Below are 57,671 nucleotides of genomic sequence, written 5' to 3'. Positions count from 1 at the left end.
TATCCGCAGCGGGTCGGTAGTACGGGGCCGATGCCAGTTCTTCATCAGTCAGTGGAATTCGGAAGCGATCGCGGAATGAGACCAATGAGTCCTCACCGACTTTCTTCTGCTGGTGGGTGATATTCTGACCCTCTCCGGCCTCACCCATGCCGTAACCTTTGACGGTTTTGGCCAAAATTACGGTAGGCTGGCCTGTATGCTGAACAGCTGCTGCATACGCGGCGTATACCTTGTGCGGATCGTGCCCGCCGCGATTCAGGCGCCAGATATCCTCGTCGGTCATTTTTGCAACCATTGCAAGCAGTTCTTCCGATTTGCCGAAGAAGTTCTCGCGGGTGTAAGCGCCGCCTTTTGCCTTGAACGCCTGAAATTCACCATCGACGGCTTCTTCCATCCGTCTTCGAAGCGTTCCGTTCGTATCTGCCATCAGCAGCGGATCCCAATACGAACCCCAAATCAGCTTGATCACATTCCATCCGGCTCCGCGAAACTCGCCCTCAAGCTCCTGGATGATCTTCCCGTTTCCGCGCACCGGTCCGTCCAGTCTCTGCAAGTTGCAGTTGACAACAAAAATAAGGTTGTCGAGATGCTCCCGACCGGCCAATGACAATGCACCCATTGATTCAGGCTCATCCATCTCGCCGTCACCGACAAACGCCCAGACTTTCCGTCCTGATGTATCGGTCAGGCCGCGATTTTCCAGATATTTCATGAACCGAGCCTGATAGATCGCCATGATGGGACCCAATCCCATGGATACAGTCGGAAACTGCCAGAAATCCGGTTTCAGGTATGGATGCGGGTAGGACGGCAGGCCGGAGCCGTCAGCTTCCTGCCGGAAATTCTCAAGATCAGCCTCATCCAGACGGCCTTCAAGATATGCACGCGCATAGATGCCAGGTGCCGAATGCCCCTGAATAAAGATCAGATCGCCCCCGTGTGAATCACTCGGAGCGTGCCAGAAGTGGTTGAATCCTACGTCATATAGCGTGGCGGATGAGGCGAAACTCGCGATATGCCCACCCAGTTCCGATGATGACTGGTTGGCGCGCACGACGATCGCGAGCGCGTTCCACCGGATCAGCGAACGGATCTTCCATTCAAGTTCATGATTACCTGTACTTCGCTGTTCGTTTGCCGTAGAGATTGTGTTGACATAGGCAGTAGTGGGCTTGTGGGGAATATGGGCGCCGGAACGTCGAGCGCTGTCGATGAGCTGTTCGATCAGAAAATGTGCCCGCTTATGCCCCTCGCGATCAATCACACTGGCCAGCGAATCGAGCCATTCCTGGGTTTCGTCGGGATCGACGTCAATCAGTGTTTTCGGATCGGACATACCTGTTCTACCAATTTATCGAATTTATACAAACTTACGGCTGAGGAAAATACTGAAAATGCCCATCCACGTGATCAGTGATCAATGTGAACGGAGATTGGCTCAAGTGCCCGTGCAAGGCACAATCCGGTGTGTGACTCACCGACCGTACTCACTTGCTCAGGGGTGCCGCACGCTGTGATGAAGCCTCCTTCATCACCACCTTCGGGGCCGAGATCGATAATCCAGTCGGCAGATTTGATGACCTCCAGATTATGCTCAATGATGACAATGGTGTTACCGCGGTCACGGAGTTCCAGTATAACAGAAAGCAGTTGCCTGATATCCTCGAAGTGCAGCCCGGTCGTCGGTTCGTCCAGCAGATACAGCGTGCTTCCGGTATCGCGTTTTGACAGTTCCAGTGATAATTTGATTCTTTGAGCCTCGCCGCCTGATAGTGTCGTCGCACTCTGTCCCAGCCGGATGTATTCAAGACCCACGTCGCACAGCGTTTTCAGTTTGCGGGCAAGCGCCGGCACCGCAGAAAACTTCTCCATCGCCTCTGTGACCGAAAGATCAAGCACCTCAGCGATATTCATCCCCTTGTATTCGATTTCAAGTGTCTCTCGATTGTAACGCTTCCCATTACAGGCTTCGCAGCTGACAAACATATCTGGAAGAAAGTTCATCTCCACGCGCACCAATCCTCCTCCGCGACAGTTCTCGCAGCGACCGCCGCGAACATTGAAGGAAAACCGACCTTCCTGATAGCCGCGGCTTCGAGCTTCCAGCGTTCGTGCAAAGAGTTTCCTGATATGGCTGAACAATCCGGTATAGGTGGCGGGATTCGAGCGCGGTGTGCGTCCGATCGGTTGCTGATCGATCCGAATGATCTTATCAATATTCTCCAGTCCGAATATTCCGCTGTGCTTCGCGGCGGACAGCCTCGAACGATAAAGACGTGAGGAGATTGCAGGATGGATGGTCTCATTGACCAGCGTTGATTTACCGGATCCGGAAACTCCGGTCACGCAAGTGAACAGCCCCAGCGGTATTTCCACATCAATGTTCTTCAGGTTATTCCCCTGCGCACCCCGGATACCGAGCGTGCGCTTTTCATCAAAAGGCACTCTCCAAAACGGTATGTCAATCTTGCGCTTGCCGGAAAGATATTGTCCGGTCAGCGATTCCTGGCAGCTTTCAATCTCCTGAACACTCCCCTGTACCAGGACTTCTCCGCCCTGGGTACCCGCTCTCGGTCCCAAGTCCACGATATGGTCGGCGCTCCTGATCGTGGTCTCATCATGCTCGACTACGACCAGTGTGTTGCCCAGGTTGCGCAGGCGGCTCAGGGTATTCAGTAATTTGGCGTTGTCCCGCTCATGGAGTCCGATTGACGGTTCGTCAAGCACGTACGTAACACCCACCAGACCGGAGCCGACCTGAGATGCCAGTCTGATTCTCTGAAGCTCGCCACCGGACAGTGTAGAGGTCGCCCGATCCAGCGAAACATAAGTCAGGCCGACATCAGCGAGAAACTGCAGTCTTTGTGTGATGTCTCTGACAATACGTTCCGCGACTGGAACATTCTGCCTGTCGTAGCTCATGTTCTGGAAACGATCGATGGTTTCGGTAATGTTGAGATTCGTCAGTTCATGGATGGCCATATTGTCGACAAACACGTTACGCGGACCCATTGCCAGTCTGGCCCCACCGCAGGAGTTGCAGGGCTTGGTGATCTGATACTTGGCGAGTTCATCTTTGATGGTTTCGGATGTGGTTTCCCGCAGTCGTCGCTCGAAATTTGGGATTACGCCCTCAAAGGGTCTGAAACTCCGATACACTCGTCCATTCGTGCTGGTATAGCGCATGGCAATCTTGTCCGATCCACTGCCGTATAAAACGAGATTCCGGGCCGCTTCAGGAAGTGCGGAAAACGGGATATCAAGGTTGAAGCCATAGTGTCTTGCCAAAGATTCCAGCATGCTGTAATAGTAGCCATGCCGGGTACTCCATTCCGCCAAGGCGCCTGAAGCGATACTCGATTCGGGCGATACCACTACTTTTTCAGGATCAAAACTGAACGTTTGGCCGAGTCCCTTGCATTGACTGCAGGCTCCCATGGGATTGTTGAATGAGAAAATTCTCGGTTCAAGTTCATCCAAGACATAGCCACAGTAGGGACAGCCGAAGTTGGCGCTGAAAACAGTGCCTTCGTCTTCAATGGAACCGTCTTGGTGAATCTTCGCACAGATCACAAGCCCCTCTGACAGTTCGACCGCGGTTTCAATCGAGTCGGTCAGACGCACACGGGTGCTGTCAGAGGGAATGAGGCGATCGACAATGACTTCGACGGTGTTTTTTAAATTGCGATCCAGTTTCGGCACGCGCTCGATCTCATAAACATCGCCATTGATTCGCAGTCGAACGTACCCCAGCCGCTTTAGTTTGGCGATGGTTTGTTCGTGTTCGCCTTTTTTGTCACGCACGACCGGAGCGATGACTGCGGTCCTGATATCTTCGCCGAGTGACAGTACTTGATCGACAATCTGAGCAATCGACTTTGCGGAGAGTGTAACGCCATGTTCGGGACATCTTGGTTCTCCGATTCTGGCATAGAGCAAGCGGAGATAGTCATAGACTTCAGTTACCGTACCCACCGTGGAACGGGGACTGTAACGAGTTGCCTGCTGATTGATGCTGATTGCCGGGGATAACCCTTCAATCGAATCGACATCAGGCTTGTCCTTCAGTGCGAGGAATTGTCTTGCATAGGCGGAAAGGGACTCCACGTAACGTCTTTGTCCTTCCGCATAGATCGTATCGAATGCCAGTGACGACTTGCCGGAGCCGGAAAGACCGGTGATTACGTTGATCTTGTCCCGCGGCAGGTCGACCGAAACATTTTTCAGGTTATGTGTTCTAGCACCGCGGACGATGATTTTTCCTGACGACATCGGCATTTTAAAAAAAAGTACAACCATTAAATATTACCCGCTTTGGGTGCATCAGGCAAAAAGAATTCCAAACGCGAATTGGATTGGGGGTTTACTGCGTCCGGCAAATTTCTTTGCTGGACAGATAAAGAAAGGAATCGCGGTGGTGCAAGCCGCGTACCTGGCTGAATTCGAAAAATCAATTGACGAAGTTCTCGAAAAAACTTGCATCAGTCAGACTGAATTAACGATATAAATAACACGGCGACTTAAGTCGGAACCCGGTTTTTCATGTAACAAGTCAACAAACGTAATGTACGTATGAAGCATTTGAAGGTTCAGGCAGGAGATGTGAATACTGCCCCCGGAACTCAGAAACGATCGTTGCGTGAAGATCACAGCTGGCTTCCCCGACCAGGTCACTTTGCGTTGCATCCACTTGCGCCAACATTGAGCCCGAAGTAACTTTCCTCATATCTTGGTCGCGGGACGATTGGACAATCACTTGTCAGCATTGATCATGCATACAGGCTTCAAGCGATTCTTACTGCTCTTGCCAGGGTATCGGCAGCCCGTCAGGGAAAAAGTCGAAGCGATCACTTCAGTATCAAGCTGACCTCTCTCGTGTCCATCGTATTCCCGGAAGTTATTGTTATGTTCGTCCGCCTGCTGTTGGCCTGATCGGATTTACTGAAGTCATAAAGTCTCAAGTGCGACAAGAAGGTTTTACAGCATTAGAGAGAAAGTCGGTTACCTCGCTGGCTGCCGTACTGGCAATGCGCCTCATTGGGCTGTTCATGATTTTGCCGGTGTTGGCGCTGCATGCTGATGATTTCCATGGGTCAACACCGATTCTCATCGGTATGGCACTTGGCATCTATGGCCTGACCCAGGCACTGCTGCAGGTGCCTTTTGGCGCCGCTTCGGATCGATGGGGACGAAAACCGATGCTGGTGCTCGGCCTGGTGATTTTTGCGATTGGCAGTATGGTCGCTGCGGAATCAACCACCATCTTTGGAGTTATCGCCGGGAGATTCCTGCAAGGCGGTGGAGCCATCGCGGCAGTGGTGCTGGCATGTGTCGGTGACCTGACTCGAGAATCACAACGCACCAAGGCGATGGCGGTCATCGGAGTGTCAATTGGTACTGCGTTCACCCTGGCGCTGATTCTGGGCCCCTCGTTGAACTACATTGCCGGACTGCGAGGCTTGTTCTGGTTGGCTGCGGCGATGGCGGCAGTCGGACTGATTCTGGTCTGGAAGGTTGTCCCTCCGCTGCCGGTTCAGGTCGCAAGCGCACCGACCGGGCGTCTGTTTTCAAATTTGAAGTCTGCGCTGACCAATCGGAAACTTGTCGGGCTATACTTCGGTACCCTGGCCATTCATGTAGCGGTAACGTCCCTGTTCCTGGCGTTTCCCATCGAACTTGTGGAAGCGACCGGACTTGCTCGAACCAGTACCTGGAAGGTTTATGCACCGGTGTTCATTTTGTCATTCGTCATGATGGTTCCACTGATCCGAATCGGATCAGGAAAAGGACGCTCCCGACCGGTCATGCTTTGCGCAGCATTATTGCTTGTCATTGCGCTCGCAGGTGTGACTCTAGGTTCGCGTTCAGGTGATTTTGTGCTTCTGGCAGTCGGTTTGTGGCTGTTCTTTGTCGGATTCAATACACTTGAGGCTATCTTTCCCTCAACGACTGTTTCTGCCGCAGACTCAGGTATGCGGGGCACGGTGATGGGTGTGTTCAACACCTGTACATTCACAGGTGCGTTTGTGGGTGGTGTCGTCGGTGGATTCGCCTACGATTGGTTCGGCGCAACTGGTGTGTTTTGTGCGGCGGGAATTGTTATACTGCTATGGATATCGATTGAGTTCATTGTTTTGGGCAAGGTGTCGACATTGAAATGATCGAAGTCGAAATTCAAGCTGGGTAGAACCATGATTAACGCTTAGATTTCGGAGTTGAAAATGACAGGTAGTGTAAACAAGGCAATCATCGTAGGGCGCTTGGGCGCTGACCCAGACCAACGCAGAACACAGACCGGGCTTATGGTTGTGAATTGCAATGTGGCGACGAGCGAAAGATTCCCAAGTCAGGATTCGGGTGAACGTCAGGAGAAGACTGAATGGCATCGGGTTGTTTTTTTCGGAAAACTTGCAGAAGTGGTCGCACAATATCTCCGCAAGGGCAGTCTGGTCTATGTTGAGGGCCGACTGCAGACCCGGAAATGGCAAGACCCGAGAACCGGTCAGGATCGATATTCAACCGAGATAGTTGCACGGGACATGACCATGCTGGGTTCCAGAGGCGACGGGCAGGGAGATTACTCTCGGACATCCGACGATGGTCAGAGCAGCAATGCTGACCCTGATTCCCAAACCTCGCAACCCGCGAGACCGCAAAGCACTTCAGACTTCCCGGAAGATCCAGCCGAAGACATTCCCTGGTAGACGCCGGCCGGCAGAGACGGCACAACTTGGATCAGTTGGTGCCAAGCGCGTCTTTGGCGCGTAGTTTGGCTGCAATGTACTCGGTCTGCGGAATGTGGAGCAATCCCTTGATCTTTCGCATCAGATGCTGTTCATGTGCATCGAGATGCTGATCACTCAATACGACTTTCCACATGCTCTCAATCAAGTTGATCTTGTCGTTGACTGACCAATTCTGATTGATGATCTTGGTGATCTCGTGCAGACACGTCGCATGATCCAGTTGCTTCTGTGCGCCGCTGACAATCTGCTTGACGTTTTCCGAGTTCACGCCCAGGTTGTTGACTAATGAAAGTTCAATCTGAGCAAGTTCTGCTTCGTCTATCTCATTGTCGGCCTGAGCGGCCTCCAGCAACAGCGCGGCTGCCGCATTGGATGTCCGTGCGACGGAATCGTTCCCTTCGGTGACATCCTCGACTGAAAGAAAAGTCGTTAGATTTATTCTGAGATTTGTAAGCATCAAAATGACACCCGGCTCCCGGTCTCCTGAATCTCAAGATCTTGCAACCATCTCATTTTAACCTCCTTGTGATACCGCAACAAATAAGTTGTACCCGTTCGACACATCACTCAGGCGCAAAGCCAACAGCCACAACAGGACAGATTCATTCACTCCCATTGCAACAGGTGCCTGACCCGTTTTCAATCGAATACAGTCGAGTGTATATAATGCCGTCGGGTTCTGATCGAATGCGATCGGTTATTCGATTATGACTGTTTGCTTGGCCGTTCCACTCAGATTCAGGCGGGTTTCTAACGGTATATCAACCAATTCATCTGCCACTTCAACTTCTGTCGAGTAGTAATTACGACTATGACCAGTCACATCAACGCAGCCGACAAACTGAAAGTCGGCGTGATCGGCGCCGGTTTCATGGGCGAGCTCCACGCATCCCACTATAAGGCGAACGATGCGGTTGAATTGATCGGAGTTGCTGACATTGTCCCGGATACCGCACGCCGGGTGGCTGAAAGATTCGATTGTGCATGGTATACCGACTCAGCACAGCTGGCTGAACTGGCCGATGCGATCAGTATTGCGGTCCCCTCAACCGCACATTACAGCGTCGCCGAGATTTGTCTGAACCGAAAGGTTCACGTTCTGATCGAAAAACCTCTGGCTTCCTCCCTTGAAGAGGCGCAATCCATCGTCGAACTGACCCATCGCAACGGCGTGACGTGCATGGTCGGACATCAGGAGCGATTCAATTCCGCGATTATGGAGGCCTCCAATAGGGTGGATCAGCCCAAGTACGTCGAGGCGCACAGACAGGGCAAGTTTGGCGGCCGCGGTGGTGATGTTGATGTGATCAATGATCTCATGATCCACGATATTGATCTGGTGCTAGCATTCGTCAAGGCCCCGGTGGCAAGTGTTTCGGCACTCGGTACGTCAGTAGTGACCCAGCATGTTGATGTTGCGAATGCCAGAATTGAATTTGAGAACGGCTCAGTGGCAAATGTGACCGCGTCCCGGGTCGCACTTGAACGACAGAGGATTTTTCAGGTCTACACACATCATCAGTACATGGAGCTTGACTTGCTCAACCAGACGATGACGGTTCGGACAACTGAGGACAATAACGATGGGGATGCGGATACAGTGACGGTTGAATCAAAAGTCGAGGTCACACCGAATATCACCTTGAAGACAGAAGTCAATCACTTTGTGGATATTGTTCGCAATGGTGGCACACCATACGTTACCGTTGAGGATGGATTGTCCGCGATGCAGGTGGCTGAGATGGTTCGTATACAGGTTAACCAAAACTGACGATGGCAAAGCAGACGATTCCGTATTTCGACCTGACCGGGCAATACAACGAGGTCAAAAATGAGTGGTTCGAGGAAATAGAACGCTTGGGTCTGAGTGGAAACTTCATTCTGGGTGACGCGATTGATCGGTTTGAGACGCTCATGGCCGACTATCTCAAAGTGGAGCATGCGGTTTCGGTATCGAGTGGAACTGAAGCCATTTCACTGGCATTGAAGGCTTCAGGCGTGGGGCCTGGCGACTCGGTTATTGTTCCCGACTTTACCTTTTTCGCGACGGCAGAAGCAGTATCCCTCATCGGCGCCACACCGATTTTCGTAGACATAGATCCGATTGATTTCAATATTGATGTGAGCAGGATTGAATCCGCGATTCGCGATAATACAAAAGCCATATTGCCGGTTCACCTTTTCGGTGCACCCGCAAATCTCGCACCGATTATGAGAATTGCGGCGGACCGCGGCATCGCAGTCGTCGAAGACGCAGCGCAGGCGTTTGGTGCAAGAATCGGTGAGCGATTTGCCGGAAGTATCGGTGACGCGGGTTGTTTCAGTTTCTATCCGACCAAGGTGTTGGGAGCATTCGGGGATGGTGGCCTCGTTGCAACCAACGATGCCTGGATTGCCGACCAATTGAAGCTGTTGCGAAATCATGGCGTGACCGGCCCGAATACCCACTCGATTATCGGAAGCACCAATCGACTCGACTGCATTCAGGCCGCAGTGCTGTCGGTCAAGATAAATTCGGTTGACGGGAAGATCAGAACCCGGCACGAGATTTCAGAAATCTACCTCGAGCAGCTGCAAGGACTTGATCTGACACTGCCACAGCAACAGGTCGGAACAACTCACGCATACAATGTGTTTACAGTCAGAAGCCGGATTCGGAACACAATTGCCAAAGTCCTGGACCGTCATGGCATCGGATACCAGATCTATTACCCGTTTCCAATACACAAGCAACTGCCTTATCGTCATCTGGGCTATTCGGATGCTGATTTTCCTGAATCCATCACCGCGGCAGATGAAGTGATCTCACTGCCTCTCTATCCCGAAATGCCCAAGTCGCACATCCATCAGATCTGTACGGTTATCCGGAGCGCTGTTGGTTAGACTGACCATCATTTTGAGCATATCCGTCCTTGTCGGCTTTGCACAAGCCGCGGCAGACGACAGTTGCAAGTTCGCGACACCGCAGTGGTCTGAGATGACCCTCCAGACAGTAAAACTTCAACGTGAAGATGGTGAGGTGATCAGGATTCGATCTCGAATTGCCGACAGCCCCCGGGAAAGATCCGCCGGGTTCCAGCACATCTGTCCGGAAGTCATACAGTTGAGCTCAATCCTGTTTGTCTACAATACGCCTACCAACAGTCGTTTTCACATGCTCAATGTACATGACGATCTGGATATCGGTTTCTTTGGTCAGGATCGCAAACTCATTGCAATTGTGCGAATGACACCTCAGAAGATCGGAGACGGGCCTGCCGCGACCTATGGCGTCAATTCGCAGAATTTTATGTATGCGTTGGAGACGCGGGCGGATTTTTTTACGGATCACAATCTGAAACCAGACACGACCATACTTGATTTCCCGTGAATCGGACAGATCAGGTTTCCGGCCATCCGGTTGGCAGTTGCCAGCACGATCTTGAATTGAAATTTCGGAGTGAACAATGAACGCTGTATTTGCTGAGACACATGAAGGGGTATGCCACATCAGACTGAACCGACCCAAACAGTTCAATGCACTGAATCACGATTTGCTTGAGGGGTTGGCCAAAGTGATCGATGAAATTAGGGACGCCTCAGACGTACGCTGCGCAGTGCTGCGTGGGGAAGGCGCAAATTTCATGGCCGGTGGAGACATCCATTATTTTCATGAACTGCGAAACCTTGATCGGGCTGCCAAGACCGACGCATTCAATTCACTTATCTCACGGGTCCATGTTCTTGTTGAGAATATTGCAGCGTTGCCGGTTCCGGTGATCGCAAGCGTGCGCGGCGCCGCTGCGGGCTTTGGGATCAGTCTGGTTGCTGGCTGCGACCTGGCGATTGCATCAGAAAACTCATTTTTCACCTCCGCCTATAACCTTCTTGGCACTTCTCCGGACGGTGGCAGCACCTATTATCTGCCTAGATCGGTGGGCATGAAAAAATCCATGGAAGTGACGTTGCTGACCAAACGCTACAGTGCCCGGGAAGCTTTGGAAATGGGACTGATCAACATGGTGGTCGAAGACAGTGCGCTTGACGATACGGTCGCGAGTACCGCTGCAACGATTGTCAATTCAGCGAGCAAGGCGGTTGCCAACGCGAAACGTCTGATCCGTCAGTCGTTCGATAATGACCTGAGTACGCAGTTGAACTGCGAACTGAACAGTTTCCTTGAATGCATGGCAGAAGACGACTTTTTTGAGGGAGTGGCCGCATTCGTTGAAAAACGCCGGCCACGATTTGCGCCCTGAGCCGGGGAGGGGTCAGCCCTCGTGATGACCACTCAAAAATGGCTTGTGAAATCGACTATTGAGAGTAAAATATCCGTATTCCGGCACCACATCCAACTCCTTGCCTTGCCAAAGCCGGTAGTTCAAGGCTGATTATCCGAGAGGAGACATAAATGCGTCATTACGAAATTGTCGCACTGGTCCATCCTGACCAGAGTGCGCAAATCGAAGAGATAGTCGCCAGATATCGAAAAATTGTCGAGGATTCTGGTGGCAAGGTCTATCGGCAGGAGAATTGGGGACGGCGCAAACTCGCCTATCCAATCAAGAAAGTCTACAAAGCTGACTACTTTCTCATGAATGTTGAATGCGACCCTTCGGTCAAGGACAAGATTGAGAACGATTTCAGATATTATGATTCCATTCTCCGCAGCCTTTGCATCAGGCAGGAAAAGGCGATTACCGAACAGTCGGCGATCATGAAAAAAATAATCAAGCAGGAAGAAGAGGAAAAGCTGGCAAAGGAACGTGAGGCGGAGGAACTGAAGCGCCTGAAAGCTCGGGAGGCTGCCAAGGCAGCCGAAGCGCGAGAGCAGGAAAACGAGGCGCCTGAAGCTGACGCGACCGAAGATGGTGATTCGACCGACGAGGGCAAGTCCGAAACCAATGAAGCGAAAGATGAAACGGCAGAATCTGAACAAGAGGAGGTGACCACATGAACCGTCGTTATCGAAGCCGAAAATTCTGCCAGTTCACAGCGGCTGGCATTGATGAGGTCGACTACAAGGATCTGGATATGCTTGAAGGTTTCATTTCAGAATCCGGGAAGATCAGTCCCAGCCGAAGTACCGGGACAAAAGCACGCTATCAAAGACAGCTTGCTCGTGCGATCAAGCGTGCGCGGTATCTGGCACTGATCGGATACACTGATTCTCATTAGTCGGGAGTATGCCATGGAAGTAATATTGCTTGAAGCGGTACAGAAACTGGGACAGCTGGGTGACACAGTGCAGGTCAAGCCCGGATACGCCCGAAATTATCTGATCCCTCAGAAAAAGGCCGTCAAGGCGACCGCGGAGGCGCTGGCCAAAGTTGAGAAGCGTCGTGCCCAGCTGATCAAGGAAGAGAAAGATCGCTTGGATGTCGCACAAGCCCGTGCGGATTCAGCAGTCAAGACACTGCGCATATCCAAGCACGTTGTTGACGAAACCGGCAGGCTCTTCGGTTCGGTGTCAACCATGGAAATTATTGACAAGGCCGCCGAGGCAGGCACAGAAATCCTCAAGTCCGAGATCGACATGCCTGGCGGATCAATCAAACAAGTCGGAGAACATGTCATCAACATCAAAGTTCATCCTGAGGTGAATTTCGACATGACAATAATTGTCGAAGCCGACTCTCTTGAACCCTCCATGGAGGAACTGCTGGATGACGGACAGGATGAGTCCGCATCGGACGAATCTCCGAATGCAGAGGAATCAGAAGATGCAGATGAGACTCCGAGCGAGGAGGCAACTGATCAGTGAATACGGACGAGGTCCATCGAAATACACCACCAGATATGAGGACTTCGCCTGATCCTTCCAATCTACATTACCTGAAAACACCCCCACAACAGGTTGACGCTGAGCGTGCGGTGCTCGGAGCCGTCCTGATCAATCACGAGCAGCTTGAGAACGTCATCGGATTGCTCGCGGCCGAGGATTTCTATCATCATCGTCACCGACTGATTTACCGGTCGATGATCGATCTCCACCGCAAGCATACAAAGATCGATCTTCTGACGATGAACGACTGGCTGAAACGGGACGGCAGCCTGGAGGAGGTCGGTGGCACAAATTATCTGGCGCAGATCGCCAACGAAACTCCGAACAGTATCAACGCCGACTCGTATGCGCAAATTGTCCGGGACTGTGCAATCCTGCGCAACTTGCTGAAACGCGCCGAAGAAATCCAAAGAACAGTCTACGAACGCGAGAACGAGTCGGTTGACGACATCCTGAGCAGGTCGCAGAAAATGATTTTCGACCTTGGAAAGCAATTTGACAATAACGCGGACTTGCTGCACATCAAGGATGCTGCCGACGAGGCTTTCAAGCGAATACTTGAACTGTATGAGAATCCGGACAAGAGTGGCATTACTGGAGTGCCAACCGGATTTACCGATCTGGACGACCTGACCGGGGGGTTCCAGCGGTCTGATCTCATAATCATCGCCGGGCGACCCTCGATGGGCAAGACCGCACTGGCCATGAATGTTGCGGAAAATGCCGCGCTCGAGGAAAAAATGAAAGTCGCGGTGTTCAGCCTTGAAATGCCAGCCGTCCAGCTGTCCATGCGTTCGCTGTCTTCGTTGAGCGGTGTCGATGCGGCGAAAATTCGAAAAGCCGAATTCGGGAGTGGTCGGGAAGAAGAGCAAAACTGGGAGCGGCTGGAGCTTGCCGTGAAACTGCTAAAGGATGCGCATATCTATATTGATGCCACGCCGAATGTCTCTCCCCTGCAGATTTCCGCAATTTCTCGACGCATGTATCGGGAAACAGGTCTCGATCTCATTATCGTGGACTATCTTCAGCTGCTGCAGATGAAAGATGAACAGTCCAATCGTGCAACCGAACTCGCCAACATAACCCGGGAGCTGAAATTTCTTGCAAAAGAACTGGATGTACCGGTCATTGCGCTTTCGCAGTTAAACAGGGAAGTCGAGTCGCGCCCGAACAAACGCCCGATCATGGCCGACCTCAGGGAGTCCGGGGCAATAGAACAAGATGCAGACGTAATCATTTTCATCTACAGGGATGAGGTATACAAGGCCGATACCAAAGATTACGGAACCGCAGAAATCATCGTGTCGAAACACCGAAACGGAGATACCGGTACGATCAAGTTGTGTTTTATGAAAGAATGTACACATTTCGATAACCTATCGGAATCCAACATCGTTGAATCCGGCTTGACTCATGATATTGCGCATGTCTGATCGATCATACAGCAGGAAAATCCGTGCGCTTATATGGTTCCATCCGCTTATCCGCCCTTCGTCATAACCTGTCCAGGGTGAGGGACTTCTCACCCGCCTCAAAAATCATGGGCGTAGTCAAGTCGAACGGCTACGGTCACGGACTTGTACGAGTCGCAAAAGCCCTGCAGTCGGGTGTGGATGCATTTGCAGTGGCTACGGTTGATGAAGCGGCACAACTGAGAGAGCCGGGGATAACGAAGCCTATCTGCGTGCTGTCAGGCTTTTGTGAATCGGATCATGTCCCGGTCGTCCAGGCAGGACAAATTGACTGTGTAATCTATTGTGACGAACAGCTTGAGCTCCTGCGCTGGATTCGTTCCGGCAATAGGGTATCAATCTGGATCAAGGTCGATACGGGAATGAATCGATTGGGGTTTCCGATCCATGAACTCCCGAACGTCCTCAAAACCATCGAGGCCATCCCTTTGCTTGAATTGAAGGGAGTCATCTCTCACTTCGCCTGTGCCGATGAATCAGATTCGAATTTCACTTCGGTGCAACTCGATCGATTCAGGCAGTCTACCGCTGGTGTCGATGTGGACCGCAGCATTGCCAATTCGGCGGCCATCGTCAGCCTGAAGGAGAGCCATTTCGATTGGGTGCGGCCGGGAATAATGCTTTACGGTGCATCTCCGATTGCAGGCATGTCTTCTAAACAACTCGGCCTCAAGCCTGTTATGGAGCTTTACTCGACGATACTCTCCGTGAAACAGGTCAGGGCCGGCGAAGCAGTCGGCTATGGACAGACCTGGATTTGCAGTGAAAATAGTCGCATTGGAATCGTCGGTTGCGGCTACGGAGACGGGTATCCTCGCAATGCATCGTCCAAGGCTCGGGTGTTGATTGAGGGAACCGCAGCCGATGTGGTCGGCAGGGTATCCATGGACACGCTGGCTGTCAACCTGAACCGGCACCAAGATGTCCGCGCCGGGTCCAGTGTGAAACTGTTTGGCGAGGGATTGCCGGTCGAGGACTTGGCGAACGCTGCCGGTACAATTTCATATGAGGTCATGACGTCTATCAGTTCCCGTTCCGTCCTGTTCAGGGAACATTAATGCCGGCAACCTGGATTGACCGCCCGGGCATCAAGACTTCGTCAGTTGCGAGTCCGAAGCAATTCCCGCGACTTGAATCCTGTTTCAGTCTACCCTGAGCAATTCGTTCAATCCGGTCTTGCTTCTTGTCTTGGCATCAACCTGTTTCACGATGACTGCGCAATACAGGCTGTATTCCCCGCTCTCGGAGGGCAAGTTTCCTGAGACCACGACAGAACCGGGAGGAACTTGACCGTAAGTGACTTCTCCAGTCCGACGATCGTAGATTCTTGTGCTCTGACCGATATAGACACCCATCGATATGACTGATCCTTCGCCAACGATCACGCCTTCGACGATCTCACTTCTGGCACCGATGAAACAGTTGTCCTCGATAATTGTCGGAGATGCCTGCAAGGGTTCCAGTACGCCACCGATCCCGACACCGCCCGATAGATGTACGTTCTTTCCGATCTGGGCGCATGAGCCCACAGTAGCCCAGGTGTCCACCATGGTTCCGTCGTCTACAAATGCACCGATGTTGACATAGCTCGGCATCAGCACCACGTTGCGGCCGATGTATGAGCCGTATCGCACAGTTGCCGGAGGCACGACTCGATAGCCGCCATCGATGAATTGCTGCTCGCTGTGACGGAAAAATTTTCTCTCAACCTTGTCAAAGTAGGTGGCGTTTCCATCGTGCACAACCTGATTGTCATACACCCTGAAAGAAAGCAGAACAGCCTTCTTTGCCCATTCATTGACGTGCCACTTGCCGTCGAGCTTCTCGGCGACGCGCAGTTCACCTGCATCAATCGCTGCTATGGCTTCGTCGACCGCTTGTCGAATGTCATCCGGACAGGAGTCCGGATCAAGTGTTGCACGCCTGTCGAATGCTTGATTGATTATGGATTCCAGATTAGGCATAGATTTTTCCTGTTTGATTGAAGGTTTGGATATTTGTCAGCCGAGTTGCTGAATGATCTGTTTTTTCAGCTCGTCCTTGATGGCTTGATCGAAAATCGGATCACCGTCGCGATCAACAATGAAAAAGACATCTTCTGCCCTGGCTCCCGATGTGGTGATTTTCGCAGAAAGCAGCTTTACCTTGTGAAGCAGGAGCGTCCTCACTACAAAATAAAGCAGACCGGGTCGATCTTGGGCGAATATTTCCATCACAGTGTAATCGCTGCCAGGGGAGTGCGTAAATTCTATCCGGGTCGGAAAGACGATATGACGGGCAACCCGGTCGGGCTTGACGGCACTCGGCAGATGCTGGATTTGTCGATTGACGATTGCCTGCGCAACGGTCCGCTCAAAATGTTCCAGATTCGCGTTGTGACCGTCGGTCACATGATTGCGAACCATTACGACAAACGAAAAGGCGGTCAGACCTGAACGCAATGGATGCGTTCGCGCTTCCAGCACATTCAAAGAACAATAGTCCAACGCACCGGTGATGATCGTGAACTGCTCGTCTGAATTGGCGGCAAGAACGAATATCTGTATGACATCAATCGAAGGGTGGGGGCGAAAGACAACCAGCGGCAGGTCAATCAGGCTTGTCTTTGCGGCATGTCTCACATGCCATTCAATGGTGCCGGCATCGTAGCTCAAAAAGTAGTCATCCTCCAGATTGGACCACAGTCGCACGGCCCTGTTTCGCAGTGTCTGGTCTTTTCCCAATAGTGCAATGCAGTCCGCTTTGATTTCCTCGATCTGAGGCTTGACCTCGTCGTGCGGAAGTACATTTGTCAATAGTGTCCGGGAGGTTGCAAGATACAGATGATCAAGCATTTTGCCTTTCCAGTCGTTCCAGACTTTCGGTCCAGTCCCGCGCATGTCGGCGATCGTCAGTACAAAGAGATGATCCAGGTGCTCCTGGTTGCCTACCTTCGCCGCAAAGCGGGATATCACATCCGGATCATTCAGATCCTCCCTTTGGCTTGTAAAGCTCATCGCAAGGTGCTGTCGCACCAGCCAGGCGACGAAGTGAGAGTCGTACTCATCCATTCCGATCCTCTTGCAGAATCGATAGCTTTGCACTTCGCCCAGTTCTGAGTGGTCGCCACCCTGGCCCTTTGCGATGTCGTGAAACAGTCCCGCGATGAATAGTCGCTCGGGCTTGATGATTCGTTTCATTGCCGCGGCAGCCAGCGGCACAGATCGAGCTGCTGCCGGCTGTCCAAGCTCATGGATATGCCATACCACATTCAACAGATGAGCATCCACCGTATAGACATGAAACAGGTCATACTGCAACTGCCCGACAATTCGGTTGAAATCGGGAATCAGTCTGCCCAACAGACCCGTATCGTGCATCAGGTCCAAAGTTTGCGGAAGCCGCTGTGGGTTGCTGAAGACCGAAAGCAATTGGGACTTTACCGCAGTGGAATTGCGAAGCTGTCTGTTCACAAGATACTTTTTTGAACGCATCAGTCTCAGTGCCGCAGCCCTGATGCCTCGAATATCACAGTTGGACTGAAAATTCACGCATGCATCAAGCAGCATTTCAGGTTTCTTGTCGATCGACTTTGCATCCACAAAATCGAGATAGCCATCGACCGTCTGGAACTTGCCGTTCAGCGACACGACCTTGTGACGCTTGCGCGTGAGTATCGACTCATCGAAATGCTGCAATAACATCTGGTTGATGTGCCGCAATACCTTGACCGTGCGGAAATAGGGTTTCATCAGTTTCTCGACGGCCTTGTTGCTGTCATCGTCCAGGAAACCGAATTTATCCGCGAGTTTCAGCTGGTTGTCGAATAACAGCCGGTCTTCTCGCCGACCCAGTGTCAGGTGGAGTTCATTGCGGAGCTTCCACAGATAGTTTCGGCCGCGTATCAGTGTCTGGAATTCGTCCTCCTGCAGAAACTCCTGCAAAACCAGTTCATGCAGCCCGCGGCTGCCGAAGTGGCGCATCGTCACCCACGAAACTGTGTGGATATCCCGCAGTCCGCCCGGTCCGTCCTTGATATTGGGTTCAAGATTGTAGGCGGTGTCCGAATACTTGTGGTGTCTGAGTTTCTGTTCTTTGACTTTCGCCTCGAAAAACTTTCTCGCCGGCCAGATGTTTGCGTCCTGTATCCTGCTTTCAAACTGGCGGAACAATGCTTGGGAGCCGGCACAATATCTTGCCTCAAGCAGGGTTGTCATGACTGTCAGGTCGGCCCGTGACTGCTTGATGCAATCACCAATGGTCCTGACACTATGTCCGACCTCAAATCCGATATCCCACAGAAATCGGGTAAAGGGTTTGATGATCCTGTCGTAATGACCATTGTTCTTTTGGTCAAGCAGCAGCATGATGTCAATATCAGAACAGGGGTTGAGTTCCTCTCGACCGTAACCGCCGACTGCGATCAGACTGACGTGATCCCCGGCTTCATGACCGGAAAAAAACTCATTCCAGGCGTTTCGAAGTGTCGTGTCAACCGACTGTGTTCGCGTGCTGACAATGCGTTGGGCAGAATATTTCTTCTCATGAAGTTTCCTGAGCCGGGCGTCGTCCGCGCGCAATTGTGCGCGATAAGTCTCAACCAAAGACGTCGAATCTTCTGGCGCAATGCCGATATTCATCTGCTTTACGTTGGGCTTGTTATCGCTTGTCGCAGGATGGACAAATACACCCGATTGGATTATGGCTGTCCGGTCTGCGGTGAGATGGTCAGAATCTCGAAACCGGTTTCAGTTACAAGAATGGTATGCTCCCACTGGGCGGATAGAGTGCCGTCGCTGGTGACCACAGTCCACTTATCCGCCAGCAATCTTGTATCCCGATGACCGGAATTCAGCATCGGTTCAACGGTGATGGTCATACCCGCCTGCAATGGCATGCCCAAACCGGGTTTTCCGTAGTGCAGGACGTGAGGCTCCTCATGAAAACCCTTGCCAATTCCGTGACCGCAATACTCGCGCACGACTGAGAAACCATGGGATTCCGCGTGCTTTTGTACCGCGTGTCCGAGATCGCCCAGCGTGCACCCCTGCCGGATGGTTTCAATTCCCTTCATCATGCTTTCGTGGGTGATCCGGCATAGGCGGTCTGCGCGGATGGAGGGATTTCCGACCGGGTACATTCGACTGGTATCACCGTGGAACCCATCTTTGATCACTGTAACATCGATGTTGATGATGTCTCCGTTTTTCAGTTTTCTGGGTCCGGGGATGCCGTGACATACGACATTGTTGACTGAAGTGCAGATCGATTTCGGGAATCCACGGTAGTTCAGTGGAGCTGGAACCGCCCGAAGCTCTTCTACGATAAAGTGATGGCAGATCGAGTCCAGTTCCTCGGTAGTCTTGCCGGCCTGGACATGGGGTTCAATCATATCCAGCACTGATGCGGCAAGCTGCCCGGCGACTCGCATCTTCTCAATCTCGTCCGGCGTCTTTATGGTGGGTGACGACATTTCGCGGCTTATGGATTTATGGGTGTTTGTGTTGGATCGTATAAGGAAAATCCGCTCAAAGGAATGTTGGAGCTGCCGATGAAAACCCATGTGGACTTCACCGGTACAATCCCGAATCGCCAGCTGAACGAGATTGCAAATTATGATACTTGATGATAAACTAACGCACCAAATTATTCTCACATGGCGAATTCAAAACCTGACAGGGTGCCTTAACTGGTGGCAGGTTTGTGTCATGGTCGCAAAACCCAAATGGAGATCGAATCGATGACTGACGTAACCATGCGCCAGCTGCTTGAGTATGGCGTGCATTTCGGGCACCAAACCAGATTCTGGTGCCCCAAGATGAGCCCCTACATATACGGGCATCGCAACAAAATCCACATCATCAATCTTGAACGCACTCTGACGATGTTCAATGAGGCATTGGACTATCTTTCGGGTGTAGCCGCCAAACGAGGTTCCGTCGTTTTTGTCGGCACCAAGCGTCAGGCGGGAAAAATCATACGGGAACAGGCCCAGAGGGCGGAGAGTCCGTATGTCTACCATCGCTGGCTCGGCGGTATGCTGACGAACAATCGTACCGTCAGAAAATCGATTGACCGCCTCAATGAGCTTAACGACATAATCGCTTCTGACGGAATCAACAAGATTGCCAAGAAGGAAGCCATGAGGATTGAGCGGGAGCGGTTCAGACTGGACCGCAACCTTGCTGGAATCATGGATATGCGAGGCCTTCCGGATGCATTGTTCGTGATTGACGTGAAGCATGAGAACATCGCCATCAAGGAAGCGAACAAACTTGGAATTCCGGTTGTCGCAGTGGTGGATACAAATTGCGACCCGGATGGAATTGATTATGTGATTCCGGGCAATGATGACGCAGTCAGCGCAATCCGTCTATATTGCACTGCAGCTGCGGACGCGATCATCGCAGGCAAGGCGAAAGCAAAAACGGAAATACCTCAGGATGGGGCGGCCGGACCGGGCGGTCTTGTTTCAGCTGAAGACTATTCACATTATCCGATCACCAATGCAAGGGCTGCCGTCGCTCCTTCGGTCCGGGTTGACCCGTCCGAAAGCGCTGAACCCGAAACGGAAACGCAGGTTGCATCGGTTCCTGAAGTGACCGAACAAGTCCCGTCGGTCGAGCCGGAAAGCAAATCCGCCGAACCGGCGCCGGTCGCAACAGACACTGAAGGCGAATCCGAAGAGGCACCGCCGGTCGCAGCAGATGTGGAAGGTGAGTCCGAAGAGGCACCGCCGGTCGCAGCAGATGTGGAAGGTGAGTCCGAGGAATCCGAGCCGGTCGCAGCTGAAACTGAAAGTGAGGCTGAAGAAAAGACGTCTGCTGAGTCCGAGACAGCATCCGCCGAACCGGCTGAATCTGATGAATCTGCAGATGAGCCGGAACCGGCAACTGATGAATCCGAAAGCAAAGAAAGCAAGGAATGATGAATTTGAATTGGCCGCATGCTGATCGATATGCGGTGATCCTGACTCATTCAATTACCGCATACAATCGACTCTGAGGGAGGAAGTGAAATTGGATATTACCGCGGTCATGGTGAAGCAACTGCGGGACCGTACCGGTGCCGGAATGATGGATTGCAAGAAAGTGCTGGTCGAGTGTGACGGTGATCAGGACAAGGCTGTCGAAATACTGCGGAAGAAGGGTGCTGAAATGGCCGCCTCGCGCTCCGGACGTACAGCTTCGGAAGGTCTGATAGTATGTGCGATGTCCGAATCCAGGGATTGCGGCTCACTCGTTGAGATCAACTGTGAGACCGACTTCGTCTCGCGAGGGGACGTGTTTCGCGGTTTCGCCGGACCTCTAGCCGGCATCGCTCTCGGGATCGGGGACAATTGCGAGGATGTCAATGTTCTCAATACCCTCCCATTTGATGAGTCCGGCAAGACTGTGGAAGAGATGCGTCTTGATGTGCTTTCAAAGATTCGCGAGAACATCACGATCAGCCGTGTCGTCACATTCAGGGCATCTGACAATGCGATCATTGGCAGCTACGTGCATCGGGAACGGCTCGGAATCATGGTTGAAATTGCCGGTGATGCCGGCAGCGACGTTGCCGACGACATCGCCGTTCACATCGCGGTGAAAAAACCACTGTGGCTTGATGTCGCGGACATTCCGTCTGCAACGATCGAAAAGGAACGGGAAATCTATCTGGAGCAGGCGCGCGGTTCTGGCAAGCCCGATCACATTCTCGAGCGGATAGTCGAAGGCAAGATCAGCAAGTTCTCGAAGGAAAACACGCTGGTCAATCAGCCATACTATGAAGACGAGGACAAGACCGTGGAGTCTTTGCTGAAAGAGTCCGACGGGGTCGCAAAGCGTTTTTGTCTGATCAATCTAGGGCAGGGGTAAAGGGAGAAATCAATTTTGAGTGACGACTCTGCGTCAGGTTCTCATAGAACGATTCTGTTCAAGTTGAGTGGGGAATTGCTTGGCGACGAGCACGGCTCTGGAATTGATCCTCAGTCAATCAATCGGGTGGCCGATGAGATAGCGCAGGTTGTCAATGCCGGTGTCCGGACAGGCATGGTCATTGGCGGCGGTAACTTTTTCCGTGGCGGCAGAAGCGCCGGATTTTCACTGCCCGCGGTCCAGGCACACCAGATGGGCATGCTTTTCACGATTGCCAACGCCATCGCGCTGGAACAGGCTCTGCTGGGTATAGGTGTCCCAACGGTTGTACAATCAGCCATTGCAATACCTTCGATTGTTGATCAGTTCGACGGTCGCTCGTTCGTGAGACATCTGGATGAGGGCAGTGCGGTGATTTTCGCAGGCGGAACAGGAAGCACACACTTTTCGACTGATACCGCTGCCAGTCTCCGAGCGATACAGATTGGCGCTGATATCCTGCTGAAGGCAACTCAGGTTGACGGAATCTACAGTTCCGATCCCAAGCAGGAAAACGACGCCAAGAAATATGATAGGATCACCTATGATGAAGTCCTGATGAGAAACCTCGCGGTGATGGATGCTGCCGCTATAGTCATGTGTCGGGAACATAATCTGCCGATCCAGGTGTTTGATGCCACTGTCAGCGGGGGAATAGCAAGGGCAGGACTCGGGGGAAATGACGGAACTGTAGTTGCACGGGAGTAGCAGACATGCTGGATGAATTGGTTTCAGATGCCGAGACAAGAATGAAAAAGTCTTTGGCAAATCTTCAGAACGAACTTTCGAAATTGCGCACAGGGCGAGCCAGTACAGCTTTGTTGGATCATATCCGGGTAGAGTATTACGGTACGGCCGCACCTCTGAATCAGGTATCGACAATCACTGCGAGCGATGCTCGCACCCTCAGTATCACACCGTGGGAGAAGTCCATGATTCCCGTGATCGAAAAGGCGATCATCGAATCCGATCTCGGGCTCAATCCCATGAGTGCGAGTGAGATCATTCGTGTGCCGATCCCTCCATTAACCGAAGAGCGGCGGAGAGAGATCACCAAAGTTGCCCGCGCCGAAGGTGAAGCCTGCAAGGTCGCCATACGAAATATTCGCAGAAACTGCAACAGTGATCTCAAGGAGTGGCAGAAACTGAAGGAGATCACCGAGGACGATGAAAGGCTGGGTCAGGATAGAGTGCAGAAACTGACCGATCGCTATATCGACGATATCAGCGAGATCGTCAGTGAGAAAGAATCAGAGATAATGACGGTATAGACTTCCTTCCCAAGCGTCACACGAAAAATCCTGATGCCGACTCAAGCCAATCATGAGCCCATTGATTCCGTGCCGGAGGCAAATCTTCCGGAACATGTCGCAATTATCATGGACGGCAACGGACGATGGGCGAACAGTCGAGGCACAAACCGACTGGAAGGGCACCGCCAGGGTGTCAAGAATGTCCGTACCATTGTTGAATTGTGTGGCCGTTTCGGAATTCCCTATCTGACCCTGTTTGCATTCTCAAGTGAAAACTGGAGAAGGCCCGGAAAAGAAGTGCAGTGGTTGATGCAACTGCTGTCGACCGCACTGAGCTCAGAAGTCCGGAAATTGCACGACGAAGGCATTCGCCTGAAGTTCATCGGCGACCTCTCCGATCTTTCCACTGCGATACAGAGAAAAACTCGCGAGGCAATGGAACTGACCGAATCAAATCGGAACTTGCAGTTGACCATAGCGGTCAATTACGGCGGCCAGTGGGATCTGACTCAGGCATGTCGCGACATTGCGGACCGCGTAAAACACAACGAGCTGGCTGTTGAGGACATATCACCGGATACAATCGCCGGACAACTCAGCACCGCCGCGATCCCCAATCCGGATCTGTTCATCCGTACCGGTGGCGAGAAGCGGATCAGTAATTTTCTCCTGTGGCAGTTGGCGTATACAGAACTGTACTTTACCGATACCTATTGGCCGGACTTTGGTGAGCAGGCTTTCCTGCATGCCCTGAAGTCGTATGGATCACGGGTCCGTCGGTTTGGCGGGATAGTGCAGGCCTCCGCCGAGCCTGCCAAGCAACATGCTTAGAAAACGTCTGATTACTGCGGCGATTCTCGTTGCGGTTTTTATAGCGGGACTGTTCCTTCTGCCGTCCGAGTGGTTTGTACTGCTGTTACTTGCGGTCGGAGCGATGAGTGCGGTCGAAGCAGCCCGCATCTTCGATTTTCGGACTTCGATGGGACAGGCAATCTTTGTGGTAATCTTTCTCGTTATCAGCGTGGCACTGTATCAGATTCGTGATCATCGTCTGGATTTTCTCATTCACGTCATGGCGGTGACAACGTGGCTGGTGATCTTGTGGTTGCTGATAACCTATCCCCGATATCAGGAACATCGGTACCTTTACGCAACGCTGACGGTATTGTCACTGTCGTTTGCCATATTTGCCATTTCTGATCTGATGATCACGGTTGACAACGGTTCATTGTGGACTTTGGGCATGTTCGCGGTGATCTGGATTGCTGACATTGCGGCGTTTTTCACGGGCCGTCGGTTCGGTACACGAAAACTGGCTCCGCGAATCAGCCCGGGGAAGACGATCGAAGGGCTGAAAGGCTCTCTGTTCGCGATCCTCGCATTCGGTTTGGTCAGTGGAACTCTCGTGTGGGAGGAAAGTTACGGACGAATTCTGCTTTGGGTACTGGTTTGCCTGTCAGTAGCGGCCTTCTCAGTTATCGGTGACCTTTTCTTCAGTATGAACAAGAGAATAGTCGGAGTCAAAGACAGCGGCACGCTCCTGCCTGGACACGGTGGGGTCCTGGACAGAATCGACAGTACAGTATCCGCAGCACCGGTTTACGCACTTTGTGTCACAGCACTTTTTGTCTGAGCGGATGAGGATGCGATGCGAACCATATTGATACTGGGTGCAACCGGAAGCATAGGGCAGCAGGCTTTGGATGTAGTCAGGCTGCATCCGGACCGGTTCAGGGTATGCACTTTGACCGCGCGCACTGCAAGCGAGACGCTGTTGCAGTCCTGCGACGAGTTCCGTCCCGACTTTGTGGTGGTTGGGGATCAGGATGTTGCAGGGCTTGAAAGCCAGTTCAAAGACCGGGGCATCCGGGCACAGGTGGTGCCGGCAAGTGAGCTCAAGCATTGCCAGCACCTGTTCGATGTTGACATCACCGTCACCGGTGTTTCCGGCGCCGCAGGACTTCATCCTACATTGCAAGCAGTCCGCGCCGGCAAGACGGTGCTCGTGGCCAACAAGGAACCGGTGGTGATGCTGGGACCGATGCTTCATCAGGAGGTGCGGCGATACGGTACGACCATTTTGCCGGTCGACAGCGAACACAATGCGATTTTTCAGTGCACCGGGAGCGCTGCGGCTGACCGCTACGAACCTTTCTATCCGATTCCGGGGTTGCGTCGGATTCTGCTTGCAGGAACCGGGGGGCCTTTTCGTGAGACCGATCTCGACCTGCTGGAGAGCATCACGCCGGAACAGGCTGTCTCACATCCGGTCTGGAACATGGGCGCAAAGATATCAGTTGATTCCGCAACCATGATGAACAAGGGCCTGGAAATCATTGAGGCCCGTTGGCTGTTCGATGCGACACCGAATCAAATCCAGGTTGTTGTCCACCCTCAGGGAATCGTACACTCCATGGTCGAATATCTGGATGGCTCCGTAATCGCTCAGCTGGGAATGCCGGATATGCGTATTCCGATCGCCAATGCGCTGTTTTGGCCAGAACGCGAGGCCAGCGGTGCACCTTTTCTGGATTTGATGAGCGTCAATTCGCTGACGTTCGAACCGCCGGACCTCAACCGATTTCCCTGTCTGAGGATTGCCGGGGAGGTCGCAAGAATGGGTGGAACGTCGGCGACGGTGATGAATGCGGCAAACGAGGTTGCGGTCGATGCGTTCTTGGCTGGCCGAATCAAATTTACGGAAATTTCCACCCTCGTCGACAGATGTGTTATTGAGCTGGGTGACGAAAGTGTAGAAAATATCGAAAAGATACTCGAACTTGATAAAATTACACGAGAAATTGCCGTTCGGTATATATAACAATAAAAAACAAATTAATTCTTCACTTTCTGTTTCGAGTCGAGTTGGTATTGCATGATCGAAGTAGTCAATAGCATCGTCTTCTTCATAGTCGCTATAGGCGTGCTGATTACATTCCATGAGTACGGACATTTCTGGGTTGCCCGGAAAATGGGCGTAACCGTTGTTCGGTTTTCTATCGGATTCGGTCCGGCTATCTGGAAACATACCCCTAAGGATTCTTCGACTGAGTATAGAATTGCAGCAATTCCACTCGGTGGTTACGTCAAGATGCTTGATGGCAATATTGACGAACTCGATGATGAATCGCGGCCTTTTGCATACGACACCCAGCCTCTGTACAAGCGGTCGGCAATTGTAGCCGCCGGTCCGCTCGCAAATTTCCTGCTTGCCGCGCTTCTCTACGGTGCGGTCTTTGCGATCGGGACCGAAGGCATCCGTCCGATTGTCGGTGAGGTGGTCTCGGGCAGCCTCGCAGAAGTATCCGGCTTCATGCCGGGTGATGAGTTGCGCAAGGTTGACGGGCGCACGAATGAGAGTTGGGAGCAGCATCATTTTCATATCCTGAACAATATCGTGAGCGGAAGCTCGATCGATTACGAGGTGTCAAATCAAGGCGTTGAGCGGACCGTAACGGTTGATTTCTCAAAACTTGGCCAGGTGGACCTGAATTCTGAATCACTTGAGTCTCTGATCGGAATCTACCCGAAGATGCCACTGGTTCAGGCGATTGTCGGCGAAGTCGTTGATGGCTATCCGGCTCAGGCTGCCGGCATGCAGCCAGGGGACAGGATTACAAGCATCAACGGTGAGGCGGTCCGCAGCTGGGCAGACTTGGTGGGTTTTGTCAGCAATTCCACGCAGTCATCCCTGCTGGTCGGCCTGCAACGGGATGGAGAACCTGTTGAGGTGATGCTGGAACCAAAGACAGTCGAGATAGATGGCAGACAGGTCAGACAGATCGGAATCAAAGTCAACCCTGAGCTTCAGATCTCGAATTCTGAGCATATTGTCATTGTCAGGCATAATCCGGTTGAAGCGATCATCAGAGGCTTTCAAACAATGTGGTCAACGACTGCATTGACCGTCAAGATGCTCTTCAGTCTATTAAAGTTTGAACAGTCTGCCGATGCAATAGGCGGACCCATCGCGATCGCGGATTATGCCGGTAAGGCGGCGCAGGCGGGAATCAATAACTTTCTGACCTTCCTTGCGCTGTTGAGCATAAGTCTGGGCCTGTTGAATCTCCTGCCGATTCCGGTATTGGATGGCGGGCATCTCATGTTTCACCTCTATGAGGCGGTATTCAGGTCGCCGCCGACCGAGCGAATGCTGGTGTGGGCGAACCAGGTTGGGTTTGCGTTGCTGATCGGACTGATGGGACTGGCTTTCTATAACGACATTTCCAGGATGTTCTGATGAAGACGAAACTACTTTGGTTTGGTTTGGCAGTCTTGGTCCTGACTACAGCCGCGAGAGCCCTGGAACCATTTACGATCGGTGATATCAAGATCCAGGGATTGCAACGGGTCACGGCAGGGGCTGTTTTCGTCGCGTTACCCGTGCGAGTCGGCGATGAGATGAATGACGAGGTCTCCGCCACGGCAATCCAATCACTTTATGCCACTGGATTGTTTGACGATGTGCAACTCGGGAGAGAGGATGACACCTTGATCGTCTCGGTCGTAGAGCGACCGACCATTGCATCCATTGAGATCGAAGGTAACAAGAAGATCAAGGATGAGCCCATCGAGGAAGCCTTGAAAACCGGAAGCATGGCTGCCGGCGATATCTACAATCCTGATCTGGTCGATAGCTTCATTGCGGAAATGAAACAGGCTTATGTCGAAGTCGGACATTTCAACGTAGACATTTCCGTCGCTGTCATACCCATTGAACGCAATCGCGTCGATCTGGTATTTACGGTTTTTGAAGGCAAGGTTGCATTGATCAAGGAAATCCGGTTCATCGGGACCGAAAATGTCTCTGAGGCGGATTTGCTGGACGTTATGGAACTCACGACGAAAAAGTCACTGGGGTTCCTGAACAGGAACAATCGCTACAATCGCGCCAAGTTGCGGGCTGACCTTGAAGCAATCGCAAATCATTACCACGATCAGGGTTATATCAACATTACCCTCGTCTCCTCGCGAGTTTTCATTGCGGACGACAGGGAAGGGATTCTGATCGTGATCACCTTGTCGGAAGGGGCGCAGTACCGTTTCGGAAGTTCCGAGATCACTGCTTCAGAGGATGTCGTTGACCAGGCCGAATTGGACCAGTTGATTGAGGTCATGCCGGGCGATCTTTATTCATTCAATCGGGTCAGCGATACTCGAAACAGAATTACCAACGAATTCGCCGACGAGGGATACGCCCGAGCGCAGGTCGATCCGCTGCCTACGATCAATGACGAGGAGCAAACCATCGATGTGAACTACGTTGTCAAGCCCGGCAAGCTGACGTATGTGCGCAGAATCACAATCACCGGGAATGTGTCCACCGAAGATGAGGTGATTCGCCGCGAGATGCGAATCTACGAAGGTGGTCGATACTCTTCAGAGCAGATACAGCAGTCCAGGGCACGACTGGGTCGGTTGGGATTGTTCACGTCTGTTGATATCCAGATTGTTGATGTGCCTGAAGCGGATGATCAGGTTGACCTTATCGTGCAAATTGAGGAGAGTCTGACCGGCACACTGCTTTTTGGGGTCGGGTACAGCGATTCCGAAAAGGCATCGTTCAACTTCAGTATCAGGCAGAGAAATCTTTATGGAACCGGAAAGGAACTTTCCTTGAGCGCTGACTTGGGGAAGGTTACCAATTCATTCTTGCTGGACTATACGAATCCGTACTATACGCTGGACGGAGTTGCGCGTGGTTTCAGTATCGATCACAGTGAGTCCGACACTTCAGAGACGGCGTCCACGTCAATTTACCAGTTGGATAGAACACAGTTTGGGGTGAACTATCGGTTCCCGATTTCTGAAGTCTCCAATATAGGCGTTTCGATTGCAGCGTCTCAATACAAGATGGTAAGCGTTGCGCCTGCAGATACGGAGGAATTAGAACCGACTACAAGTACCGATTTTCGGATTTATGATTTCAGACGATTCCATCCCAAGGGCAATGCGGGAATCGGTACAGTCTCTTATCGACGGGACACGAGAAATCGCGCTATTTTTGCAACAAGTGGCAGTAATCTGGGTTTGGCTGTACGCACGTCCGCCGGGGATCAGGATTTCGTCACAGTGAGCGGCAGTTATGCGCATTTCTTTCCGATTGGCAATGACATGACACTGCGTCTTTCCAGTCGCGTTGACTACGGCAGCAGTGGATTGCCGTTTTATCACAACTATTTCATGAGCGGTTCCGCATCGCTCCGAGGTTTTGACAGTATCACTCTGGGACCTAGGGAAATTTGTCGTAAATTTAAAGCAGCTACTGATGATACAGCCGAAGAAATTACGTACGAAGAGTGTGCTGCCAGCCGTGCTATCGGCGGTGACTTGCGTTTTCTGGGGCGCGCCGAACTGTTCCTGCCATTTTTTGGAACACGGGACAGTGAGGACAAACGTTTTTCGCTGTTCGTCGATGCTGGCAATACGTTCATGATGTCAGACAAGCACTATGGCAAAGCATACACTTCGACAAGGACGATAATGAAGGACGGAATGGCAGCCGTGGAACGTCAACAAACACGGGCGGATTTTCCTGGACATGAGAAATTCAGTTTCAGTAATTTGCGGGCTGCGGCAGGGGCCGGGTTTGAATGGCTCTCGCCGATCGGTCCATTCGGTATCAGTTATGCGGTACCAATCAAGGAAAAACCCGGCGATCGGACAGACAAGTTCCAGATCACTCTGGGATATCTTCAGGGAGAATAACTGAATGAACCCGTCCAGATTCCACTTGCATTGGCTTCTGCCAGCCGGTTTCGCAATATTGATGCTTGCTTACGTTGGCTCCCATGCCCAGGATTCGACCACTTCTTCCGACACGGATACTGGATCTGTCTCTTCTCCAGACACACAGCAACCATCTTCTTCCGGTCTGAAGAACTCCGGTTTTCCAAAGATCGGCTACGTCAACGCCAATACCCTGATGAACGAAGCCCCGCAAGGCATAGCGGCGTTCGAATACCTGGTGGAGAGTTTCGCGGACCGCAAGAAAGAGCTCGAAGACATGGAAGCGACGCTGAAGCAGATTGCCGACATTCTCGACTCCGAAGAAGATTCGAACGATCGAAGACGGCTGGAAGCAGAGTTCAGATCGCTCAACAGGGAATTTGAGCGGGGTCGGCTGGACTACGAAGAAGATTTCAATTTTCTTCGAAACGAGGAATTGACCGATCTTCAAAACTTCATCAGCTCAGTTATTCTGCAGGTTGCGGAAGATGAGGGATTCGATCTCATAGTCCAGGAACCAATCGTCTGGGTTAGCGATGAAGTCGACATTACAGATGAGATACTGAATAAACTCCATGAGTTACACAATACGCCTGCGTCCCAGTAAGTCAGACTTGGGGAAATGGACACTCTCCGAATTGGCTGAACAGGTGGGCGGGCGTGTACAAGGCAACGCAAATAAGTCCGTAACCCATGTCGATGAGCTGCGACATGCCCAGGAAGATGCCATCAGCCACTGTTCGACCATCGCCCAGAAACGATACTTGCAGTCCACGTCAGCAGGGATTGTGATTCTGCCGGAAGGAAACAACTGGGGTTACGAAGGAGATTGTTTGCTCGCCCGGAATTCACGAATCGCTTTTGCACAGATTGTTGATCTCATGCATCCTGAACCGGCAAACAGTGCAGCGTATATTGCGCAATCCGCGTTCGTTCACCCAACCGCAAAAATCGCAGATTCCGCACGCATTGAAGCCAACGTGGTCGTAGGTGAAAATGTCGACATAGGCGATAATGCAGTAATCGGTGCTGGAACCGTTATTGGCGATGACGTTATCATTGGACCGGGTACAACAGTCGATTTCAATGTGTCCATCTACGGACACTGCGTCATCGGTCGCAACTGCAGAATTTATTCATGCGTCGTGCTCGGCGCGTCCGGTTTCAGCTACGAATGGGATGGCAGGCAATGGAATTACATCAGAAATATTGGTGGCGTGACGATAGGTGATGACGTGGATATCGGGGCATCAACCAGCATCGATCGCGGCTCCGTCCGTAGCACAATCATCGGAAACGGAGTGAAAATCGACAATAATGTTCAAATCGGTCACAACGTGGAAATCGGCGATCATTCACTCATCGTAGGCAATGTCGGTATTGCGGGAAGTGCGAAAATCGGCAAGCGTTGTGTTTTGGGTGGCCAAGTCAGTATCGTCAGTCATGTCGAAATTGCCGATGATGTTACGGTGCAGGCCTGCAGCCTGATCACCAAATCAATTGCCACCAGTGGATCGTATTCCTCAAGTATTCCGGCAAAGGAGGCGTCAGAGTGGAAACGCAGTCTGGCAAGCCTCTCGAGGATGATCAAGGAAGCATCATCCGGTTCCACCGACAAGCCGAAGAAATAGGTTTCCATATCAGTATTACAGTGAGAATCAAAGATGCCGTCGTTGTCAGCAATTGAAATCAGGGAACTTCTGCCACACCGTTATCCGATGCTGATGATCGACCGTGTAATTGACTACACGGACGATTCATTGGTCGCCATCAAGGCTATAAGTGTAAACGAACCCATCTTTCAGGGACATTTTCCGCACTGGCCGGTTTTTCCAGGTGTGCTCATACTTGAGGCCATGGTTCAGGCGTCGGCCATCATGGCAAGTCTGGCACTTGGCGCGAAAGCCGACGACAACAGGGTGTATCTGTTTGCGGGAGTTGACAAGGCACGTTTCAAACGACAGGTCGTTCCGGGGGATTGCATCACGATTGAGACACGCACCGTGCGAAAAATCAAGGATGTATGGAAGACCGCCGCAGATGCAAAAGTGGATGACGTCGTGGTATGCAGTGCTGAAATGTTGTTCACTTTCCAGGAACTGTGAATGATTGACCCGACGGCGCTCGTAGCATCGGATGTCAGGATTGGCGATAATGTCAGAATCGATGCTTACGCGACGGTGGAAGATGACGTCGAGATCGGAAACAATTCACATATTGGCAGCCACTCAGTCATACGCAGTCACACCCGGATGGGTGAGGGCAATCGCGTCCATGAGTTCGCCGTAATCGGTGGTGAACCCCAATCCGTTCATTATCAAGGCGAAGCCACCGGGCTCAGGATCGGCGATAACAACACTATCCGCGAATTTGTCACGATCAGTCGGGGAACCGCATCGGATCGAGGCGTTACCACAATCGGGGACGATAACTATCTCATGGCTTACGTGCACGTCGGCCATGATTGCGATATTGGAAACAACTGCGTATTTGTCAACGGCACCAACATTGCCGGACATGTCTGCGTTGGCGATTACGCATTCCTGAGCGGATTCACCATGATCCACCAGAGTTGCCGGATCGGGACGCATTGCATGACCGGAATCAATACGATTCTTCGTCAGGATGTCGCGCCATTTGTCACTGTCAATGGAAATCCGGCGCGCTCAATTGCCATTAACTCGCGCGGACTTTCCCGAAGAGGATTCAGTCAGCAGTCCATATCGGCGTTGAGCAAGGTTTTCAAATTATTCTTTCGCAAGAACGTCAAGCTTGAGAAGTTACCCGAAGCGCTCGACGCAGGAACCCGTGAAGATGCCTGCGTCAGGGTCTTGCTTGAATTCCTAGGTTCGACCGAGCGCGGTGTCGTACGATAGAACATTGACAGGTGAGCGGGCAGTAAGGCGGATCAGCATGGTAGCAGGTGAAGCGTCAGGCGATCACCTCGCTGCCGGACTTATCCGCGCGATGAGACAACATGACCTGCAATTTGAGGTGACCGGAATTTGCGGCCCGAAGATGATCGCAGAAGGCGCGACCGCCATGTATTCCATCGACGCGATCAACAGCATCGGCATGGAGGGCTTGTTCGGTCGAGTCCGCAGTATCCTTGCGATCAGAAGGAATCTGATTGCAAGGCTGCTGGAGAACAAACCAGACATTTACATCGGTGTTGACGCGCCGGACTTCAATCTCGGAGTCGAAAAACGACTGCGAAAGGCTGGAGTGCCAACTGTGCAATACGTCGGACCGTCAATCTGGGCCTGGCGAGGCTATAGAATCCGAAAGATCAAACGGGCGGTAAGCAAGATTCTGACAATTTATCCCTTTGAAGACAGGATTTACGATCAGCAGGTTCCATTTGCCTATGTGGGCCACCCGCTTGCTGACGAGATCGCACTCGAGCCACTGCAAGCCGCACGGGCTCGATTTGGACTAAGCGGCAACGATACAGTGATCGCAATTCTTCCGGGAAGCAGAATGAGTGAGGTCAATCGACTTGCAGAGGTCTTTCTCAGGACTGCGCTGGAACTTCAAAAATCACATCCGCAGATCAAATTCATCACACCGGCCGCAAGCAATGAGATCCAGACCGCATTCAGCCACAAAGTGGAGCAGATTGCACCAAACCTGCCAATACAGGTTGTTGACCGAAATTCCATCGAAGTGATTGCAACAGCCGATGTCGTCCTGCTCGCTTCAGGAACTGCAGCGCTTGAAGCCGCATTGTGCCGCAAGCCGGTCGTGGTTGCCTATCGGATTTCGTTGCTGTCACTCGTCGTGCTCAAGCTGCTCGGACACGTCAAGCATTATTCAGTGTTGAATCATCTTGGATCGTCGCCGGTCATTCCCGAGTTCATGCAAGGCGACTGTACGGTCGATAACCTGACAGAGGAAATCAACAGATATCTGGAAGATTCCGCATACAGGGAAAACGTGCTGGATCAATTTGACGGGTTCAGAAAGTCGCTGAACTGCAATGCCAGCGCGAGGGCGGCGGAGGAAATCGTCAGGATTCTGGAAAATGACTGAAGTGAGGGTTGCAGGAGTCGATGAAGCCGGTCGCGGGGCCTTGGCGGGACCCGTAGTGTGCGCGGCGGTGATCCTGGGAAGCGAAATTAAAATTGACAATCTGACCGATTCCAAGAAACTGACCTATAAACAGCGCCGACGTCTGTCAAAACAGATCAAGAAATACTGCGTTAGCTGGGCGATCGGAGTCGGGAGCGTGGAAGAGATTGACCGTTACAACATACTCAAGACCACCATGCTGGGCATGAAGCGCGCGATTGAAAGCCTGGAATGCGAACCGGACCTCGTTCTGGTCGATGGCAATCAACGTCCTGATATCCGTGTTCCGGTCCAGGCGATTGTAAAAGGCGACCTTTACGTTCCCGTAATCTCGGCTGCATCGATATTGGCCAAGCATACCCGGGACAAACTGATGCATGCCTATGAGAAAGAGTATCCCGAGTACGGTCTGCGAAGCAATGTCGGTTACGGCACCCCATTTCATCTGCAGGCACTGCGAATTAATGGCGCCACAGCCATACATCGTAAGAGTTTCGCCCCAGTGCGGCAAGTCATTGAACGCAGCAGGCCGAGTTTTTTCTCATGAGCTTCGTACACCTTCGTGTCCGCACTGAGTACTCTGTGTCCGACAGCATCATCCGGATCGATGATCTGGTTTCGCGCACGGTTGAACTGGGAATGCCTGCTGTAGCCGTAACGGAGTATCGAAATCTGTACAGTGCCATCAAGGCATATACAGCCTGTGTCAAGATGGGGGTCAAACCAATCATCGGTTCAGAAGTCCAGGTGGAGAACAGGAACAACCCTGCCTCTCCTTTCACCCTGGTATTGCTGTGTCAGAACAATGACGGGTATCGCGCCCTGTGTACTCTCGTAAGCAGAGCCCACAATCAGGTCAGTTCGAGCGGGAGCGTGCTCATGCGAGAGGATTGGTTCACCCCGTCTTCCTGTCAGGGACTGGTCGCTCTTTCCGGTGCACAGCAAGGTGAGATCGGGCAGAAACTGCTGCTGAATAAAAATGATGAGGCGCACAAGGCCATCAGTCGCCTGCGCGAGATTTTTGACGACAGGTTTTATCTTGAGGTGTCCAGATTTGACGGGCAACATGAAGCCGCATACGAAGCCGGCGTCTTGGAATTGGCGAGTTCAACCAATACACCGATAGTCGCCACCCATCAGCCGAGATTCCTGAGCAAGGAAGATTACGAAGTCCATGAGGTCAAGGTCTGTATCCAAGAGCGAACGTCGTTATCGGATGCTTCCCGAAGATCGAATTACACCGCCGAACAATACTTTCGCTCAGCGGATGAAATGAGTGAACGCTTCGCTGATCTGCCGAACGCACTTGAGAATTCACTTGAGATCGCCAAACGCTGCAATCTCCGATTCAACATGACCAAGAGTCATATGCCAGCGTATCCGGTGTCGATCGAAGAGCCTAGCATAGAAAAATACCTGGAAAGATTGAGCAGGGAGGGCCTGCAGAAGATTCTGCAAGGACGCACAGACGATCGCTATGAGAACCGGCTCAATGAAGAGCTGGACATAATCTGCAAGACAAATTATGCAGGCTACTTTCTGATCGTGGCAGACATCATTGCTTGGGCAAAATCCAATGGCATACCTGTCGGTCCTGGACGGGGGTCCGGGGCAGGCTCGCTCGTTGCGTACTGTCTCGAAATTACAGCGATTGACCCGATTGAGCACGATTTGATTTTCGAGCGTTTCCTGAATCCCGAACGAGTTTCCCCGCCCGACTTTGATATCGATTTTTGTGTCCGGGAGCGCGATCGGATTATTGAACGTGTAGCAGACAGATACGGACGGGATCAGGTTGCACAGATCATTACCTACAACACGATGGCCGCAAAGGCTGTTGTCCGGGATGTCGGCCGGGCATTGAGGCCCGACTACAAGTTCTATGATGAGTTGGCAAGAATGATTCCGCAGGATCTGAATATCACACTCGCACGATCGCTGGAGCGAAACAAGGAGCTGAAATTACGCTACAACAGTGAGTCGAGAGTCAAAGAACTGATCGATACCGCACAGGCTCTCGAAGGAATGATTCGTAATGAGGGCAAACATCCAGGCGGCCTGGTTATCGCTCCGTCGGAAATTGTTGAATATACCGCTCTGTTTGCTGATAGTGACAGCGGTCGGGGAATTACGCATTTTGACAAAGACGATCTGGAGGCAATAGGCCTCGTCAAATTTGACTTTCTCGGGTTGACTACATTGACGGTCATCTCAGATACGCTGCGAAGACTGAATGAGAGGAACGTGCCTGGCGCTCCGGCCACGGAGAACGACATTCCTCTGGACGATGAGGATACGTTTGAATACATACGAACCGGACAGACAGTCGGTATATTTCAGCTTGAGTCCAGAGGAATGCAGCGATTGATCCGCGAAATTCAACCAGACAAATTCAGCGACCTCGTTGCATTGCTTGCCTTGTTTCGGCCCGGGCCGTTGCAGACAGGCATGGACAAGATGTACATCGAAAATCACAATAACAATAGTTACAATGCTTTACATGATGATTTGAAAGAAGTACTTGATCAGTCTCATGGCGTGATCCTTTATCAGGAGCAAGTCATGAAGATTGCTCAGATCATGGCGGGCTACTCGATGGGTGAAGCGGATATCCTACGCTACGCAATGGGCAAGAAAGTAAAGCAGGAAATGGAATTCCAACGGGAAAGGTTCGTAAGCGGCTCGGTAGAAAAAGGTTATGACAAGAAGCTCGCAGCCGAGGTTTATGACTTGATGGAGAGTTTTGCCGGCTACGGATTCAACAAGTCACATTCCGTTGCCTACGCGTTACTGGCTTACCGTACGGCATATCTGAAGACGCACTTCCGGACGGAATTCCTGGCCGCATGCATGTCGGTTGATATAAAGGTCGAGACAACGGCAAAAATCTACAACGACTCAAAACGACAGGGCATTGAATTTCTTTTGCCGGACATCAATCGCAGTGCGTATGAGTTCACTCCTGTGAGTGACACCGAAATCCTCTACGGTCTCGGCGCCCTGAAGCAAATCGGTACTCCGGTTGTCGATGCGATCAGAACTGCTAGAGACCATGGCGGCGAGTTCTCAAGTCTATCGGATTTTTGCAACCGCGTTGATCTGACGCAGATCAGCAAGTCCACATGTCAGGTGCTGACCGCCGCCGGTGCATTTGATTCATTTGATTCCAATCGTGCGAAATTGTTTGCGCATGTCGAAAGCGCATATGCTTTCGCACAAATGAAAGAGCAGGAACAAAAGTCCGGGCAAATGAATCTATTCGGCACCATGGAAAGCGACGATATGGAATTGACAAGCAAGGAAGTCGAACCTTGGACGCGCTCCGAACTGCTCCGTCGGGAGCATGCGATTCTGGGAATTTACATCAGCGGCCACCCCAGTGAAAAATATGAAAAGGAATTCAAGACATTATTGACCGGAACGGTCGGTCAGATGCCCAATCAAGAGGACGAGCGACTGATTCTTTGCGGATGGGTGTTCAATAAAACTGTCACCAAGGCACGAAAAAAGGGTGGGAATAACCTCTTTTTTGAACTTGAAGGCTCTAAAGGAGAGGTTCTTGCTATCATCTATTCGGAAAACTTTGATAGCTTGTCCAAGCTAATTGTCGAGAACGAACCGATAATCCTGGTTGGCGTTCTGTCCGGGGAGCAATTCAATGGTTCTGCCAGACTGTTAGTCAGCAATGCCGTCAAACTGGACACTGTCAGGCAGCATCCGGCATCAGAAATCGTGCTGGATTTGAAGCAAAGCGACATCACTTCAGACCATTTTCGTCAATTCAGGGATATATTGGAAAAGCATCGGGTCGGCAAAAGCGTTGTCAAAGTGAGATATTCTTCGACTTGCGGTTCGAGTGCCAGATTCTCGCTTGGTGATGATTGGCGGGTAAGCATCAATGAGGATCTATTGGATGAGTTGCAAAATATTCTGGGTGAAGATAGTGTCACCGTAAACTATTTGAACGTACCGTTATAGGAACCAAGAATTTTGGGATTCATTCGCCGGATGAACGAAAGATGACAGCATTTCTCGAATTTGAAAAATCGGTCGCTGAGATCAACGCGAAAATTGAGGAGCTGCGACGAGTTCATGATGAGGACGGGGTGGACCTGGCCGACGAGATTTCCCGACTGGAGAAAAGAAGCCTGAAACTGACCAAGTCCATCTTTTCTTCCCTGTCACCGTGGCAGATTACACAACTTGCACGTCACCCGCTCAGACCGTACACATTGGATTACATCGAACGAATCTTCACGAACTATAGAGAGATTCATGGCGACAGGATGTTTGGTGATGATCCTGCCATCGTAACCGGGCTGGCCACATTCGAGAATCATGGTGCGGTGGTGATCGGACATCAGAAAGGCCGTGACACCAACTCCAAGCTTATCAGGAATTTCGGCATGCCAAAACCTGAAGGTTACCGCAAGGCGCAACGCGCCGTTCGGTTGGCTGAGCGGTTTTCGCTGCCGGTTTTCACATTTATCGATACACCGGGCGCCTATCCCGGTGTTGAGGCGGAGTCGAGAGGTCAGAGTGAAGCAATTGCCTCGAACCTGCTGACATTTGTAAATGCCAAGTGCCCGATTGTCGCAACTGTTATCGGTGAGGGCGGCTCCGGCGGGGCGCTTGCGATTGGCATTGCGGATCACGTCATCATGATGGAGTATGCAACATACTCGGTCATTTCGCCTGAGGGTTGTGCATCAATACTGTGGAAAGATTCGAGCCGGGCATCAGATGCTGCTGAGGTTATGGGGCTGACTTCCAAGGCGCTTTTGGCGAATGGCCTGATTGACGGAGTGATTTCAGAGCCATTGGGTGGCGCACATCGGGACTACGATGCGGCAGCGGGCATGCTGAAGTATGAGCTGGCATCGGTACTGCATCGACTCAAGGAGATCGAACTCGACGAGCTGATTGCTGAGCGCAATCGACGTCTGATGTCCTACGGAGAATTTCGATCGGCGAAGTGAACTCGGTTCGTAGCGGGAAGACCTGCGATGTCAATTGATCGAGAGTGTTCCGTGCTGACGCAGCTATCGCGATATTTTGCTGTTGCGAAGGGTTGCGCTGATTCGAGTCCGCTATGTGATCTGCCATGACTGCTCTTGACGTAGAATCCCTGCTCGAAGTCCTTTCCAAGCATTCCAATCTCGACCGCAAGACGAGCATCGCGGTCGCATTCAGCGGTGGTGTGGATACCGTTGTATTGATGCATCTGTTGCACTGTGCCAACCAGCGGTTCGGGTTTTCATTGCGTGCTTTGCACATCAATCACAATATTTTTTCAAATTCCGGGAATTGGATGGAATTTTGTGCGGACTTTTGCCACTCACGAAATATACCGTTTCATTCCCATCGGCTTGAGCAATTCACCTGCTCCGACAGGGTGCCCGAGCACAAAGCAAGGTCTGCCCGATACTCCTGGCTGAACAGCCAGATTGCACAAGAGGAATTTCTATTGACGGGGCATCACAGGAATGATCAGGCTGAAACGCTGATGTTGAATCTGATGCGCGGCGCAGGTGCCAGGGGATTGTCCGCAATACAGGAAGCGACGCCGTTTGGGAAGGGCACTTTGGTCCGTCCCATGTTGCAATTCAGCAAACAGCAGATTCTTGATTATGCAGCCGAGCACGAATTGGACTACGTTCATGATCCATCCAATGACGATTTGCGTTATGACCGGAATTACTTGCGTCACCTGGTGCTTCCAACCATGCAAGAACACTGGGGGGCGGCAATTGAGAATATCAGCCGATCTGCCGAGAATCTGTCGGACTCGCGCGTGTTGCTGGATGAGCTTGCTGAGATGGATGCCGCTTCGTGCCGCACGACCGGCTCTGCTTATCTGTCGATCGGATACCAGTTGAAACTGACTGAACTGCGAAAACTGAGCAGGGCGCGTCAGATCAATCTGATTCGCTACTGGATCCGGAGCCAATCGATAGCAGAACCCGGTCGACAAACTCTGGACAACTTCCTCGATACGACTATCGCCGGGAATGCTGAATATTCCGAAATGGATTGGAACGGATTCAAGCTGTACCTATTTCGGAAAGTTCTCTATCTGACGCCGAATGTCACACCGAAGCCCCGTAAAGACAAGCTCATGTGGACTCTGGAAGAGCCCTTGGTGCTTGAACATGAAGGGTTCAGGTTGATTCCGACACCGGCCATCGGAAAGGGTATTGATGTCAATCGGCTCTCCCTGCCGGTTTCAGTCGGATTCAGGAAGGGCGGGGAGCGATTCAGGATGCCGGGTCGATCGCATTTCAGCAAACTCAAGAAGTTGCTGCAGACACACCATATTCCGCCATGTGAGCGAAAACTTTTGCCGCTGATCCATGACAACGAGGAACTGGTCGCTGTCGTTCCATGGCAGGTGTCAGACAGTTATGCTGTCAAACCGGGACAGAACGGAATTGACATTCAAATTGAGTTGACTTCACAGACAGACAACTGATTCGTGTCGGTTTTTTCGGTTGATGGAATGCAAGGATCAGCGCAAGTCTGGCATTTTCGCATCCCGATCAGCCAACGATTTATCCGGTTTCGAGTCAAGTCGCTGCAACAAGAATAACTCGCAATTTGTCCAAAATTCAGATGCGATATGTGCTAATCTATTAATCCGTCCAATCATCCCCAAAGATGATTATTTTCAGCTTCAAAACTGATCCAACTGCAACGAATTAATCAAACGTGCCGAAGTTTGTTTTTGTTACCGGCGGTGTGGTGTCTTCCCTTGGAAAAGGAATTGCATCCGCTTCTTTAGCTGCTTTGCTCGAAGCCCGTAAGATATCCGTCACAATCATCAAGCTTGATCCCTATATCAATGTCGATCCCGGGACGATGAATCCCGGCCAGCATGGCGAGGTGTTCGTAACCAGTGACGGTGCGGAAACCGATTTGGACCTCGGGCATTATGAGCGTTTCGTCAATGTCCCCATGAAGCAGATGAACAACTTCACAACGGGACGAATTTACGAACGCGTCATTCGCCGTGAAAGAAGAGGGGATTACATGGGCAAGACTGTTCAGGTGATTCCGCACATTATCGACGAGATAAAGGATTGCATTCTCGAAGGCGCCGATGGGCACGACGTCGTATTCGTTGAAATAGGCGGTACGGTGGGTGACATAGAATCTCTTCCGTTTCTTGAGACGATCCGTCAGATGCGAATCGAATTCGGAGTGGATGACACCCTGTTTGTCCATTTGACACTGATACCTTCTTTGGATTATGCAGGTGAGATAAAAACCAAGCCGACCCAACATTCAGTCAAGGAGTTGCGCAGTATCGGTATCCAACCGGATATTCTTCTGTGCAGGACAGAAGTTGACCTGCCTCCGACAGCAAAGAACAAGATCGCGTTGTTCACGAACGTATCTGAAGGCTCTGTAATCTCCGCACTGACCGCTGACAACATCTATTCAATTCCCTTGATGTTCCACGAACAGGGCGTTGACCAGCTGATTGTGAATCATCTGAAAATCCACTCTGATCGCATCGACCTTTCTGAGTGGGAAGATATTGTCGAGCGAAGCCGAAAGACTACAAGCGAAGTCACCATCGCGTTTGTCGGCAAATACATGGATATTGCGGATTGTTACAAGTCACTGGCCGAGGCGATCGTACATGCGGGAATGCAGACGCGAACCAAGATCAATATTCTGTATGTGGATGCTGAGAATATAGAGACCGACGGAATCGGGCTGCTGTATTCGGCAGATGCGATTATTGTCCCCGGCGGGTTTGGACAACGGGGCACCAACGGCAAGATTGATGCGGTCAAATATGCCCGGGAAAATGAGATTCCCTATCTGGGTATTTGCCTTGGAATGCAGATTGCGATGATTGAGTTTGCGCGAAATGTACTTGGACTTGAAGGCGCACACAGCACAGAATTCAATCCTGACACACCGCATCCGGTGATCGCAATGGTATCTGAATGGCGATCGCTGGATGGCGAGCTGGAAACCAGATCGTCAAACGAGGAATTGGGCGGGACACTGCGGCTTGGCGCACAGAAAGCCAGTCTGTCGCCAGATTCCCTGGTGCATGAAATCTATGGCACTGACACCATCTACGAACGTCACCGCCATCGTTACGAATTCAACAATCACTACCGTAAGAAGTTCGAGGACGCCGGCATGTATTTTTCCGGAGTATCGCCGGAAAATCTGGTTGAAATGGTAGAACTGCCGGAACACAAGTGGTTTGTCGGCTGTCAGTTTCATCCGGAGTTCACTTCGACTCCAAGGAAGGGACATCCGTTGTTTACACATTTCGTCCACACCGTCAAAGCGCATCAGGCTTCCTTGCGAATTCCTTCGAAAAGGGCGGCTTTCAGTTGAAAATTGCGCAAGCCCATGTTGGTTCAGCCAATCCATTTTTTCTGATTGCTGGACCTTGTGTCATTGAATCGGAGACTTTCGCACTGGATACGGCTGGTGAGATCAGGCACATATGCGACAATCTGTCGATACCTTTTGTCTACAAGTCATCCTACGACAAAGCGAATCGAACGTCGATCGACTCATACCGGGGTCTTGGAATGACGGAAGGCCTGGAAATTTTACGGAAAGTCAAAACCACTGTTGATGTACCCGTGCTCACCGACGTTCATTCTCCTGACGAGGCCTGCACAGCAGCAGATTATGTTGACGTGATCCAGACCCCGGCTTTCTTGTGTCGACAGACTGATCTGATACAGGCTGCGGCGGCAACGGGCAAACTGGTCAATATCAAAAAGGCCCAGTTCCTATCGCCTCATGAAATGAAACATGTTGTTGACAAGGCCGAACGGGCCGGTGGAAAGGGTAACATACTTGTCTGTGAACGCGGTTCGAGTTACGGCTACAACAACCTCGTTGTGGATATGCGGTCACTCACGATCATGCGAGAGACAGGATGTCCGGTGGTGTTCGATGCCACTCACTCAGTACAGCTGCCAGGCGGTAGAAATGGCGCCTCCGGAGGTCAGAGAGAATTCGTTCCGACTTTGGCACGAGCTGCGGTCGGCGTAGGGATTGATGGCTTGTTTGTCGAAACACATCCAGACCCGGATCAGGCACCCAGTGATGGACCGAATGCCGTGCCATTGAACCGGTTGGCAGATTTGCTGGAGGGACTTAAGGAAATCGATTTTGTGGTCAAGAACAGAATCGAGCAATTCTGAATAGATATTGACTATGTCCAATTCTTCGATTGAAACCATTCATGCTCTGGAAATATTGGATTCCAGAGGCAATCCGACACTTGAGGCACAGGTGGTGTTGTCCGACGGAGCCCGCGGGACGGCTGCCGTCCCGTCCGGCGCGTCGACAGGCGAGAGAGAAGCGGTCGAATTGCGGGATGGAAATCGCGATAGATATCTGGGCAAAGGCGTGCTCAATGCAGTTGAGAACGTCAACAATGTGATTGGACCAGCGTTGTCGGGCGAAAATCCCTTTGATCAATCTTCAATCGATAACCTGATGATCGAGCTGGACGGCACTGAAAACAAGAGCAGACTTGGCGCGAATGCGATTCTGGCGGTTTCGCTGGCATCTGCCAAGGCTGCCGCGGACTCAAAGCAACAGCCGCTGTACCGATTTCTCGCAACAGAGGATGTGGTCACCTTGCCGACCCCATTTTTCAACATTCTCAATGGCGGGGCTCACGCAAACAATCAATTGGATGTGCAGGAATTCATGATCGTCCCGAATGGCGTGTCGAGTTTTCAGGAAAGTGTCCTCATGGGGGTCGAGATTTACCACTCACTGAGCCGGTATCTGAACGACCGCGGTTTCAGTACCGCAGTCGGTGACGAAGGCGGCTTTGCGCCAGACTTGAAGTCGAATGAGGAAGCTTTGCAGCTGATCTGTGAAGCTGGTGCCAAGGCGGGTTGGGAGCCCGGCGTGCATTTCGGAATCGCTTTGGATGTCGCAAGCTCAGAGCTGTGGCGTGATTCAGACAAAAGGTATGAATTCAGTTCGGAACATATGACAATGGATTCAGGTCAACTGACCGATCGACTCAGTTCATGGGTTGATCAGTATCCGATCGTCTCAATCGAAGATGGAATGGCAGAGAATGATTGGGAAGGTTGGTCACATCTCACGCAAACGCTCGGAGAACGAGTGCAACTGGTCGGTGATGACGTATTCGTCACCAATCCGGATATTTTTCAGCAAGGCATTCGCAGTTCCATTGCAAATTCAATACTGGTCAAGCTTAACCAGATTGGAACATTGACTGAAACCCTGAACACAATACAGATTGCGAAGAATGCGCACTATCGTGTGATTATCTCCCATAGATCCGGTGAGACGGAAGATACCACGATCGCAGACCTTGCTGTTGCAACTGCATCGGGTCAGATCAAGACAGGCGCTCCGTGCAGGTCCGAACGAACTGCCAAATATAATCGTCTGTTGCGCATAGAGTCGCAGTTGGGAGGGGTGCGGTCACCTGCCCAATCCCGCAGTGATGGCATGGAGTGAATGTCGTGAAGGGCAAAAGGTTGATCGTTTTCTTGGTTCTGGCTGTAATCGCCGGTGGTCTCCAGTATGCTTTCTGGGCCGGGAAGAATTCGGTGGCAACACTTGAGGAAACCCGGTCGTTGATCGAAGTGGAACAGCAGCGCAACGTCGAACTGTCCAAACGAAATGATGTACTGAAAGCGGAAGTGATTGACTTGCAGACTGATAACGAAACTATGGAGGAGCGGGCGAGAATGGAATTGGGACTGATCAAGGAAGGTGAGGTTTTCTATCGAATTATCGAAACTGACAAGCGGCCGGGTCCGGATAACTGAAGATCAGTTTCTTTCCAGTTCCGGAATCGCATAGGGAATCCCATCCAGCCTCAATTGCAAGTTCGTTCCGTCCTCCAATCGCAGGCGGTCGTGTCCCAGGAACTTGAGCGGAAGAGAAACAAGAAGATTCTTATCTCCAAACTCATTTGGACGCACAGAATTGACGACCGAGCCGGTTTGCCTGCCAGGCACTTCATCACAGTAGATCAGGGAACCTGACTGCGACCGGTCATCTCCAGGCACCGATGCCTGAAACATTCGTCGGTTGACACCGCCTTTGTAATGCAGCCTCGCGACAATTTCCTGTCCTGGATAGCAACCCTTGGTAAAACTCACCGCACCGGTCAGGTCCAGATTGGTTGCCTGCAATATCAATTCTTCCGTGGTATATGAATTGATGAGCGGATGCATGCAGTCAATGTCAGCCTGCTTCCATTGAGCCGTGAGACTTTCGTCGAACTGTCCTGAGTAACGCTCAAAATTGCGTTTGTCACCGTACACAGCGATTCGTCTGGGTATTCCAGGCACTCGAATATATGTGAAAAAATCATCATGCATCACGTGAAACGCATGATCCGGGAGCAGATCAGACAATCCCATCCGTTCGTCATTCAGCACCCCCACAATCTGCGATTCTGACTGGATCGAAATGTTGACTTTGTCTCGAAATACAAACTTCCGCAATCGATCTGAGAATGATTCCACAAGATCTGCGGACAAGATCAGATAGAAACTATCGTCTTTCCTGAAAATGATGAAATTGGCAAGAATACGACCCTTCGGATTCAGATATGCCGAGATGCCACCACGTTCAGAGGTGATCTCGCATATGTCGCTGGTGAACTGACGCTGCAGAAAATTGTCGGCATCGGCACCAGATACGCAAACAGTACCGTAGTGGTTGAGTCTGGTTATTTTCATTTTCCCCTGTCGGCCCGTCAAAAAGATTGTTTCCTGTCAGCGACTCATCCAGAGAGCTGATTACTTGGCTTTTACTTTAATAATTATGGTTTATTGATTGTTTTAATTAAATAATAAATCAATTCTGAAGTGGATTCTGTGAAGCGCCGCAGCAATCGCCAACTACGTGTCCAAGTCAAGATGATACACAACATCGCCTGTTCGAATTCTAAACGATACTCCACGGATCGAGTCCGATGCGATCGCCAGGCTACAGTTGTCGAAGCACTTGAAAGGTTATTCCTTTCGAATTACCGCCGTTTAATCTTGCATTCGTCAATCGTGGAAGAAATTCGAACAACGACAGATCTTGAATTGCGAAACATCGACCTACAAACATCCAATCAAGCATTAGATTGACAGATATAATATTCAAATAGTTGCAAGTCATTCAATTTCAAGGGTTCACGGCATTTAGTTTGAACGAGCAGAACCGCAGCAAGCCGCTCAACATCGAGCGAACTACAAAACTTGAACGACGCGATCATGAGCCTTCGAAAGAAGGTTCAACGAACGGTCAGCGTCCGGATCCGACGCGATATGGAGACTGGGAGAAGAATGGCAGATGTATAGATTTCTGATGCGATCTCTTCCTTATGTCGAAGTTTCAGATAAGAACCGAGCAGATTCCGAACGCAGCAGTGTCAAATCTGCACGGCCACCGGCAATATTGGCTATAGAGAAATAATTCGGGCATGAATCCCTCGAATCGTCCAGTCTCACCCCATATACAGATTTACAGGCCTCAACTGACGTCCGTAATGTCAATACTTCACCGTATTACGGGTGTCGTTCTTGCTTTCGGTGCGGTTCTGATTGCGTTATGGCTCAGTGCGATCGCATACAACCCTGATTTATCGAACAGAATATTCGAATTTCTCTCTGGAGTCACCGGTCGCCTGTTCCTGTTCATCTGGACTCTGAATTTGTTTTATCACCTGTGCAACGGTATCCGACATCTTTTCTGGGATTCCGGTAAAGGATTCGAGATCACGCAAGTTTACCGAAGCGGGTGGGTTGCAATAACCTGTTCGTTCATTCTGACCATCGTCGTCTGGACTGTTGGTTACACGGCTTGCGGTTGATCATGCAATGAGCTACAAGACTCCATTGGCGAGAGTGATCGGGCTTGGCTCGGCTAAGGATGGATCCGCCCATTGGTGGTGGCAGCGCCTGACTGCGTTGGCATTGGTTCCGCTGACATTATGGTTTACCTTCTCAATTTCAGCGCTCACCGGTGAATGCTTCGCTGATGTTCGCACATGGATGGAGTCGCCGTTCACGGCAACATTGCTGATCGCATTCATAGTTTCGCTTTTCTACCACGCACAGCTTGGCCTCCAAGTCGTCGTGGAAGATTACCTGCATCATGAAGGGTTGAAGGTTGGCACCATTCTCGCTGTCAAGTCTCTATCCGTGATACTTGTGATTTCCAGCACAATCTCAATATTGCGTGTCGCACTGGGTTAGCTGGTTCCGTGAGTATCAGTTCCTACAAGATCATCGATCATAATTATGATGTGGTAGTCGTCGGTGCGGGAGGTGCCGGGCTCAGGGCGACTTTCGGCGCTGCGTTTGAAAACCTGTCCACAGCATGCATTACCAAAGTATTCCCCACCAGGAGTCACACTGTTGCTGCACAGGGCGGTATCAGTGCCGCGCTTGGAAATATGAGTGAGGATGATTGGCGATGGCATATGTATGACACCGTAAAGGGGTCTGACTGGCTCGGTGATCAGGATGCAATCGAATACATGTGCAAGGAAGCGCCGGAAGCGGTGATTGAACTGGAGCACTATGGCGTGCCATTTTCAAGAACAGAAGACGGGCGCATCTATCAGCGAGCATTCGGGGGCATGACCACACATTTCGGCGAGGGGCAGGCAATGCGCACCTGTGCGGCAGCTGATCGTACCGGCCATGCAATCCTGCACACCTTGTATCAACAGGCGTTGAAACACCGGGCTGAGTTCTACATTGAATATTTCGCGCTCGATCTGCTGATGGACAATGGCGAATGCCGTGGTGTTCTCGCCTGGTGTCTGGACGATGGCACATTGCATCGATTTCAGTCCAAAATCGTAGTACTGGCGACTGGAGGGTACGGAAGAGCTTATTTCTCGTGCACTTCCGCTCACACCTGCACTGGAGACGGCAATGCCATGGCATTGCGAGCCGGACTGCCGCTGCAGGATATGGAATTTGTACAGTTCCATCCGACCGGGATATATGGATCAGGCTGTCTGATCACTGAAGGTGCGAGAGGCGAGGGCGGTTACCTTACAAATTCTGACGGGGAGCGGTTTATGGAACGCTACGCTCCAAATGCCAAGGATCTGGCTTCGCGGGATGTGGTCAGCCGATCCATGACAATGGAAATCAATGCTGGCAGGGGCGTCGGTGCGCGAGCTGATCACATTCATCTGCACCTGGAACACCTCGGACCTGAAGTGATTCACGAAAGATTGCCCGGCATTACGGAAACCGCGAGAATATTTGCCGGAGTCGACGCGACCGCCACTCCGATTCCGGTGTTACCGACCGTTCACTATAACATGGGTGGAATACCGACCAATCATAAGGCCGAGGTTGTCACCCGTAAAGATGGTGATGACAATTGCGTAATCCCGGGGTTGATGGCAATCGGTGAGACCGGTTGCGTTTCTGTCCACGGCGCTAATCGTCTTGGCTCCAACTCTTTGCTGGACCTCGTTGTGTTCGGTCGTTCGGCAGCCGTGCGTGCCAGACAGCTGGTGGACGGAACGGAAGCCAGACGTTCTCTCCCGCGAAATATTGAAGTAGAGGCCATTGAGCACTTCGACCGCCTCAGATTCAGTTCAGGCAACAGCCCGACTTCGCAGATTCGGGACCGCATGCAAAGAATCATGCAGACTCACTGCGCCGTATTTCGCACGCAGGAATTGTTGGATGAGGGTGTCCGCAAGTTGCTAGATGTCTGGAACGACATGGACGATATCTGCACTACCGATCGCTCCCTGATCTGGAACACGGATCTAGTAGAGACATTGGAATTGGATAATTTGATGCGCCAGGCACTGACAACTGTCATCTCTGCAGCGAATCGGACAGAGAGCCGAGGGGCGCACGCCCGGGATGACTATACCGAACGGGATGATGAAAACTGGATGAAACACACGTTGTCGTGGTTTGGCGGCGATGGAACAGTTGAGCTGGACTACCGACCCGTGCACCTGTACACATTGACCGAAGAGGTTGACTTGATTGCACCTCGGGCAAGAGTCTACTGAAATAGGGGAAACCGTAACCGTGGCAAAAATCAGACTTCCAAAGAACTCAACAGTTGTTCAGGGCGAACAGCACACCTTGCCGGGTTCGGTGAAGCGCAAGCGGGTCTTTAAGATTTATCGCTGGAACCCGGAAGACGATTCATCTCCCAAACTCGACTCGTTTGAAGTCGACTTGGATGATTGCGGTTTCATGGTGCTTGATGCATTGATCAAGATCAAAAGTGAGATCGACCCCTCCCTGACGTTCCGCAGGTCATGTCGAGAAGGAATTTGTGGTTCTTGTGCGATGAACATCAATGGCACCAATACGTTGGCCTGCATCAAGCCCATCGCCGAACTCAAATCAGCCGTCAGGATCTACCCCTTGCCACACCTGCCTGTCGTCAAGGATCTGGTGCCTGATCTTACCCATTTTTACGCCCAGTACGAATCAATCAAGCCGTGGTTGCAGCAACAGTCCGTTCCTTCGGCAAGTCGGGAGAATCTACAGTCAATTGATGAGCGACAGCAACTGGATGGACTCTACGAGTGTATTCTATGCGCCTGCTGTTCAACAAGTTGCCCGAGTTACTGGTGGAACAGCGATCGCTACCTTGGGCCCGCTATTCTTTTGCAGGCTTATCGCTGGATCGCAGACAGCCGCGATGAAGCGGTCGGTAACCGACTTGATGAACTTCAGGATCCATTTCGTCTTTACCGCTGTCATACCATCATGAACTGTACCAACACTTGTCCAAAGCATCTTAATCCGGGCAAGGCCATAGCGGAAATCAAGAAACTCATAGCATTGCGAACATGATGGCCGCAGATAATCTGAGTCGCCGGGAAATGAATCGACTGATATGGCGATGCAGGCTCGGTTCCCGGGAACTCGAGTTGATTTTATTTCGATTTCTGGAACACGGATACCATTCCGTGTCAGGTTCGGAGCGACGTACGTTCGAAAAACTGCTGGAGCACAACCACTGCGATCTCAACGACTGGCTGGTATTTGGCATTCAAACCTATCGTGATGAGTATTCTGATCTCATCGGCAAGATCAGAAACTGTCAATTGTCTGAAAATCGATCCGGGCTTGTGTAAATGGGAGTCAGCAATTTACCGGCACATCTGCAGCAAGGACGGTTGCTCCTGACTTTGCCGCAGTTCAATAAGGGAACCTCATTCACGCGAAAGGAAAGAGTTGATCGCAGGTTGCTGGGCTTGCTGCCATACTGCGAAGAGTCCCTGGCAGTCCAAGTTGACCGCGCCTATCAGGCATATTCGGAAAAGCCGACCAATCTCGAACGACATATCTATTTGCGACAACTGCAAGACTTGAATGAAAATCTGTTTTTTCAATTGATCATCGACAATGCAGACGAGATGCTCCCAGTCATCTACACACCCACAGTCGGTGCTGCCTGCGAGTACTTTTCGGAGATTTACCGAAGGCCGCGAGGGCTTTTTTTGAGCTATCCGGAGCGTGACATGATCGAAACCGCAATTTCCAATGTGCGCACAGATTCGATCGAGGTCATCGTTATCACAGATGGAGAGGCAATTTTAGGACTTGGTGATCAGGGAGTCGGCGGAATGGGCATTCCGATCGGAAAACTGAGTCTTTATTCGGCCTTGGGTGGAATACACCCGATCACGACATTGCCAATCGCACTTGACGTCGGAACGAATAACCAAAAACTACTTGATAACGATCTGTATGTCGGGTGGAAACATGAACGGATCCAGGGCGACGAATATTATGAGTTCCTCGAGACTGCACTGGCATCCATTCACCGTCGATGGCCTGATGCAGTTATTCAGTTCGAGGATTTCGGAGCGTCAAACTCACAGAGAATTCTAGACAACTACATTGACAGAATATGTTGCTTCAACGATGACATACAGGGAACCGCAGCGGTAACAGTTGGAAGTCTGATTGCTGCATGCAGGGTAACCGGCAACCCGATTTGCGATTCCAGAATTGTCGTTGTAGGTGCCGGTGCCGCTGGTACCGGAATCGCAAAGGGCTGTGCGGATGCGATGATTAATGAAGGATTGGATCACGACAGTGCCCATAGCAGAATTTACCTGATGAATAGCAAGGGGCTGATTCACGACGGCTCGGAGCGTATTCGTTCCGGTCAGAAAGCGTTCGTCAAACGTCAGGCCGAACTCTCAGGTTGGGAAGGGGATTTCCGTCTGCTCGACACCGTTCGAAACGTCAGGCCGGACATCCTGATCGGAGTCAGCGGACAGAAGAATTACTTTACCGAGGAACTCGTCAAGCTCATGTGTTCGACTTGCGACCGTCCTTGCATATTCCCTCTGTCAAACCCGACTGACAGGACTGAGGCGTTGCCGTCGGATCTTCTCGAGTGGAGCAATGGAAAAGCTATCGTCGCAACCGGCAGTCCATTTGACCCGATCGAATACGACGGGGTCGTGCACAACATTGCCCAATGCAACAACGCGTACGCATTTCCAGGCATCGGCCTTGGTCTCATTTCGGTCAAGGCAAGAAAGGTGACCAACGAAATGTTTACGGCGGCCGCAACGGTAATCGGTCACTCACAATCCAATGTCAGTATACCCGGTTCGTCCTTACTGCCACCACTGACAGAAATTCGAGCTCTCAGCAGAGAGATTGCAATCGCGGTCGCTGACATTGCTGTCAGGCAAGGTGTTGCCGCTACGGATGATGGAAGACCGGTAGAGCAGTTGGTCGACGAGAAAATTTGGCACCCTGCGGACGATGTGGCCTGACGGCCACTGCAGCGTCACATCACTGTGACGTCAATTCGGAGTCAGCACCGTATTCTTTGCACCGGCGGGATCGAGCCCGGGATAATCCAGCACAAAATGCAACCCTCTGCTTTCGTGTCTTGCGAGCGCACATCTCACTGTCAGTTCTGAAACAAGTACCAAGTTTCTCAATTCGATCAAGTCTCGATTGACCCGGAACTGGCTATAGAAGTCTCGCACTTCATCCGACAGAAGATCAACGCGGCGCAGTGCTCGTTCGAGCCGCTTCTGGGTGCGTACAATACCAACGTAATCCCACATGAATCTTCGCAATTCATCCCAATTGTGGGATACCACGACAAGCTCGTCAGGGTCGGTAACGCGACTTTCATCCCATTGCGGAATCTGCAGTTGTGGTATTTCTCTGCCTGTCGCATTAATCCGAATATCCTCGAACGCAGAGTCAGCGAAAACTATACATTCGAGCAAGGAGTTGCTCGCCAGTCTGTTCGCTCCATGCAGGCCGGTACACGCACTTTCCCCGACACAATACAATCCTGCCAGGTCTGTCTGTCCGCTCTGATTCACTATCACCCCGCCGCAGGAGTAATGTGCGGCTGGAACGACAGGCACCGGGTCTTTCGAAATATCAATTCCAAAGTGAAGACATTTTTCATAGATGTTTGGGAAATGCGAACGAAGAAACTTCTCTGGCTTCATGGTGATGTCCAGCAACACACAATCATGTCCGCCCAGTTTCATTTCATGGTCGATTGCACGTGCAACGATGTCTCGAGGTGCGAGCTCTCCTCGCTTGTCATATTTGTGCATGAACTCGGAAGAGTCCGGCAAAATCAGTTTTCCCCCTTCGCCCCGAACCGCCTCCGAGATGAGAAACGACTTCGCGTGTGGATGGTAAAGACACGTGGGATGAAACTGAACAAACTCCATATTCGAGATGCGACAGCCCGCTCGCCACGCCATGGCGATGCCATCACCGGTCGAGGTGTCAGGATTGCTGGTGTACAGATAGGTTTTGGATGCCCCTCCGGTGGCGAGGACGACGGCATTGGAGGCAAAGGTGACAACCTCCTCGGTAGCGATATTCAGTGCATAGAGACCAAGGCATCGGTCTTCTCCCGCGTCTGACAATCTTGACTTCGTGATCAGTTCGATCCCAATGTACTGTTCGAAAATATCAATTTTTCGATGACTGCGGATTCTGGACTCCAACGTGCTCTCGACTCTTTGTCCTGTCGCGTCTTCCGCGTGGATAATTCTTCTCGCACTGTGCCCGCCTTCCTGGGTAAGGTGAAACTCGTCCGGTTGGCTCGAATCCTGGCCGCGTCGGCTGAATATGACTCCATTTTCAATCAGCCAATTGATTGATTCAGGCCCCTTGGATACCACGAACTCGACAACCGATGAATCACACAGGCCCGCACCGGCGTTGAGGGTGTCGTTGATATGCGACTCGAACGAATCGTCTATATCCCAAACCGCTGCAATACCACCTTGCGCATAGTAACTGGAGCTTTCGATAACCGACTCTTTTGTAACAATGGCGACTGTCAATCCCGCGTTCGCGCACTTGAGCGCAACCGTCAAGCCCGAAAGCCCACTGCCGACTATCACGACGTCGTAGGTGTTTAGCATGCCTGTATCCGTTTTCGCGGCGACATGGCTGATTTAGGAATCAACCCTGGGAGCAGACGTCGAACACGGACGAGTCCGATGAGAATTCATGACGCAATAATAGCAAATTCCATATAATTGTCATTGGATCCATTTCTGTTTCCTACCTTTTGATCTTGTGCCAATAATTGAATAAGGACAGCAATATCTGCTGTTGCATTTTGGTGATTCCCATAAAACAGTAAAACTGAATTCCGTATGGATTTTGCACTCGTCCTAGCAATCGCGGTCTCCGTAACCGGGCTAATTTGGCTGCTCGACCTGGTTTGGCGAAAAGTCATTAGAAATCTCTTTTTCATGCAATCTGAAGAGGGCAAAAAGGCGGCAGGCTACTGGGTGATCGAATATGCCCGGGCGTTCTTTCCTGTGCTGCTGATCGTCTTCGCACTTCGTTCGTTTGTGGTTGAGCCGTTCCGAATTCCATCAGGGTCGATGCTTCCCACCTTGCAGATCGGAGACTTCATTTTAGTCAACAAGTACAAATATGGGCTTCGCCTGCCCATTATCGATGACAAGATTCTAGAATTCGGATCTCCGGAATATGGCGACGTGATGGTATTCAAGTATCCGCATGACCGGGCCGTCAATTTCATCAAACGCGTCGTAGGATTGCCGGGCGATACCGTAGCCTATAACGAAAAGAAGCTGTATATCAACGGAAATGAGGTTGCGCAGGAAGTTACCGGAACCTATGTCGTCGTGTCAAATGCAAGCAGAAGGAATGAAACCACACGATTGAATGAGTCATTCGATTCGAGTGAATCTCATTCCATTCTGATTGACGAGAAGAGATGGACTTCGAATATGGAGTTTAAGGTTCCCGAAGGGCACTATTTCGTGATGGGTGACAATCGGGACTATAGTAATGACAGTCGATTCTGGGGGTTCGTTCCGGATGAAAACCTGATTGGCAAGGCTTTCTTTATATGGTTCAGCTGGGATTCAGTTGGAGGGAATGGCGTAAATTGGAGCCGCATTGCAGCTGCGATCGAGTGATCGCACAGTCTTCGCGGTTCATTCGAATCCCGACCCGCATCACTCTTGACAGTGTCGATGAACTGCCCGTGAATCTTACCGTTTCGTGCCTTAAGTTCAAGTGAACATTTCTGACCAAAATGAAATTTCACTGGTACTTGGATACCGATTTGAAAACACGCAACTATTGCATCGAGCGCTTACGCACAGCAGCACTGAACAGCCGGACAACGAAAACCTGGAATTTCTAGGCGATGCAGTCCTTTCCGCGGTCATTTCAGACTATCTGTTTGGCCAATATCCAGACGCCACCGCAGGTGAACTGACCAAACTGCGAAGCCGGATTGTCAACAACCATGATGCCATCTATAGTGTGGCTCTCGGAATGTCACTGGAGACCCACGTCAAAGTCGGGAAGTCATTCCCGAAACAAAATCACAAAGCTTGGCGAAACCTTCTGCCGAATACGCTTGAAGCGCTGATTGGCGCGATATATCTTGATGGCGGAATGTACAACGCCCAAAAGTTCATCCTTGACAAGTTTCGGTCATTGATTGAGAAAAGCTCGATTACCGACTACAAAGACTCCAAGAGCCGGTTGCAGGAGTATTTGCAACAGCGCTCGCTCCCAGTTCCAACTTACATTACCGTAGATGTAAGCGGTGACTACAATAATCCCAGTTTTACCGTTAACTGCCATGTCGACGGTCTTGTCGACACCGCTACCGGTCAAGGAAACACAAAGAAGCGAGCCGAGCAGGACGCTGCTGCGCAAGCCTATGACTTACTCCGCCAGCACAACGTCTGACGATAATTTTCGTTCCGGCATGATTGCTCTGGCCGGACGCCCGAACGTTGGCAAATCTACCTTGCTCAACTGTCTTCTCAAGCAGAAAGTCAGCATCACATCAAAGAAAGCCAATACCACCCGTCATCGGATTATGGGTGTGTTGAATGACCCACACGGACAGTACGTCTTCATTGATCTGCCTGGCTTCAACACGAACTACAAACGTCTGATTGACCGTTCCGTATTCAAGACTGCCGCGGCTGGAGTCAGCGGTACAGACCTAGTGCTTCTTGTCGTGGACTGTCGCGGTTGGCGGGAGCAGGACAATATGATCCTGGAACGAATTCAGGATGAGAATCTGCCATTCATAGTCGTGTTGTCCATGATCGACCGGGTAAAAGATAAAAATCTTCTGCTCCCGATGATTCACGATATCGCCGGACGAACACAGATTACCGATATTGTGCCGGTCTCGGCTCACAAAGATGAGAATATCGAGGAGTTGAAGAGTGTGATCCTGAAGTATCTACCGCCTGGTCCCTCGCTCTTCCCGTCGGGCACGGTTACCGATAAAGGTGAGATTTTTCAAGCGGCGGAGGTGATTCGCGAACAGATTTTCCGCTACTACGGTGACGAAATTCCCTATACCAGTGCAGTACAGATCGAAAAGTATGATCGAGAAAACAACTTCCTGCACATTGAAGCGACAATATGGGTGGAGTCCAAAGGACAGAAGCGAATCATAATCGGAGCAGGCGGCTCAAAGATAAAGAGAATTGGAACCGAGGTTCGAAGCAGAGTCGAAGCTGAACAAGGTGTCAAAGTACATCTGAATCTGTGGGTAAAGGTCCGGGCTCGCTGGACCGACGACTTGCAGTCGATTTCAAACTTCGGTTATTCCGAGGCGGATTGAGTCCGATGCGTGTCTACCGACAAGATTGTTTCGTGTTGCGGACCACGCCGTACTCCGAATCCAGCCTGATCGTGGACATGTTTACCCGCAGTTATGGTCGTATCAACCTGCTTGCAAAGGGAGCGAGACGTAAAACTTCGCGGTTCAGGGGACTGATCAGGCCATTTCAACGCTTGTCTGCGAATTGGTCCGGAAAGGGCAATGTACCGACTCTCACCGCATTGAAATGTGATTCCGATAGCCAGTGGATCGAAAGTGAGCGGCTTTACTGTCGATACTATCTAAATGAGTTGCTGATCCGTTTGCTGCTCGACAGGGACCCTCACGAGGTTCTGTTTGACGCTTACTATCTCGCTTTGGAACGATTGAAAGAGCCGTCCAGTGAATTTCACACATTGCGAGTATTCGAGAAAGTGTTCCTGCAGGAATTGGGATATGCCCTTCAACTGACATCCGAGTCGGACTCCAATTTACCGATCGACCCGTCCAATGTCTATACCTATGACTTCGCAAGAGGGCCTGTACAGGCGAACGGCGACGAGGCTGTTGTGGTGTCAGGTGAAACGCTATTGTCAGTGGCGCGAGAAGAATTCAAGACCAAAAAGGTCCGGTCAGAAAGCAAACAATTGCTCGCAGCGGTCATCGATCACTATCTTGAAGGCAAACCGATTCATTCGCGCAGAATCTTCAACCAGACGATTCAACACCGCCTAAGCCGAGATCGCATCACTTCTTCCGTTGAGTCGTAAACCCAGGAGGCAGATTTCCCAAATCACCTTCACCAAATAGAAAGCCCAGCATATGCTGTTCAATCAATTTGTGTGTGTCCGGGTCGCTGGTAGCCAACTGATTCTCATTAATTATCGTTACCAGTCGCTCCAACCATTGTTTCCAACCCTCTTTCGAAACGTTTTCCACAATCCGTACGCCCAGTTCTCCAGGGTAGGGTGGAGTGGTCATCGCCTCGGACTTTTCTTTTAGAACGACACAATCAACGAAATTCGTCATAACTTACGGACCGGTTTCATTCAAGCAGGGGTTGTGCACAGTGCAGGTAAATCTTGCATTTGAACCCAAGGGATCATCACCAATTGCTTTGAGGTGCATCGTCCCTGAGATTCTTCAGCATGCCAATATTGACAACCTTTGCAGCGGTCTCCTCTCCGATGTCACCGAACACGGTGGGACCGACTGACTTGATCAGGCTCGAAATTATAATCCTGCAATCGGTTTTTGCCATAACAACGTTGCTCGTTAATTGTCCGTAGCCGAACGAATGGACGCACTGATGCAGTGAGATCAAAGGAGAATTTCTTGAACACGTCGTTTTGATCTTCAGGTTCGGGTGACCGGTTGGTGTTTCTTTCGATTGTCTATGGATTGCAAATCCAGTGTGGGATGGAGAATCCGGCTACCGCGTATACTGAATTGAGCGATTGCCACAGCTGCAAAATGCGAGCGAATTCATTTCGCAACCAAATACACTAGTGTTGCAAGGCAAATTTATTCTTTTTTGGACTGAGTAATCCGTCAACGTCTGAGGGTGGATCTTTTTAACAAGACGATTTGAGTGCGTATTCGTGTCTCCGAGTTGTCATTTTGACACACCGAAGCGGCATTTTCTA

General features: G+C 51.3%; 51 protein-coding genes and 2 pseudogenes (1 of these 53 running past the window's edge). 43 read left to right on the top strand and 10 right to left on the bottom strand.

Translation table 11 applies throughout. The annotated features are described in order from the left end of the window. Together aceE and uvrA are read right to left on the bottom strand one after the other, a co-directional pair. Nucleotides 1–1,336: the 5' portion of a pyruvate dehydrogenase (acetyl-transferring), homodimeric type gene (gene aceE, locus OXI60_03390; GenBank protein MDE0308862.1), read on the bottom strand. The gene continues 1,331 nt to the left of window position 1, outside the view; the window shows 1,336 of its 2,667 coding nt (coding positions 1–1,336); it begins with the start codon at nt 1,334–1,336; its stop codon lies off the left edge, out of view. A 74-nt stretch (nt 1,337–1,410) separates the two neighbouring features. Next, on the bottom strand, nt 1,411–4,272 hold the full coding sequence (uvrA, locus tag OXI60_03385) for an excinuclease ABC subunit UvrA (protein MDE0308861.1): 2,862 nt from the start codon (nt 4,270–4,272) through the stop codon (nt 1,411–1,413). A gap of 659 nt (nt 4,273–4,931) precedes the next feature. Between uvrA and OXI60_03380 the strand changes: the two genes are divergently transcribed. Continuing rightward, nucleotides 4,932–6,161, top strand: coding sequence for an MFS transporter (locus OXI60_03380; GenBank protein MDE0308860.1), 1,230 nt, complete (start codon nt 4,932–4,934; stop codon nt 6,159–6,161). A 60-nt stretch (nt 6,162–6,221) separates the two neighbouring features. Next, the gene (locus tag OXI60_03375; protein MDE0308859.1) at nt 6,222–6,704 is read left to right on the top strand and encodes a single-stranded DNA-binding protein; all 483 of its coding nucleotides are present in this window, start codon (nt 6,222–6,224) and stop codon (nt 6,702–6,704) included. 31 nt (nt 6,705–6,735) lie between these two features. On the opposite strand, the gene OXI60_03370 is transcribed toward OXI60_03375, so the two are convergent. Next, nucleotides 6,736–7,203, bottom strand: coding sequence for a TerB family tellurite resistance protein (locus tag OXI60_03370; protein ID MDE0308858.1), 468 nt, complete (start codon nt 7,201–7,203; stop codon nt 6,736–6,738). A 354-nt stretch (nt 7,204–7,557) separates the two neighbouring features. Here OXI60_03370 and OXI60_03365 point away from each other — a divergent pair, with 354 nt between their 5' ends. The 9 genes and pseudogenes from OXI60_03365 to alr all read left to right on the top strand — a co-directional run bounded on the left by OXI60_03365 (nt 7,558) and on the right by alr (nt 15,040). Beyond that, nucleotides 7,558–8,517, top strand: a complete 960-nt coding sequence (locus tag OXI60_03365; protein ID MDE0308857.1) for a Gfo/Idh/MocA family oxidoreductase — start codon at nt 7,558–7,560, stop codon at nt 8,515–8,517. 2 nt (nt 8,518–8,519) lie between these two features. Beyond that, nucleotides 8,520–9,629: a DegT/DnrJ/EryC1/StrS family aminotransferase gene (locus OXI60_03360; protein ID MDE0308856.1), complete on the top strand. Its 1,110-nt coding sequence runs from the start codon at nt 8,520–8,522 to the stop codon at nt 9,627–9,629. Then, a complete protein-coding gene (locus OXI60_03355; GenBank protein MDE0308855.1) occupies nt 9,622–10,116 on the top strand; it encodes a DUF192 domain-containing protein in 495 nt (164 codons plus the stop codon). The genes OXI60_03360 and OXI60_03355 overlap by 8 nt, the downstream gene beginning before the upstream one ends. A 76-nt stretch (nt 10,117–10,192) precedes the next feature. Further along, entirely contained in the window at nt 10,193–10,984 is a 792-nt protein-coding gene (locus OXI60_03350; protein MDE0308854.1) for an enoyl-CoA hydratase-related protein, read from the top strand. Between the two features lie 152 nt (nt 10,985–11,136). Beyond that, nucleotides 11,137–11,457 (top strand): annotated as a pseudogene (rpsF, locus tag OXI60_03345) (30S ribosomal protein S6). Between the two features lie 221 nt (nt 11,458–11,678). Beyond that, complete coding sequence (rpsR, locus tag OXI60_03340; GenBank protein MDE0308853.1) at nt 11,679–11,903, top strand: 30S ribosomal protein S18; 225 nt, start codon at nt 11,679–11,681, stop codon at nt 11,901–11,903. A gap of 13 nt (nt 11,904–11,916) precedes the next feature. After that, a complete protein-coding gene (gene rplI / locus OXI60_03335) occupies nt 11,917–12,489 on the top strand; it encodes a 50S ribosomal protein L9 (protein ID MDE0308852.1) in 573 nt (190 codons plus the stop codon). Further along, nucleotides 12,486–13,943 carry a replicative DNA helicase gene (dnaB, locus tag OXI60_03330; GenBank protein MDE0308851.1) on the top strand — a complete coding sequence of 486 codons (1,458 nt, stop codon included), beginning with the start codon at nt 12,486–12,488 and terminating at the stop codon, nt 13,941–13,943. The genes rplI and dnaB overlap by 4 nt, the downstream gene beginning before the upstream one ends. 23 nt (nt 13,944–13,966) lie before the next feature. Then, the gene (alr, locus tag OXI60_03325) at nt 13,967–15,040 is read left to right on the top strand and encodes an alanine racemase (GenBank protein ID MDE0308850.1); all 1,074 of its coding nucleotides are present in this window, start codon (nt 13,967–13,969) and stop codon (nt 15,038–15,040) included. A gap of 84 nt (nt 15,041–15,124) precedes the next feature. On the opposite strand, the gene dapD is transcribed toward alr, so the two are convergent. The 3 genes from dapD to map are packed head-to-tail and all read right to left on the bottom strand — an operon-like array spanning nt 15,125 to nt 19,434. Further along, complete coding sequence (gene dapD / locus OXI60_03320) at nt 15,125–15,946, bottom strand: 2,3,4,5-tetrahydropyridine-2,6-dicarboxylate N-succinyltransferase (GenBank protein ID MDE0308849.1); 822 nt, start codon at nt 15,944–15,946, stop codon at nt 15,125–15,127. 36 nt (nt 15,947–15,982) lie between these two features. Beyond that, nucleotides 15,983–18,601: a [protein-PII] uridylyltransferase gene (glnD, locus tag OXI60_03315; GenBank protein MDE0308848.1), complete on the bottom strand. Its 2,619-nt coding sequence runs from the start codon at nt 18,599–18,601 to the stop codon at nt 15,983–15,985. 59 nt (nt 18,602–18,660) lie between these two features. Next, complete coding sequence (gene map, locus OXI60_03310) at nt 18,661–19,434, bottom strand: type I methionyl aminopeptidase (GenBank protein ID MDE0308847.1); 774 nt, start codon at nt 19,432–19,434, stop codon at nt 18,661–18,663. A 267-nt stretch (nt 19,435–19,701) separates the two neighbouring features. Here map and rpsB point away from each other — a divergent pair. The 22 genes and pseudogenes from rpsB (at nt 19,702) to OXI60_03200 (ending at nt 44,720) form a co-directional block, all read left to right on the top strand. After that, nucleotides 19,702–20,394: pseudogene (gene rpsB / locus OXI60_03305) on the top strand (30S ribosomal protein S2). Between the two features lie 580 nt (nt 20,395–20,974). Then, nucleotides 20,975–21,820, top strand: a complete 846-nt coding sequence (gene tsf / locus OXI60_03300) for a translation elongation factor Ts (protein ID MDE0308846.1) — start codon at nt 20,975–20,977, stop codon at nt 21,818–21,820. 15 nt (nt 21,821–21,835) lie between these two features. Continuing rightward, complete coding sequence (pyrH, locus tag OXI60_03295) at nt 21,836–22,567, top strand: UMP kinase (GenBank protein ID MDE0308845.1); 732 nt, start codon at nt 21,836–21,838, stop codon at nt 22,565–22,567. Between the two features lie 5 nt (nt 22,568–22,572). After that, on the top strand, nt 22,573–23,130 hold the full coding sequence (frr, locus tag OXI60_03290) for a ribosome recycling factor (protein ID MDE0308844.1): 558 nt from the start codon (nt 22,573–22,575) through the stop codon (nt 23,128–23,130). 33 nt (nt 23,131–23,163) lie between these two features. Further along, nucleotides 23,164–23,943: a polyprenyl diphosphate synthase gene (gene uppS / locus OXI60_03285; GenBank protein ID MDE0308843.1), complete on the top strand. Its 780-nt coding sequence runs from the start codon at nt 23,164–23,166 to the stop codon at nt 23,941–23,943. Beyond that, complete coding sequence (locus OXI60_03280) at nt 23,936–24,745, top strand: phosphatidate cytidylyltransferase (GenBank protein ID MDE0308842.1); 810 nt, start codon at nt 23,936–23,938, stop codon at nt 24,743–24,745. The genes uppS and OXI60_03280 overlap by 8 nt, the downstream gene beginning before the upstream one ends. A 15-nt stretch (nt 24,746–24,760) precedes the next feature. Further along, nucleotides 24,761–25,933, top strand: a complete 1,173-nt coding sequence (dxr, locus tag OXI60_03275; protein ID MDE0308841.1) for a 1-deoxy-D-xylulose-5-phosphate reductoisomerase — start codon at nt 24,761–24,763, stop codon at nt 25,931–25,933. A 54-nt stretch (nt 25,934–25,987) separates the two neighbouring features. Further along, a complete protein-coding gene (gene rseP, locus OXI60_03270) occupies nt 25,988–27,352 on the top strand; it encodes an RIP metalloprotease RseP (GenBank protein MDE0308840.1) in 1,365 nt (454 codons plus the stop codon). Beyond that, the gene (gene bamA / locus OXI60_03265) at nt 27,352–29,820 is read left to right on the top strand and encodes an outer membrane protein assembly factor BamA (GenBank protein ID MDE0308839.1); all 2,469 of its coding nucleotides are present in this window, start codon (nt 27,352–27,354) and stop codon (nt 29,818–29,820) included. The genes rseP and bamA overlap by 1 nt, the downstream gene beginning before the upstream one ends. Before the next feature lie 4 nt (nt 29,821–29,824). Then, entirely contained in the window at nt 29,825–30,448 is a 624-nt protein-coding gene (locus tag OXI60_03260; protein MDE0308838.1) for an OmpH family outer membrane protein, read from the top strand. Beyond that, on the top strand, nt 30,417–31,472 hold the full coding sequence (lpxD, locus tag OXI60_03255) for a UDP-3-O-(3-hydroxymyristoyl)glucosamine N-acyltransferase (GenBank protein MDE0308837.1): 1,056 nt from the start codon (nt 30,417–30,419) through the stop codon (nt 31,470–31,472). The genes OXI60_03260 and lpxD overlap by 32 nt, the downstream gene beginning before the upstream one ends. A 33-nt stretch (nt 31,473–31,505) precedes the next feature. Further along, entirely contained in the window at nt 31,506–31,946 is a 441-nt protein-coding gene (gene fabZ, locus OXI60_03250; GenBank protein MDE0308836.1) for a 3-hydroxyacyl-ACP dehydratase FabZ, read from the top strand. Beyond that, nucleotides 31,947–32,717, top strand: coding sequence for an acyl-ACP--UDP-N-acetylglucosamine O-acyltransferase (lpxA, locus tag OXI60_03245; GenBank protein MDE0308835.1), 771 nt, complete (start codon nt 31,947–31,949; stop codon nt 32,715–32,717). It abuts the gene before it with no gap. Continuing rightward, the gene (lpxB, locus tag OXI60_03240; GenBank protein ID MDE0308834.1) at nt 32,704–33,873 is read left to right on the top strand and encodes a lipid-A-disaccharide synthase; all 1,170 of its coding nucleotides are present in this window, start codon (nt 32,704–32,706) and stop codon (nt 33,871–33,873) included. Before lpxA ends, lpxB begins: the two co-directional genes overlap by 14 nt. Beyond that, on the top strand, nt 33,866–34,459 hold the full coding sequence (locus OXI60_03235; GenBank protein MDE0308833.1) for a ribonuclease HII: 594 nt from the start codon (nt 33,866–33,868) through the stop codon (nt 34,457–34,459). Before lpxB ends, OXI60_03235 begins: the two co-directional genes overlap by 8 nt. Further along, complete coding sequence (dnaE, locus tag OXI60_03230) at nt 34,456–37,890, top strand: DNA polymerase III subunit alpha (protein MDE0308832.1); 3,435 nt, start codon at nt 34,456–34,458, stop codon at nt 37,888–37,890. Before OXI60_03235 ends, dnaE begins: the two co-directional genes overlap by 4 nt. A 41-nt stretch (nt 37,891–37,931) precedes the next feature. After that, on the top strand, nt 37,932–38,891 hold the full coding sequence (locus OXI60_03225) for an acetyl-CoA carboxylase carboxyltransferase subunit alpha (GenBank protein ID MDE0308831.1): 960 nt from the start codon (nt 37,932–37,934) through the stop codon (nt 38,889–38,891). A gap of 125 nt (nt 38,892–39,016) precedes the next feature. After that, nucleotides 39,017–40,384, top strand: coding sequence for a tRNA lysidine(34) synthetase TilS (tilS, locus tag OXI60_03220; GenBank protein ID MDE0308830.1), 1,368 nt, complete (start codon nt 39,017–39,019; stop codon nt 40,382–40,384). 236 nt (nt 40,385–40,620) lie between these two features. Then, nucleotides 40,621–42,276: a CTP synthase gene (locus tag OXI60_03215; GenBank protein MDE0308829.1), complete on the top strand. Its 1,656-nt coding sequence runs from the start codon at nt 40,621–40,623 to the stop codon at nt 42,274–42,276. Next, nucleotides 42,273–43,100, top strand: coding sequence for a 3-deoxy-8-phosphooctulonate synthase (kdsA, locus tag OXI60_03210; GenBank protein ID MDE0308828.1), 828 nt, complete (start codon nt 42,273–42,275; stop codon nt 43,098–43,100). Before OXI60_03215 ends, kdsA begins: the two co-directional genes overlap by 4 nt. 13 nt (nt 43,101–43,113) lie before the next feature. Beyond that, nucleotides 43,114–44,406 (top strand): phosphopyruvate hydratase, encoded by a 1,293-nt coding sequence (gene eno, locus OXI60_03205; GenBank protein ID MDE0308827.1) that lies wholly within the window; start codon nt 43,114–43,116, stop codon nt 44,404–44,406. Between the two features lie 5 nt (nt 44,407–44,411). After that, a complete protein-coding gene (locus OXI60_03200; protein MDE0308826.1) occupies nt 44,412–44,720 on the top strand; it encodes a septum formation initiator family protein in 309 nt (102 codons plus the stop codon). A gap of 3 nt (nt 44,721–44,723) precedes the next feature. On the opposite strand, the gene OXI60_03195 is transcribed toward OXI60_03200, so the two are convergent. Then, a complete protein-coding gene (locus OXI60_03195; GenBank protein ID MDE0308825.1) occupies nt 44,724–45,641 on the bottom strand; it encodes a hypothetical protein in 918 nt (305 codons plus the stop codon). Nucleotides 45,642–46,375: 734 nt separating this feature from the next. Here OXI60_03195 and sdhC point away from each other — a divergent pair. From sdhC to OXI60_03165, 6 genes are all read left to right on the top strand, one after another. Then, a complete protein-coding gene (sdhC, locus tag OXI60_03190) occupies nt 46,376–46,765 on the top strand; it encodes a succinate dehydrogenase, cytochrome b556 subunit (protein ID MDE0308824.1) in 390 nt (129 codons plus the stop codon). Nucleotides 46,766–46,772: 7 nt separating this feature from the next. Then, complete coding sequence (sdhD, locus tag OXI60_03185) at nt 46,773–47,150, top strand: succinate dehydrogenase, hydrophobic membrane anchor protein (GenBank protein MDE0308823.1); 378 nt, start codon at nt 46,773–46,775, stop codon at nt 47,148–47,150. A gap of 8 nt (nt 47,151–47,158) precedes the next feature. Next, complete coding sequence (sdhA, locus tag OXI60_03180) at nt 47,159–48,949, top strand: succinate dehydrogenase flavoprotein subunit (GenBank protein ID MDE0308822.1); 1,791 nt, start codon at nt 47,159–47,161, stop codon at nt 48,947–48,949. Nucleotides 48,950–49,037: 88 nt separating this feature from the next. Then, a complete protein-coding gene (locus OXI60_03175; GenBank protein ID MDE0308821.1) occupies nt 49,038–49,748 on the top strand; it encodes a succinate dehydrogenase iron-sulfur subunit in 711 nt (236 codons plus the stop codon). Nucleotides 49,749–49,777: 29 nt separating this feature from the next. Next, the gene (locus OXI60_03170) at nt 49,778–50,032 is read left to right on the top strand and encodes a succinate dehydrogenase assembly factor 2 (protein MDE0308820.1); all 255 of its coding nucleotides are present in this window, start codon (nt 49,778–49,780) and stop codon (nt 50,030–50,032) included. Further along, nucleotides 50,033–51,694 carry an NAD-dependent malic enzyme gene (locus tag OXI60_03165; protein ID MDE0308819.1) on the top strand — a complete coding sequence of 554 codons (1,662 nt, stop codon included), beginning with the start codon at nt 50,033–50,035 and terminating at the stop codon, nt 51,692–51,694. Nucleotides 51,695–51,724: 30 nt separating this feature from the next. Here OXI60_03165 and nadB read toward each other — a convergent pair whose 3' ends face one another. Further along, nucleotides 51,725–53,329, bottom strand: a complete 1,605-nt coding sequence (gene nadB / locus OXI60_03160) for an L-aspartate oxidase (GenBank protein ID MDE0308818.1) — start codon at nt 53,327–53,329, stop codon at nt 51,725–51,727. A gap of 336 nt (nt 53,330–53,665) precedes the next feature. On the opposite strand from nadB, the gene lepB reads away from it, so the two are divergent. The 4 genes from lepB to recO all read left to right on the top strand — a co-directional run bounded on the left by lepB (nt 53,666) and on the right by recO (nt 56,795). Continuing rightward, entirely contained in the window at nt 53,666–54,364 is a 699-nt protein-coding gene (gene lepB / locus OXI60_03155) for a signal peptidase I (GenBank protein MDE0308817.1), read from the top strand. 100 nt (nt 54,365–54,464) lie between these two features. Then, nucleotides 54,465–55,151: a ribonuclease III gene (gene rnc / locus OXI60_03150; protein MDE0308816.1), complete on the top strand. Its 687-nt coding sequence runs from the start codon at nt 54,465–54,467 to the stop codon at nt 55,149–55,151. Further along, nucleotides 55,123–56,046: a GTPase Era gene (gene era, locus OXI60_03145; protein ID MDE0308815.1), complete on the top strand. Its 924-nt coding sequence runs from the start codon at nt 55,123–55,125 to the stop codon at nt 56,044–56,046. Before rnc ends, era begins: the two co-directional genes overlap by 29 nt. A 5-nt stretch (nt 56,047–56,051) precedes the next feature. Continuing rightward, complete coding sequence (gene recO, locus OXI60_03140) at nt 56,052–56,795, top strand: DNA repair protein RecO (GenBank protein MDE0308814.1); 744 nt, start codon at nt 56,052–56,054, stop codon at nt 56,793–56,795. Here the strand turns inward: recO and OXI60_03135 are convergent. Further along, nucleotides 56,773–57,054, bottom strand: coding sequence for an oxidative damage protection protein (locus tag OXI60_03135; GenBank protein MDE0308813.1), 282 nt, complete (start codon nt 57,052–57,054; stop codon nt 56,773–56,775). The two genes, recO and OXI60_03135, sit on opposite strands and share 23 nt — an antisense overlap. A 76-nt stretch (nt 57,055–57,130) precedes the next feature. Then, nucleotides 57,131–57,286 carry a hypothetical protein gene (locus OXI60_03130; GenBank protein MDE0308812.1) on the bottom strand — a complete coding sequence of 52 codons (156 nt, stop codon included), beginning with the start codon at nt 57,284–57,286 and terminating at the stop codon, nt 57,131–57,133. Nucleotides 57,287–57,671: the final 385 nt, after the last annotated feature.

This window comes from Acidiferrobacterales bacterium, from assembly GCA_028820695.1.
In the GTDB taxonomy this organism is placed as follows: Bacteria; Pseudomonadota; Gammaproteobacteria; order Arenicellales; family JAJDZL01; genus JAJDZL01.
The sequence above is the reverse complement of the archived record's forward strand: the minus strand, read 5'-3'. Positions and strand labels throughout refer to the sequence as shown.

What these genes read in the sequence shown, in the direction of transcription:
- uvrA (MDE0308861.1), bottom strand. Translation starts at nt 4,272, where the DNA reads ATGTCGTCAGGAAAAATCATCGTCCGCGGTGCTAGAACACATAACCTG.
- OXI60_03375 (MDE0308859.1), top strand. Translation starts at nt 6,222, where the DNA reads ATGACAGGTAGTGTAAACAAGGCAATCATCGTAGGGCGCTTGGGCGCT.
- OXI60_03370 (MDE0308858.1), bottom strand. Translation starts at nt 7,203, where the DNA reads ATGCTTACAAATCTCAGAATAAATCTAACGACTTTTCTTTCAGTCGAG.
- OXI60_03365 (MDE0308857.1), top strand. Translation starts at nt 7,558, where the DNA reads ATGACCAGTCACATCAACGCAGCCGACAAACTGAAAGTCGGCGTGATC.
- OXI60_03360 (MDE0308856.1), top strand. Translation starts at nt 8,520, where the DNA reads ATGGCAAAGCAGACGATTCCGTATTTCGACCTGACCGGGCAATACAAC.
- OXI60_03350 (MDE0308854.1), top strand. Translation starts at nt 10,193, where the DNA reads ATGAACGCTGTATTTGCTGAGACACATGAAGGGGTATGCCACATCAGA.
- rpsR (MDE0308853.1), top strand. Translation starts at nt 11,679, where the DNA reads ATGAACCGTCGTTATCGAAGCCGAAAATTCTGCCAGTTCACAGCGGCT.
- rplI (MDE0308852.1), top strand. Translation starts at nt 11,917, where the DNA reads ATGGAAGTAATATTGCTTGAAGCGGTACAGAAACTGGGACAGCTGGGT.
- dapD (MDE0308849.1), bottom strand. Translation starts at nt 15,946, where the DNA reads ATGCCTAATCTGGAATCCATAATCAATCAAGCATTCGACAGGCGTGCA.
- glnD (MDE0308848.1), bottom strand. Translation starts at nt 18,601, where the DNA reads ATGAATATCGGCATTGCGCCAGAAGATTCGACGTCTTTGGTTGAGACT.
- map (MDE0308847.1), bottom strand. Translation starts at nt 19,434, where the DNA reads ATGTCGTCACCCACCATAAAGACGCCGGACGAGATTGAGAAGATGCGA.
- frr (MDE0308844.1), top strand. Translation starts at nt 22,573, where the DNA reads ATGCTGGATGAATTGGTTTCAGATGCCGAGACAAGAATGAAAAAGTCT.
- uppS (MDE0308843.1), top strand. Translation starts at nt 23,164, where the DNA reads ATGCCGACTCAAGCCAATCATGAGCCCATTGATTCCGTGCCGGAGGCA.
- OXI60_03280 (MDE0308842.1), top strand. Translation starts at nt 23,936, where the DNA reads ATGCTTAGAAAACGTCTGATTACTGCGGCGATTCTCGTTGCGGTTTTT.
- dxr (MDE0308841.1), top strand. Translation starts at nt 24,761, where the DNA reads ATGCGAACCATATTGATACTGGGTGCAACCGGAAGCATAGGGCAGCAG.
- rseP (MDE0308840.1), top strand. Translation starts at nt 25,988, where the DNA reads ATGATCGAAGTAGTCAATAGCATCGTCTTCTTCATAGTCGCTATAGGC.
- bamA (MDE0308839.1), top strand. Translation starts at nt 27,352, where the DNA reads ATGAAGACGAAACTACTTTGGTTTGGTTTGGCAGTCTTGGTCCTGACT.
- OXI60_03260 (MDE0308838.1), top strand. Translation starts at nt 29,825, where the DNA reads ATGAACCCGTCCAGATTCCACTTGCATTGGCTTCTGCCAGCCGGTTTC.
- lpxD (MDE0308837.1), top strand. Translation starts at nt 30,417, where the DNA reads ATGAGTTACACAATACGCCTGCGTCCCAGTAAGTCAGACTTGGGGAAA.
- fabZ (MDE0308836.1), top strand. Translation starts at nt 31,506, where the DNA reads ATGCCGTCGTTGTCAGCAATTGAAATCAGGGAACTTCTGCCACACCGT.
- lpxA (MDE0308835.1), top strand. Translation starts at nt 31,947, where the DNA reads ATGATTGACCCGACGGCGCTCGTAGCATCGGATGTCAGGATTGGCGAT.
- OXI60_03235 (MDE0308833.1), top strand. Translation starts at nt 33,866, where the DNA reads ATGACTGAAGTGAGGGTTGCAGGAGTCGATGAAGCCGGTCGCGGGGCC.
- dnaE (MDE0308832.1), top strand. Translation starts at nt 34,456, where the DNA reads ATGAGCTTCGTACACCTTCGTGTCCGCACTGAGTACTCTGTGTCCGAC.
- OXI60_03225 (MDE0308831.1), top strand. Translation starts at nt 37,932, where the DNA reads ATGACAGCATTTCTCGAATTTGAAAAATCGGTCGCTGAGATCAACGCG.
- tilS (MDE0308830.1), top strand. Translation starts at nt 39,017, where the DNA reads ATGACTGCTCTTGACGTAGAATCCCTGCTCGAAGTCCTTTCCAAGCAT.
- eno (MDE0308827.1), top strand. Translation starts at nt 43,114, where the DNA reads ATGTCCAATTCTTCGATTGAAACCATTCATGCTCTGGAAATATTGGAT.
- OXI60_03195 (MDE0308825.1), bottom strand. Translation starts at nt 45,641, where the DNA reads ATGAAAATAACCAGACTCAACCACTACGGTACTGTTTGCGTATCTGGT.
- sdhC (MDE0308824.1), top strand. Translation starts at nt 46,376, where the DNA reads ATGAATCCCTCGAATCGTCCAGTCTCACCCCATATACAGATTTACAGG.
- sdhD (MDE0308823.1), top strand. Translation starts at nt 46,773, where the DNA reads ATGAGCTACAAGACTCCATTGGCGAGAGTGATCGGGCTTGGCTCGGCT.
- OXI60_03170 (MDE0308820.1), top strand. Translation starts at nt 49,778, where the DNA reads ATGAATCGACTGATATGGCGATGCAGGCTCGGTTCCCGGGAACTCGAG.
- OXI60_03165 (MDE0308819.1), top strand. Translation starts at nt 50,033, where the DNA reads ATGGGAGTCAGCAATTTACCGGCACATCTGCAGCAAGGACGGTTGCTC.
- nadB (MDE0308818.1), bottom strand. Translation starts at nt 53,329, where the DNA reads ATGCTAAACACCTACGACGTCGTGATAGTCGGCAGTGGGCTTTCGGGC.
- lepB (MDE0308817.1), top strand. Translation starts at nt 53,666, where the DNA reads ATGCAATCTGAAGAGGGCAAAAAGGCGGCAGGCTACTGGGTGATCGAA.
- era (MDE0308815.1), top strand. Translation starts at nt 55,123, where the DNA reads ATGACTTACTCCGCCAGCACAACGTCTGACGATAATTTTCGTTCCGGC.
- recO (MDE0308814.1), top strand. Translation starts at nt 56,052, where the DNA reads ATGCGTGTCTACCGACAAGATTGTTTCGTGTTGCGGACCACGCCGTAC.
- OXI60_03135 (MDE0308813.1), bottom strand. Translation starts at nt 57,054, where the DNA reads ATGACGAATTTCGTTGATTGTGTCGTTCTAAAAGAAAAGTCCGAGGCG.
- OXI60_03130 (MDE0308812.1), bottom strand. Translation starts at nt 57,286, where the DNA reads ATGGCAAAAACCGATTGCAGGATTATAATTTCGAGCCTGATCAAGTCA.